Source organism: Paenibacillus sp. OSY-SE, from assembly GCF_000283315.1.
Classification (GTDB): Bacteria; Bacillota; Bacilli; order Paenibacillales; family Paenibacillaceae; genus Paenibacillus_B; species Paenibacillus_B profundus.
Map to the genome: position 1 here is coordinate 1 of NZ_ALKF01000183.1, position 57671 is coordinate 57671.

Genomic DNA, 57671 nt, shown 5'->3' on the forward strand with positions numbered 1-57671 from the left:
ATCTCCCATATAGTCAGGAGAAATAACGCTGAGGAAAAGACGAATGATGATTCATGTACCTTAGCATGGAGCGAGGCGATCATGATGTCAGTGAACGGGAGTTTATTGGGCGAGTCGTCTTCTGATGGAAGGGGAGAATGGAACAAAGGGGAGGATAAAGAGAATCCCAGTCAGTTTGCTAATCGGTAGTCTTCTTTTGTGCTAGGATTAGAATGAACAATATAGGTTTTCAATGTTATTACATCGAAATACATAATAGATTAATATGATGAAACAAGGAGATTCACGTATGGATAAGAAGAATCGGAAAAACGCAAATGTACTGCGGCCTAATATACCTAAGGCTATGGAGCCTTTTACTTTTACGGATAGAAACATTTATACCGAAGATGTTTTTCAGTTGAGGGTTATTGAAAATGAAGTGATTGAACACCAAACAGCTGAAAAAGTCTGCTTTGATCAAATCATTTTTAAAAATGTAACGTTTGACCAAATCACCTTTCATAAGCTTGAACTAACGGACGTTATTTTTGAAAAATGTGATTTATCTAATATAGATTTAAGTGATGCAATCATGCACAGAGTGGAAATGAATGACTGCAAAATTTTAGGGCTGAATTTGCTGGGATCGACTTTGCGAAATGTATTGTTTCATAACTGCTATGCGGATTTTGCGACTTTTCGTTTTGCCAATTGCAAGCAGGTGAAATTCGAAAACACGTCTTTGTGCAACGCCGATTTTTACAGATCGGAATTAATGAAAGTGGAGTTATGTGAATCGAATTTGGATCAGGCTCAAATGTCTGGCACAAAATTGGCAGGAATTGATGTAAGCAGCTGCCGCTTTGATGGACTGGGCGCAACGCTGGAAGATCTGCAGGGCTGCATCATTTCCCCTGAGCAAGCGGTTGTATTATCAAGGACTTTTGGACTCATCATTAAAGAAATAGAAACGTAACCGCAATTGTAATTTGTCTCGCAACCAATTATACTTATAAATATTACCATAGAAGGCGAGTGATTCAGATGACAGTCAGCTCTTTGCAAGCGAACATTTTATTCAAGGTGCGGAAGAGTTGAGAACGACCACGTTCTTAAAATAACCTTTCTTCCGTTCCTCAAATACGGAGGGAAAAAATATGTTTAGCTATTACGGAGCGCTTAATTCGGAAGTGTATGAGTTCACCAAGCCGGTTGGACATTCCATTAATGGGGACATCGAATATTATCGCGAACGGTTGCAATCCTGCGGTGGACGCATTTTGGAGGCTGGGGTTGGAACCGGCCGCATGCTGATTCCGTTGCTGGAAGCCGGTATGACGGTGGACGGCATCGATTATTCTCCAGAGATGCTGGCGGTGTGCCGCACACGAATGGCGGAACGCAGCTTGAACGCCGAATTATATGAAGGGAACTTACAGCATTTTTCCCTGCCTCATAAGTATGAAGCGATCGTAATGCCTACCGGCAGCTTTCTGCTCATCGAGAAGCGGGAAGAGTCGATTAACGCCATGAAATGCATGTATGAACATCTTGTGCCAGGCGGTCGTTTTATTGTCGATATTTTTCTGCCTGATTATACCGGTACGGATTTTGCATGCGGCAACGTGTATACGACAGCCCATGAACTGCCTTCCGGTGATGTGATTACGATGGAGCAAAAAGTGGTCGAGGTTGATTTTCTCCGTCAGCATTGGGTATCTTACTTGAAATATGAAAAATGGCGAAAAGGGAACTTGCTTCAGACGGAGCTGCAACGGTTTGCTCTTCGTTGGTATGGTATCGAGGAGTTCAGGCTGCTGCTGGAGAGCGTCGGATTTAAAGACATTGTTTGCTCGGCAAATTACCAGTACGGTGCAGAGCCTGATCACGAAAAGCAAACGTTTACGTTTGAGGCACGGAAATGATAGGTATCTCCTAACATTTTCAAGCGACTAATTAAAACAATAAATAAAGAACCGCCTTTTTGTAACTAGAAGGCGGTTCTTCGCGTTATTTACGAATGCGCTCATGCGATAGAAGATTATACACGCTCGCGCCAGTAGTTGAGCAAATCTCGCAATGTCTGCTCAAATGGAATCTCCGGCTTCCAGCCCGTTTGATTCGAGAATTTGGTCATGTCGCCGAGCAATATTTCAACATCCGAAGGACGCATGCGGCTTGGGTCTGGTACGATGTCAATCGAGACGGTGCTCATGGAGAGCAGCATGTCGAGCATTTCACGGATTGTGACACAGGAGCCCGATGCAATATTGTAGCAGTCTCCCGCTTCGCCATGCTCCAGAGCGAGCCAATAAGCCCGAACGACATCGCGCACATCGGTGAAGTCGCGCTTCGCATTCAAGTTGCCGACCGATACTTTTGAATGGCGAATGCCTTTTTCGATTTCAGCAATCTGCTTGGCAAAGTTGGACGTGACGAATTGCTCCCCGCGGCGTGGCCCGGTGTGGTTAAAGGTCCGGGTGCGGATGACATGCAGGCCATAGCTTTTAAAATATTGGTAACCGAGGTAGTCCTGTGCCGCTTTGCTCACCGCGTAGGGGCTTAACGGGCGTAGCGGATTTTCTTCCCGAATCGGCGTTTCGTCCGGCTCGACATGGCCGTATTCTTCACTGGAACAGGCGATTTGAATGCGGCAATCCAGATCCAGCCGTCGCACCGCTTCAAAAATATTTAACTGTCCGGCCACATTGTTGTGGATGGTGTCGACAGGAGAATTCCATGAAGTAGGGACGAAGCTTTGCGCGGCCAAATGAAAAATAAGATCGGGACGTTCCTGCGTCAAGAGCGATTCGACGGAGAAAGGATCGCGCAGCTCGCACTCCACAAGGTGAACCTGATCTTGAATATGGAGAATATGCTCCATCCGGCTGCGATTGCGAATCGTGCCGATGACCTCCACGTTATTATCAAGCAAGTATTCCGCCATATGACTTCCGACGAATCCGGAGATCCCGGTGACAAGCGCCTTCATGTAAATGGTCTCACCTCTCTGATTGATAGCATACACCCATACTTCGGCTTTACCCTATACTATGTGGAGTAGGCAGGAAAGGGTGACGGCATTTGTTCCGGTCATCATCGCATTATAGAGGCGCAAAAAAACGGGATACGAAGTATGATCCATACCTTCGCATCCCGCGCTTATTCTCGATCGGATTCGATTGGAAGAAACTTTGCCATTTCCGGCGGAATGCCATTGCGTGCGCAGTACATTTCCCGCGTCTCGCCAGCCATGCATTCTTGGTCCGCCAGCAGAAGCTGCAGCGCAAATTGATTGGCTTGCCGTTCGAATTTGCCAACTTGAAACAATGTATGCCGCTCGATAAAAAAGTGGCCGACTCCCTTATGGAGCCGGTCATGAGCGAGCTCGTGCGCGCACACAAAGCGCTGCCATTCAAACGGTAGATCTGAATTAATGACAATATAGCGGCGGCGAAGCTTGCGGAAATAGAAGCCGCGCGTCGAGTTGCCAAGCTGCGTCAGCTGAACTTGAATGTTAACGTACTGTGCAAGCTGAAAAGGGCAGTTCGTCTTATATTTTCGAATTAACGATCGTACAATCTTCTCTACATCCATGAGATGCACCTCGCGGATAAGTTAGTCGGTATGTTGCGTTCGATTCAGCTTGCGCTTATTTCTCTTCTTCGCATCCCAGAACAAGGCCTCCAGCACCTGAATGACCCGCTCGCGGTCATCCTCTTCGATCGGAACGCCATCGAACATAATCTCCGCATCTTCTTCAAGCAATTTCCGGAAATCGCGCTTATCCTTCCACGTGGCCCACTCCGGTATGGATTCATGCGGACTGACGGTCAACGGCATCGGATTATCGATGCGTCCGAGCAGATAGTCGCTTGACGTGTGCAGCAGATCGGCGATCCGCCCGATGATGTCGCTCGGTGGCGTCGTGCGCCCCGCCTCATAATTGGCTACGTTGGCCCGCTTCATGCCAAGCTCGTGCGCAACATCGTCTTGAGATAAGCCTTGCTTGAGCCTCATTTCTTTAATGCGAGAACCTACACGTTCTTTGTTCGTCTCTGACATTGTTATCACCCTTATTTTTCGCATATGTTCATAAATTCAGGATTGACGTTCATTTTATGAGCATGGTATGCTTGCAGTATATCATATAGGAACAAATGTTCGCAACATGATACGCAAGTTGTTTATAATGAACAACGTCTATTGTATATAGTTGTTTACAATAGCTCAAGTGCTTTTCCGAGCAAAAGAGAAACATTCCTAGCACTTATATGGTTGTTTAAAGTAACAATTTTATTTTAATGTTGGTATTATAAACGAAATGAAGGAGTGACGGCGATGTTGGCAACAGTAAATCGGACGGCGACGCGAAAACAGGTGGAGCAACAATTATCCTTGGCATGCTTGTACAAACGCGCGGGAGTAGTACGGCGGGAAATGAGAATGACGTCCGCTTATGAACCGAAGTTCCATGGAGCGACGAACCAGGTGGGCAAGCCTGTTGAGGCGGTTGCTGTACATAATGTGGACAAGGAAGCTTACATGAAGTCGGTGCATGACAATGTGATGAAGGCGGTCGCGCACCTTGGTGAAGCGGAAAAAGAAGTCATTGAATGCTGCTATCTGAATCCTTACGCGCACAAGCCGGATTACTTATTATGCCATGAGCGGAACGTCAGCGAGCGCACGTTCCGCCGCATTAAAGCACGGGCCGTAATGGAGCTGGCCTTCATGCTTGGGCTTGAAGTATTTGAGGATTGACGGAAATGTGGAACCAGGCTTTCCGAATACATACTGCAGCTGGGCCAGTTAGTTCGCTGCGTGTCCCTTTGATGGCCGGATGATGGCACGCCGTTGGACGGGGCACCGTGCTAATATGTTAGTGTGAGGTTGTGGGCATATGGCAGGGCAACCTTGCAATAGAAGACCGTTAGCGGCTAAGCTGCTGGACGGTTTTTTTGCGTATGCGAACAGGAGGTGAAGGCTTGCGGAGCTACGATATTCGGCAAGGAGTGATGAGACGGGTGCGGGAACGCTTCCCGGACATCCCTGTGCTGGAGGCGGAGGAGCGGATGGATGAGGCAGCGCCGTGCTTTATCGTCAAGCTCGTGCGGGGCGAACGAGAACGTGTCGGTGAACGCCGTTACTTGGCGCAGGCAGCGGTCGAAGTTCATTATTATCCCGCCGTCCTGGATGCTTCCGTCCATGATGCGGCTGATGCGCTGTACGAAGTGCTGGAGCTTATTGAGGTGGATGGGAGCTTATGCCGGGGAACGAGCTGGAAGCATGAGATCGTGGAGCGAACGCTGCGGTTTCAGGTTCAGTATGAACTCAGGCTGACGCGTTCGCGGGAAGATGCGAGCAAGATGAATTCGATGAAGCAGGAGGGACGCATTCGAGATGCAGAACCGCGAGATGCACGATCGTAAGACGCAGTCCGCTGCCCCGGACACCGCTTATGCGAAGGGACAGTGGCTGGAAGCGAAGGAATGGAGCGCGTGCGAACGGGACATGCTGCACGCGCTCTTGCAAGAGAACGAACAGTACACGAAGGCGCAAGTGAATGCGCTGCTACAACATTTTCTAATTCAGGAGGTAAAGTGATGGCTGGAGGAACATGGATGACTCAGAACAAGGTAAGACCGGGCGTATATGTGCGCTTTCAAGCAGATGCCGCTCCTACAGGAGCGATTGGAGAACGGGGCGTTGTGGCGCTGCCGTTGAAGCTGAGCTGGGGACCGGCAATGCAAGTGTTGGAATTGCATGCGGGGGAGCCGGTATTCGAACAGATCGGCTACGAGCTAACGGACAAGCCGGCGCTGCTTGTGCGTGAAGCGTTCAAGCGGGCGAAGACGGTGCTGTTGTACCGTTTGAATGAAGGGGCCAAGGCGGCAGCCGCTCATAAAGAGCTGAAGGTGAAGGCTCGTTACGGCGGCGCGCGCGGCAACGATATTCAGCTTGTGGTGCAGCCGAACGTGAACGACGATACGAAGGTGGACGTCATTACGAAAGTTGGCGGACGTACGGTGGACAGCCAGACTGTCACGCAAGCCGAACAATTGACGGCGAGTGCTTGGGTGGAATTCGAAGGCGCGGGAGCGATTGAGGCGATTGCGGGACTTCCGCTCACCGGAGGCGATGATGGCAGCGTGACGAATGCGGAGCATATGTCCTTCCTCGACGCGATTGCCGTCCATGATTTCCATACGGTCGCGCTAACTTCATCAGACGCGGCGTTATGTTCCGTATATGCGGCATTTGTGAAGCGAATGCGCGAAGACGAGGGCAAGAAGGTGCAGGCGGTTATGGCTCAGTATCCGACGGCAGACACCGAAGGTGTCATTAGCGTCAAAAATGGAGTCAAGCTCGCGGACGGCACCGTCCTGAACGCGGCGCAGGCAACCGCATGGGTCGCAGCGGCGACGGCAGCGGCGGCAATGAACGAGTCGCTGACGTATAGCGCATACGAGGATGCGGTTGATGCCGATATCCGCATGACGAACAGCCAAGTGGAAGATGCGCTGCGCAAGGGCGAGTTCGTGTTTGTTCATCAGCTCGGACGCGCGGTAGTGGAACAGGATATCAACAGCTTGACTTCTTATTCGCCGGATAAAGGGCAGCCGTTCTCCAAAAACCGTGTCATTCGCGTCTTGGACGGCATTGCAAACGATTTGAAGCGTATTTTCGAAACGACATATGTTGGAAAAACGAACAACAACGAAGAAGGACGCCAATTGTTCCGCGCGGAGTGCATTGCTTATTTGGATCAACTGCAGCGTTTGAATGCCATTCAGCCTTTTGACGCGCAGACGGACGTGCTGGTTGTGCAAGGCGAAGCTTCGGACAGCATCGCCATTCAATTGACGGTGCAGCCAGTGGACGCAGTAGAGAAAATTTATATGAAAGTGAAGGTGAAGTAAGATGGGTTTCTTACAAGCAAAGGATACGATTTCCGGCCGCGAGGGCAGCGCATTCGCGCAAATCAACGGCAAAAACGAAGAAATGTTCTATATCAAGACGCTGGAAGCAAAGATCGAGAAGCAGAAGGCGGAGATTAAGACGCTGGGCAGCCGTGCTACGCAGCACAAGACAGCAGGCTGGTCAGGAACAGGCAGCATGACCATCTATTATATGACACCGCTGTTCCGCCAGATGATGCTGGAATATATTAAGAGTGGCAAAGACACGAACTTCACGATTCAGGTGACGAATGAGGATCCAACCTCTTCTATCGGAGCACAGACGGTTACGTTGAAAAATGTAAATCTGAACAGCGTCGTCATGGCGAAGCTCGATACGGAGAGTGACGTGCTGGAGGAAGAAGTGGAATTTACATTTGACGATGTCGACATTTTAAATAACTTTTCTAATCCTTCCATGTAATTAAAAATAACAAAAGATGAGGAGAGCGAAACATGAGCACATTAAGCTATTTCTTTGCCCAACACGCCGAAGCGAACACGGAAATGCCGTTTGTCGTATCGAGCCGGTTCAAAAATGAAGAGGGAGAGCCGGTTCCTTGGACGCTGCGCAGCATGAGCGAAGTGGAGAATGAGCAATGCCGCAAGGCCGCAACGAAGCAGGTCAAGGGCAAAGGCGGTGTGGTTACGCCAGAAATTGACTTCAACGAGTATACAGCAAAGTTGATTGTGGCGAGCGTCGTCTATCCTGACTTGAAGAATTCGGAGCTGCAGCAGTCGTATGGCGTTATGGGCGCGGAAGCGCTCTTGCGCAAAATGCTGCTGCCCGGAGAATACACGGCGCTGCTGCAGCAGGTGCAGACGCTGAACGGCTTCAACCAGGACATGAACGACCTCGCCAATGAAGTAAAAAACTAATCCGGGAGGGCGACGGCGAGGCGAACTATGCCTACTACGCCCTCCATAAGCTTCGCATCTTGCCGCATGAGCTGCTGGCGCTCCCGGCGCGCGAACGCGCCGCCGTCTACGCGATGATTGACATCCGCGTGGAAGAGGAGCGCAAGGCGCAGCGCAGCATGCGCAAGAAGCGGTAAGAACACGATGGACGAACCGCAGGAGACAGAGCGGCGGTTCCACAATTAGCGCGTACAAGAGCAGCTATCGAATGAGGCTTTCAGGTGCAAATGGGGAACCGCTCTCTTCATCTTTGCGGACAGAAGGAGGGAAGTGAACATGAATGCACAAGCAACGTTGGCGTTTACGGCTCCGGTCCTGTCTATGCAATCGTTTACGGCCGCTTTTGGCCGAGCAGATACGAGAATGAGGAAAGAACTGGAACAAACGATGGAACTTGCAAAGAATACGTGGCGAAAAACGGTTGATGCCATGAATCAATTGGCGGTTTCTGTATACCTCCGAACGTTGAAAGCCGAAGCGCCTTTACGCCAGCCTTCGCCTGCTGATAATGACAATGGCAAGGGCATTTCGCATGGTGGGAAAATTCACGCAAAAATGCGGGACAACATTGCTGAAATATTTAAAGGTCTCCGAGAGAGCATTAGTAAAAGTTACAGCGAATTGGGCACAAAAATGCTGGGCATATGGAAAACGATGGGTGTCAATGCCGTGAAGGGAGCCGCCGAATCAGAAGATATGCGAGCGCGCTTCAATGCCCGATATGGAACTGCTCAGCAAGGCTCGCCAGTCTTCGAAGCGCTGCGGGGACAGGCCCTGATGAATGGCAAGGATGTAGCGAAATCATTGCAATCTGGTCTTGCATTAACCTCGGTATCGAAAAATACGAGTGATGTGCTCCGCATGAATGAAATGGTGCAGCGTTTATCAGCCTTTCAACCACAAGGCGGTGACCCGACAGCGACAGCAGGCTTGATGAAGGATGCTTATTACGGTAAGAGTGAAGGCTTGCTGCAGAAGCTCCAAATGCCGGCAAGCGCCGCAGAACAAAAAAAATTGGAGTCATTCTCCAAAAGCGGCGATTTGAATGGCTTTCTGCAAACTTTCGATGCGTTAATGACGAAGGCGAACATGAGCAAAGCGTCGCTGGAGTTGTTGATGGACAGCCCGATTCAAAAATGGGAAGCGGCGGTAAACCGGTTCAATGGCTTGTTGGCGGCGGCCGGCGAGACTGCGATACAAGTGTTCGCTCCGGTGCTGGACATCATCAATCTGGCATTTCAAGAAGGAAAGTTCGACCCATTTTTTGCAGGCATACAAGCGGGGTTGACCATGCTGGCGGGTGCAACGGCTACCGTTGTGGACTTTCTCGTCGAGAATTGGAATCTTGTTCAGAACACACTGATTGTCCTTGGCGCCATTGCTGCAGCAATGGCGGTAGCGTGGCTTGTCCAATGGGTGATAGCCGCTTGGCCGTTATTTGCCATCATTGGCGCGCTCGTCCTTATCATGAGTGTACTGAATGAATTTGGAATATCAACGGGAACCGTTGTCGGCGCCGTCGTTGGAATCTTTGCTGTACTTTTTGCGTTTATCAGCAATTCTGTTGCCCATGCGTGGAATTTGCTGATTTCCTTTGCTGAATTCTTTGGTAATTTATTAATCGATCCAGCTTATGCATGCGAAAAACTAATTTATGATCTAGTTAAAACGGTATCCGATTATATAGGAAATCTAATTAACTCGTTCGCGGATGCCTTTAATTGGATTATTGAGAAGGTCAATGATTTAACAGGCTCTAAATTTGAATTGATTGGTAAATGGAGTTCCGATCAAATTTTGCTTGAGAAACCTGAGAGTGATAAAGATGTATTGGATTTATCGAAGTACCGTATGGATCAAACCAATCTGACGGATGCTTTCCTCAGCGGGCAAAAGCTTGTTCAAGACAATCTCGACTTCACTAAGAAATTGATTCCGGACACGTCGGGGCTTGCGCCTGGAGGTAAAGTGGACCCGTGGAATGGTGGAGCTGCGGAAATTTCGAAAGTAGGCGAGGTTGGAAAAGTAGGGGCTATCGGCGGCGAGGTAGACATCTCGGATGAGAATCTGATGATGATGCGCGACTTGGCGGAAATGGACAGCATTCAGAATTTCGTAACGCTGACGCCGACGGTGCAGGTCAGCACGGGCGACATTCATCAAGGCTTCGATATGGATACGCTCATTAACCGCATCGAGCAGAAGCTGGAGGAAGAATTTGTGATGACGGCGGAAGGAGTGTACGGATGAGCGGCTACCATATGTACTTGAGCTTCAACAATCAGGAGCAGGTGATCGAATTGCCGGTCAACCCGGCGCAGCTTGATATCAGCGAAGCGGGGAATCTGCAGTCGTTCGATATCATTGGCCTCGGAGAAGTGAATGCCATCGAGACGCCGAAGCCGGCGGCGATTCAGTTCAGCAGTATTTTTCCTATAAGCCCCGCACCTTACGTGCATGTCCCGCCGGACAAGCTGCTTCCTCCGAGCGACTATGTTATCCAGATCCGCAGTTGGATGGAGAGCAAGCGGCCAATCCGCTTCGTATTGACGACCCCGACTTATCAGATGAATCTGGCGATGGCGATTGAGAAGTTCACCTGGCGAGAGGCAGCAGGCAGTGTAGGCGATCTAGAGTATAATCTGTCGCTGAAGCAATACAAGTTCTATTCTGCGCAGAAGGTGAAGGTTGTAGGTAATGGCAAAGCGCAAGTCAAGGTGCAAAAAGCGCCTCAAGCACGGGCCGATGAAAGGCAAGGACCTACCGAATACACCGTGCAGGCGGGCGACAAGCTGTGGAGCATAGCCAAAAGTCTCTGTAACGATGAGAGCAAGCTTATTGAAATTCAAAGGCTGAACGGGATACAGAACGATGAAATGATGAACGAGCTGGAGCCGGGACGCGTTTTGCGCATTCCCAAAAAGTAAAGGGTATCTACGGGTACTTTAGGAGGTGACGTACTGGATGGAGGTGCATATCGATAACCGCAACGGCACCCTGTGGGATATGTCTCAGCTGATTACCGATATGTCGTGGTCGACGTCTCGCTCAGGCAAGCCGGCGAGCATGTCGATTTCGTATATCAAGGGAGCGCTGTTTCAGGATAGTTCATTTACCATTAACAATGGCGACATCGTGCGCGTGTGGGCGGATGGGGCGGCTATCTTTTACGGGTATGTATTCAGCGTGGAAACGGACGAGAGCGATAAAGTAAAACTGACCGCATTTGACCAAATCCGCTATTTGCTGACGAACGATACGTACGTGCTTGAGAACGTGACCGCGACGGAGGTGATTCAGCGAATCGCCAAAGCTTGTCAACTCGAGGTTGGTGAACTTGCCGACACGAAGCATAAAATCCCGAGCCTGCTGCAGGACAATAAGAAGCTGCTGGATATCATTCTCCGCTCGCTTGACATGACGCTGATCGCGACGAAGAACATATTTGTGCTGTATGACGATTTCGGGAAGCTGACACTGCGCGACGCCAAAAGCTGGACGACGGACCGCATCGTGGGCGAGGGCAGCCAGATGACAGGCATATCCTATAAGGCAAGCATCGATGACGAAACGTATAACCGCGTAAAGCTGTTCCGGGATAACGAAGCTACAGGCAAGCGCGAGGTATATATTATGCAGGACAGCAAAAATATCGCGAAATGGGGCCAACTGCAGCTGTATAAAAAAATCGACGAAAATCTAAACAAAGCTCAAATGCAGGAGCGTTTGGAAGCGTTGATGAAGCTGTACAACCGTGAGAAAAAAACGATGAAAGTAAACGCTGTAGGGGATGTGCACATTCGGGCTGGAATGTACATCCCTATTTTTGCGCCGGAACAAGACATGGAACAGTACATGCTGATTGACGAGTGCTCCCAGGAATGGAGCGGGTCAGGGCATAAGATGTCATTAACGTTGAAGGTGATATAGAACATGAAAATGATGCTGGACATTATTAAAAAAGCAGGAGCGGGCGCTGTGGAGGCTGCGAGTCCGGTCGCGCTGCTGTATGGCGAGGTGCTGAGCATATCCCCGCTGCAGGTGCAGATTGATCAGCGGTTTACGCTGCCAGCGTCTGCTCTGGTCATAACGGAACAGCTGAAGGAATATAAGGTGCGCGTTGGCACGGAGGAGATTGCAGTCCGTCAAGGACTGCGCGCCGGCGACCGTCTGCTGCTGGCACGCATGCAGGGCGGACAGAGCTATGTCGCGCTCGATAGGGTGGTGAAAGCATGATTCCGAAGTACAGAACAGGGGTTGCACCGACTTCAACGGTGCTGGATTATGCAGAGCAGCCGACCCGAACCTATCGTCTGGATATAGAAGCAGGGCGTATCACCGGCATGACGGACGGGCTGGAAGCGATGAGGCAGGCGGTATTGAAGATACTGCTGACGGAGCGGTTTGCGCATCTCATTTACAGCCCTGATTACGGTTCGGAACTGCGGGCGCATATTGGGTACAGTCTTGGCTTCGTGCAATCCGAATTGCAGCGCACCATTACCGAAGCGCTGATGCAGGATGACCGTGTATTGAGGGTGAACGAGTTCGCCTTTGAGCAAAAGGGGGATTCGCTGCACGTGCGGTTTACGGTTGAGACGAATTTAGGCAAGCTGCAAATGTCGAAGGAGGTGAAGATGAATGGCTGATTTGGATCAAGGAGCATGGGCGGTGCCCCGTCTTGAGGACATTATGGAGCGCATGCTGGAACGCGTTCCGGGCGATGTAGACAAGCGGGAAGGCAGCATTATTTACGATGCGCTTGCTCCTATTGCCGTTGAACTTGCACAGGCTTATACGGAGCTGCATGTGCAGAATGAGCTTTCTTATGCAGATACGTCGAGCGGTGAATACTTGGAGCGGCGGACGGCTGAATACGGGGTGAAACGGAAGCAAGCGACTGCGGCACGGCGGAAAGGGCTGTTTTATGATGCCGCGGGCGAACCGTTTGATGTCCCTTTGCGTTCCCGCTTTTCTACGGCAGCCCTGAATTATGCAGTCATCGAGAGGTTGACGGCGGGGGTGTTCGCCCTCGAAAGTGAAGCGAAAGGCTCGAAAGGGAACGAATATTACGGATCACTGATGCCGGTGGATTACGTTGATGGGCTGGCAAGGGCCGAGCTTGCGGATGTAATCGCACCAGGAGAAGACGAGGAATCGGATGAATCACTCCGGCGTCGTTTCTTCGAGGCTGTGAATGAGCAGCCATTTGGGGGGAATGTGGCCGATTATAAGAAAAAGGTAACCTCCATTACCGGCGTCGGCGGCGTGAAAATATTTCCGGTATGGAAAGGCGGAGGCACTGTAAAGTGCACCATCATTTCGGGCAGCTTTGACTCCCCGTCCGCTGAGTTGGTGAAGGAGGTTCAGACTCTGATCGATCCGGAAGCGAACCAAGGCAAAGGACTGGGATTCGCCCCTATCGGTCATGCAGTTACGATTAAAAGCGCTGCCTCTGTCGGCATCAATGTGTCGACGACGCTTACTCTCGATGCTGGAGTTGCCGTTCCGCAAGTGAAGTCCGACGTGGAGAAGGTTATTGCCGATTATTTGCTGACGCTGCGGACGGCATGGAAAGAGGAGGAGAGAACAGTTGTACGCGTCAGCCAACTGGAAGCGCGAATTTTGACCATTAAAGGGATTGCGGACATTGCCGACACCAAGCTGAATGGTGCGGCTTCCAATGTTGAGTTGAATGCCGAGGAGATCCCGGTGATGGGGACGGTGACCTTGAATGGCTGATAAATTAATCGGACTGCTGCCTGACCTTTACCATGACATTAAAGAAATGATTCTGTTGATGGAAGCGCAGGATGAAGAGAAAGAGGAGCTATTGGCTGCAATCCAGAGGCTGTTCGACGATCAGTTCGTCATGACGGCGAGCGAGGAGGCGATAGCGCGGCGGGAACGGATGTTGAGCATCCTGCCAGATCGTGATGCGGAGACGCTGGATTTCCGGCGCAGACGCATCATTAACCGCTATACGACCAAGCCCCCGTTTACCGTGCGGTACTTGCAGGAGAAGCTTGATTTTTTGCTGGGCAAAGATAAGGCGCGTGCCGTCGTGGATACAGAAGCCTTCCTGCTGCGGATTGTAGCTAATATTACGGATGCCGCCGTATTTAAAGAGGTGGGACACACCGTGCGGACGGTCAAGCCCGCGAACCTTGTCTATCAGCAGGAGACAGCGCTCCTATCGGGTGTCGGTGTACAAGAGAACATATTCCGCTCGGACCTGAAACGGACGACACGGCTTTCGACGACGTGGAAGCTGGGGCGATCGCCGTTCGCCGAGCGTGGACCGGAGGTGCAGATGAAATGATTGAACCGTCGCTTTTGAATGAGCTGGCAAACCATGTGAACACACGCATCGCCAAGGTTGTGCTCAATAAAACCTACGAAATTACGGAGTTCACGGTAAAAAAGGTATCCGAGAGCATCGTAAGTCTGGAATACATGATACCCATCGGTTCGGTTGACAGCGTATCGCTGATCGAGCTGCGGGCTGCCGATGGCGCGGTGCTGACATCGAACGCCGTCTACATCCCGCTCACGACCGATACCATCATCAAGCAGCCGATTACAGTGAAGGAGGTGGCATAATGCCATACGAGGCAAAGACGGATTGGAAGTACGACGATACGGTGACGGAAAAGGATTTGAACCGCATCGAGCAGGGGCTGAAGGATGCGCATGTGGCGGAGCACGAAGCATTAACGCTATCCCCCGGCGTGCAATTGGTTGAGGTGGAGAATGATACGCCGTTTAATTTTGGCGAAGTCAAGGGGCGGACGTTAATTGACTTAACGGCTGGGCTTGGAAATATAAAAGACAGTAACGGCGATGGTATTGCAGATGGTTGGGTTAAGTCGGTGAATGTAACTGGTACGCCTACTGTAGAAAGTAAATTTGGTATGATTTGGCAAGTTATACCATCGGTGCAGACGGATACAGCTATACAAAGATACATGGGGTTCCGCTTAAAACGCGCACTCCCAAAAGACAAAAAACATGTTTTGTTTGTGGATTACTTTGCCGAAGGTGATATCACGGCGCAAGTTTATTTTGCATATGCTCAAAGTGGTAAAACGAAGCTCCTTGGAACTGTAGCTAATAGTACAAGGAAAACACTATACTCACCTATTGATGTTACAGAAGATGTTGCGAGTATATACTTCTACAATGCATCTCCTGTTGGAACAATTAATAAAGCATATGTTTCTACTGCGTTTGTCGTGGAAGTGCCGGAAGACATCTACACAAAAATATTAAACGGTGACCCCGAATGGTCAGGAGAAAAACTAGCAGCCAAATATCCATATGTAGACGGCATGACCAACGTTCGCAACCCCTATACGATAGTAAGAGGGGGGAATCAGCTGCCACCGTTTACGGAATGGGAAGCACGCTCGGAATCGACACAGGAATTTATATCTCCATATGAAGTTCAGCACACCATGCAGCGCGCGGGTCGGTATCTTGGGACGGCCGTCAAAGTAGTTCCCGGACAAAAATACTCGCTGAGCGTGTCGGAAATAACCGATTATGCACGTATACGGATCTGTGTGAACGACGGCCCTAGTTATGACAACGGCACTTACATCGCCGACTTGCATAGCAAAATAAAAAATCAAAGCATAACGATCCCAAACAACGTATCCGAAATTGCTCTCGTTCTGACTAATATGCCGAATATCCCATCATACCCGCTTGTATGCACTTGTGCGGATATAACGATGAATGCGGGGGGGGTAACCGCGCCATTCGCTCCACAACAGCGATCCATGTGGGCAGCAGAATGCGATCTAGCCGCTAATCCGGTAGATGGTAGCAATCCAGACGTGCTGTTTCAGGGTGTCGATGGGCTGCCGTATGTGTCGAAGTCGTGGGGCAAGGTGACGCTGGATGGTTCGTTGCCGTGGGGGATACCCGAGGTACAGAATAGCGGTTTTAAAATACTTTTTGCGAGAGATGCTGCTCCTAATAATGCTTCTCCGGGTGATTGGGACGATGAAGGAAAGATATTCGCGATAAAGTATGATGGTAAACCGATGTTGGGAGATGATAGCGGCATTGGATTGTGGCAGAAAAGCGACCTTGTTCGCCTATTCACGTCTAGCGTGTATGTTTCTGTATCCAACACAGACAGCGGATGGGGAGACGCATACACGCCGTCAGCCGACGAAATTAAGGCGTATTTCATGGGCTGGAAAATGTATGACAATATAAACCCGAGCAACCCACATACACCGGGTGCGGGAAAAGCGTGGGTAAAACTGACGTGTCGAAATGCTGATGGTACATGGACAACAAAAACACCTGACGCACGGACAACAGTGCCGACGGAGCCAGCAGGATCCGATACCAATGGGAGAGTATACACGCCATACCGCCTCCAATACCTAAAGGCTCAAGCCACTGCTGAACCCGTGCGGAATTACGAGTTAGGCGCGAGACTGTGCAAGGGAGCGAACATGGTCGAGGTCGGCAGCGGTATTGTGTTGCGAGAGAAGGCGAATCCAATTTACGGAGGCTCAGGCTTTTATTACGTCAACACGTTATCCATCATCAATAATCCGTTTAAACACAAGATAAAGAGCATTCGCATGATTTACGCGAACCAAAACGAGGCTAAGAGCAAATGGATAATTGACGGTGTTGACGCGTATGGAAATGAGCGCGCAAAGTGTCTTCCTGAAAACTTTGACCCCACCGCAGTCTACCACGTCACATACACAATGCTAGACCCAACGCTTGTGGCTCCTATCTCGGGTACCATAGCGGCGAACCTACGCGGTACTGTATCGGACTTGGTGCAGCATACGGGGGACATGGAACGGCGGTTGAGCGTGGTGGAGACGCAGAAGGCGGAGAAGGATGTATCCGCACCAGAATGGATTGACGGAACTCCGCTAAACGGTTGGCGTCCACATGAAGATCAGGCGTATCGGTCGTTGTCATATCGAAAAATGGGGAACAGATTGGAGATTATGTGGAGTCTCAAACCTGGGACATGGGAGCAAACTGTAATTAGACTTTCGCCCGAATATTGTGTTAAACGGGTAGTAGAGAGACCTGTCATTGGATGGACGTCTAGCGGTTCGGTCGTGGTGACAGCAACTTATACTCCCAAGGGGGAATTGAGTTTTTACGCAACACTAGGAACGACGAAGGCGGACATAGGTACAGTTCGCGGATATCTATATTTGCCGCTTGATTGAGAAAGGGTGTTGAGAGATGAAAGATGCAATTATAACTGATTTACAAGGCCGATATCTCAAGTCGACGCCCATCGCGGACTCCGTGACGGGCGTTTTTGATCGGCGGGAACCTGTCCAGCGAGGCGAGGAAGAGCCGCTAGAGACGGAGCAGCCGACTGAACCGGAAACAGTCCTTGTTGGTTACACCGTGGCAGTGCCGCTACCTGACGGCCTGTATGAGCCTACATTTGACGTTGAAGGACACACACAAGCTATGTCTGATTACGATGCCGCATATGCCGAATATCTCGCGGTCTTGGCCGTGTACGACCCGGAAGGAGAGGACTCGCAACCGCAGCCGCCGCTGCTAGTAGATGGCCACTCTTTTTGGCGAAATGGTCTTACGCAAGAAGAGATCGAAGCCTTGCAGCCTAAGCCATTGCCATCCGAGCTTGACTTGATTCGGGTGGAAAATGCCAAGCTCCTGCTTCATGTGGCCGAGCTTGAAGCGAAGAGCGAACAACATTCTGAACTAACAACTGCGCTGCATGCTCAGAATGCCGAACTGGATACGAAGAACGAGCAGCTTTCGCAAGACCATGCAACATTACTATTTCAACTAGCCGAAAAAGGAGTGATATAACATGGATTGGTTCGTAACGATCAAACGCTACTATGACATGGGGATTTACAAGAAGGATCCAAAAGATCCGCTGTATGTCGGCAAGTTCTGTGAATTCGGCAAAATCGCGCTTGAACAATACCAGGCCATTACTGGCGTAGAGTATCCCTCGAAATAAGCCGCGCTCAAGGCAGCATGACAAAAGGGCCGGCTTCCGCCAGCCCTTCCTCTTTTACAATCCTATTCTTAGAGAAAAATCACGCTTTAATTTCCTCTTTATTGCCGGAGGCGCCAGCCTCCTCTTGCTCTTCCTCATCCTCGCGCTCCCAAGCCATCGTGCGTTCCACGGCTTTTTTCCAGCCTTTGTAGAGCTTGTTCCGCTTGGCATCGTCCATTTGCGGGGAGAAGGTGCGGTCCAGTTTTTTAGTCTTTTTCAAATCGTCGATATTCCAGAACTGGACGGCCAATCCGGCGAGGCTGGCTGCGCCGAACGCTGTCGTTTCCGTCACCTTCGGCCGCTCCACGTTGACGTCGAGCATGTCGGCTTGGAATTGCATGAGCAGATTGTTGGCGACCGCGCCTCCGTCTACGCGCAGCGCTTGCAGCGTAATACCGGAGTCGGCCTCCATCGCGCTCAGCACATCCTTCGTCTGATAGGAGAGCGATTCGAGCGTCGCCCGGACGATATGCTCCTTGCTAGAGCCGCGCGTCAAGCCGAAAATCGCTCCCCGCGCGTACATATCCCAGTAAGGGGCACCTAGCCCGACAAAAGCGGGTACGACATACACGCCGTCTGAACTGTCCACCTTGCCTGCATAATATTCCGAGTCGGGGGCGGAATCGATCATTTTCAGCCCATCGCGCAGCCACTGTATCGCCGCTCCGGCAATAAAGATGCTGCCTTCAAGCGCATAGTTCACTTTGCCGTCGATCCCCCAGGCAATCGTCGTCAACAATCCGCTTTTCGAAGCGACGGCGCGCTCGCCCGTGTTCATCAGCATGAAGCAGCCCGTGCCATACGTGTTTTTCGCTTCGCCCGGTTCGAAGCAAGCCTGCCCGAACAGTGCTGCCTGCTGATCGCCCGCTACTCCGGCAATCGGAATCTCGGCTCCGCCGAACGTATGCTCATCGGTATAGCCGAAAATACCGCTCGAAGGTTTCACTTCCGGCAGCATCGCAGCCGGGATATCCAACCATTCCAGCAATTCTTCGTCCCATTCCAACTTGTTAATGTTGTACAACATGGTGCGGGATGCGTTCGAATAGTCGGTAGCGAACGTCGTGCCGCGCGTCAAATTCCAAATGAGCCACGTATCGACCGTGCCGAACAGCAGCTCGCCCTTCTCGGCCCGTTCCCGAGCGCCTTCCACATGGTCGAGAATCCATTTCACCTTCGTGCCGGAGAAATAAGCGTCCAATACGAGTCCCGTTTTTTCGCGAATCGGATCAGTAAGCCCGCGCGCAGCCAATTCATCGCAAATGCCGGACGTTCGCCGATCCTGCCATACGATGGCATTGTGAATCGGCTTGCCAGTATGTTTATCCCAGACGATGACCGTTTCCCGCTGGTTTGTAATCCCGATGGCTGTCACTTCTTGCGGCCGAATGCCGGTACGTTCCAGAACCTCGCGCGCAACGCCGCTCTGCGTGCCCCATATTTCCATCGGATCGTGCTCAACCCAGCCGGGTCGCGGATAGAGTTGCGTAAATTCCTTTTGCGCTACGCTGACAATATCGCCGGAATGATTGAACAGAATGGCTCGTGAGCTGGTTGTGCCTTGATCGAAAGCGAGTATGAATTTTTTGTCCATAATAAAATCCTCCTCATGGGTTATGGCGATGCACTAAATATAGGAATCGAGTTGAATCGTAAAAACGCATTACAGAAAAATGCGAAATATGAACTATTAAACAAAATAATCTCTTTGGTATGAAATTCATGACCAATATATTAGAACATGAACGAATAAGCAAGCGCTCCAAGAACGCCTCCAACGACCGGACCCATAATCGGTACCCATGCATAGCTCCAATCAGAGGATCCTTTGCCTGCGATGGGCAGAACGGCGTGCGCAATGCGAGGGCCAAGATCGCGGGCAGGGTTAATCGCATACCCCGTAGTTCCGCCAAGCGACAGTCCGATGCTGACGATAAGGAAGCCGACGATAAACGGATGTAAGCCGTCTGCAAATGTATTGCCGCCAATGGCAAGCAGGCTGAACACGAAAATAAACGTGGCTATTACTTCGCTTAACAAATTGGCTCCTGTGCTGCGGATGGCCGGAGCTGTTGCGAACACCGCGAGCTTGGCAGCTTGATCGTCCGTCGCACGCCAGTGTGGCAAATAATGCAGCCATACGAGCACGGCTCCGAGAAATGCGCCGATCATTTGTGCGGCAATATACAGCGGCACTTGATCCCATGCGAACTTTCCGATGGCCGCCAGCCCCAGCGTAACGGCGGGATTGAGGTGAGCCCCGCTTATGGACCCGACCGCATACACGGCAATGGCAACGGCGAGTCCCCATCCGAACCCGATTACGATCCAGCCGCTGTTTTCCGCTTTTGATTTTCGCAGCACGACGCCGGCCACTACGCCATCACCCAGCACAATCAATAACAAGGTCCCCATTAACTCTCCCCAAAAAGGTGTCATCCCAAGTTCCTCCTTCGGACTATCTGTATGCGTTTTCAATTTGTAATTGCTGAATTGTTTTTTCCGCCGCACCCCCTGCAAACAAAAAAAAGATGGCCCAACATCATATACCCTTGCCGTAAGACAAAGATATGAAGTGGTCATCTCCAGTTTCTCATGCAACCGCTTTGCTATTAACTTAATTACAGTATATTCAACTATTTTTGAATTATCAACGAATAATGAGAAATTTTGTTAAAGAAACCTAGCTATGCGAAGAGAAAAGAAGGACTGAAGGAAGGGGAGTGCCGCATATCTCACTCCTGCATTGGATTTAGTGCAATGAAACGGTGACGTAAACCTCTTTGCAGTAGGTTCACTGGAATTCATCCAGCGTTTTGACACTCTTGGAGCGGCAATCGCTGAGAATCAGGCGGATCCACTGGACAGAATACAGTCTACATGTCGTTTAACCCCTAATCCATACATTCTGCTGCATGTTTTCCAATGGAATTGCCTCGACCCCGGAAAATAAGTTTTGTTCAACTTTATATCGCTTATCTAGATCTAGCTTTAGCCTCAAATAACCTAACTAAATCTAACTAATCAAATTACCTAGTGTTATCTAGCTTATATAACGTCTCAAGCTTGCCTAACATGTAATACTACTCTAGCTTGTCACCGATACTTTCAAAGCAAAATAAGGCGGCTTCAACCTGAAGCCGCCCAATAAACAATTTACAGTGCTTGCAGCACGAAATGCACCGCGAACAACACCGAGATGACGTAAAACAGCGGCTTTACTTCGCGCGCCTTTCCGACAGCGATTTGGAACAAGGCGTAGCTGACGAACCCAATCGCGATGCCATCCACGATGCTGTGCATGAGCGGGATGAACGCGATGATGAAGAACGCAGGAAGTCCCTCGGCCATAGGCTCGAAGCGAATCTTCTTCACGGCGGGCATCATCAAGCCGCCGATGAAGATGAGAATCGGCGCCACGGCCTGATCGGGCACGAATGTCAGTAACGGCAGCGCCACGAGCGTAACCAGGAACAAGGACCCGGTCACGATGGAGGTCCAGCCCGTACGGCCTCCTGCCGAGATGCCTGCCGCCGTTTCGACCGTAGCTACGGTCGGGCTCGTGCCGAATATCCCGCAGGTGACGACCGACAGAGCGTTCGCCTGCATAGCGCGCTGGAAGCGCTCGGGACGGCCGCACATGTTCAATTGCGCGTTAATCAAGCCCACATTTTCGAACACGATGACCAACGTCATCGAGAAGACTGCAACGGCCATCGAAGCTGCGGACACACCTTGTAAGGTGAACTGCCCGAATACGTCGCCGTACACCGACCACGAGAATGTGCCGTTCGCTTCGGCACCAACCGCACCAGCTGCGCCGGACGATACGGCTCCCGTCACATAAGCAAGCGTGGTGCCGAAGATGATCGCGATCAGCAGATGCCCTGGCACTTTACGCATGAACAGGATGCAAGTCAGCGCCAACGTGGCGAATGTGACCCACACGCCCGGCTCACCGAACGATTGCACCGCAATGATGGTCGATGCGTCGGAGACGATGACGCCGCCTTTTTGCAGCCCAATCAGCACGAGCATCAAGCCGATGCCCACGGAAATGGCCTCCTGAAGCGATTCAGGAATAGCGGCCCTCAGCTGTTCGGCAAGCGAGGTGAAGCTGATAATGGTGAAGCAGATGCCCGACACCACTACAACCGCCAACGCCTGCTGCCATGTTAACCCCATACCATGCACGAGCGTGTACGTGAACATGGCGTTGATCCCCATGCCCGGCACGAGAATGATCGGAGCTTTGCCCCACCAGCCCATGATGAAGCAGCCGGCGGCGGAGGCGAGTACGGTCGCGATAATGCCAGCTTCTTGAGGAATGCCGGCGTCGGCCAAGATCGATGCATTGACGATAATAATATAGACAATTGCAAAAAAGGAAACGACTCCAGCCAACAGCTCCTGACGCATCCCGCCAGCGGTTGACCGTACAGACGCGTTAGGCAAAGGACCGGAATCCGCCTGCGCGCGTGAGTGTTCTTTTTGGCGGACCAATGAAATACCCTCTTTCCATCGTAGCCCCTCACCCAACCCTTTCAATGTTATGAAAGATAGACAGCCTAAAGCCATCATGCGCTTATTGTAACACATACCATCTTCAAATAAACAAGGTTTACAGCCTCAATTAACATTGGCTATCAGGAACCTGAACAAAATAGTTATATGTCTGAAAGACTTACAAAAAAATTCGAGGTTAATGTCACCCCATACAATGAAAATTAACTTCTACAGCTTTAAAACATAAGTAAACGCCATTAAAGAGGGGAGGAATCATGAGATAGTATTGTTTGTCAGCCCTTTTGCTCCAATCTCCCCTTTCATCAGAAAACCGATATCGAGGCGTCTCATAGGTTGGCGACTGCGAATAAAAGGTAGGTTATATCGCCGTAAGAATGGGTTGGTTTCGTATTAGCTTAATCGCTTTACAGAAAAATGTAAGCTTTCCTTAATGGACATGAGGCTGCATGAGTTCTGGCTCATTGCCGTCATAATCAGCCGCATCATACCAAGGTTACGAGACGGCACGTGCTTCGACCCTCGTTGTTATCCTTCCTGACCGTATGGGAGAATGGACATAAGGACTTGCATATGGTAAGTCCGTCAATTTTTTTCGCTCTAAAAGGAAAGGAGATTGCGCTTCTGAATAAAGGGGAGAGTGAAGCAAGAGATGAGACAGGCCTACCTGCTTCGAAAAGGGGATAGTGACGAAAATCACTTTGGTCGCATTACAGAGCTTAAACATTCCTTCATAGCTAAAACAGGCGAACAGTTAGATTCAAAGTTATCCATTTTATGTAATTTTAATTTCGTGTGTTTGGCACCAATCAATGCCCGCATACATTTGCTAAAAAAGACGCCCGCGAATGCGGACGCCTGTATAATCAACGGCTAGGTCATTTTAAGTCACACCGACACAGAGTGAAGCGAAGCGTTCCGGCTGCCGAGCAGCAGCTTCGCCTGAGCGGCGGCGATACGAGCAAGTGGGATGCGGTACGTCGAGCAGCTGACATAATCGAGCCCGATCTCGTGGCAGAAGAGGATGGAATCGCGGTCCCCGCCATGCTCACCGCAAATGCCGGTCGTCAATTGAGGATTGGCAGCAATGCCGCGCTTCACAGCCAGCTCAATTAACTGGCCGACACCGGTCGTGTCCAGCACTTGGAACGGGTTGGCAGCCAGCACGCGACGGTCGACGTAGTGGGTGAGGAACTTGCCCTCCGCGTCGTCGCGGCTGCAGCCGAACGTCATCTGCGTCAGATCGTTCGTGCCGAACGAGAAGAAATCGGCATGCTCCGCAATCTGGCCGGCTGTAAGCGCGGCGCGCGGCACCTCGATCATCGTGCCGACACGGTAGGCGCAGCTGCGGCGCTCTGGACCGAGCACCCGCTCCGCGGTGCGCTCGATGAGATCGCGCAGCAGACGCAGCTCGGCAGCATGGCCGACGAGCGGCACCATAATGTCCGGCTGCACGCGCACGCCCTTGCGCAGCATACGGGATGCCGCCAGGAACAGCGCCTCCACCTGCATTTCATAGATTTCCGGGAACAGAATGCCGAGGCGGCAGCCGCGTTGGCCGAGCATCGGGTTCGATTCGTGCAGCCCGCGCACCTTGCCGATTAAGCGCTCCAGCTCGCGCAGCTCTTCCGGCGTTCCCGCGCCTTGCACCGTCATCTGCGTCTGCCGCACGACGAGCTCTTCCAGATTCGGCAGGAACTCATGCAGCGGCGGATCGAGCAGCCGTATCGTGACCGTCAAGCCGTCCATCGCCTCGAAGAGGCCTTCGAAGTCGTCCTGTTGCATCGGAAGCAGCTTCGCCAGCGCCTTCCGGCGCTCCGTCTCCGTCTCGGCGAGAATCATATCCTGCACGATCTGAAGCCGGTGCGTGGACATGAACATGTGCTCCGTCCGGCACAAGCCGATGCCTTCGGCGCCGAGCGCGCGCGCCTTGGCGGCGTCTTCCGGCGCATCCGCGTTCGCATAGACGCGCAGCTCGCGTTCACGGTCGGCCCATTCCAGCAGCTGCAGGAACTCAGCCGACATATCCGCTTCGACGACCGGAACGGAGCCGGCAATGACCCGGCCTGACGTGCCGTCGATGGACAGCAGGTCGCCTTCGCGGAACGTCCGCGTCCCGATGACGATGAGCTTCTGTCCGAAGTCGAAGCACACGTCATCGCAGCCCGAGACGCACGGCTTCCCCATGCTGCGGGCTACGACGGCCGCGTGGCTCGTCATGCCGCCCCGGCTCGTTAAGACGCCTTCCGCGGCGAGCACGCCGTGAATGTCCTCCGGCGTCGTCTCCGGCCGGACGAGAATAATACGCTCGCCAGCGGCGGCCAGGCGCTCGGCCTCGTCGGCGTCGAGCACGATGCGGCCGGAAGCGGCGCCCGGGGAAGCAGGCAGGCCTGACGCAACGACGTCCAGCGTGGCATCGGGCGCAAGCGACGGATGCAGCAGATGCTCCAGCTGCGCGACGTCCGTCCGCAGCAAGGCCTCCTGCACCGTGATGAGCCCTTCCTTGACGAGAGCGACGGAGATAGCGACGGCGGCCTGTGCCGTCCGCTTGCCGGCCCGCGTCTGGAGGATGAACAGCTTGCCGCGCTCGACCGTGAACTCAATGTCCTGCATGTCGCGGTAGTGGCGCTCCAACTGTTCGGCAGCCTGTATCAGCTGCTCATACAGGTGCGGCATGTCGTCCTCCATCTTGGCAATCGGCTGCGGCGTACGGGTGCCGGCGACGACATCTTCTCCCTGGGCATCCGTCAAATATTCGCCGAACAGCTCCCGCGCCCCGGTCGACGGGTGGCGGGTGAAGAGCACGCCTGTGCCGCTGTCCGCGCCGCGGTTGCCGAACACCATCGACTGGATGTTGACGGCCGTACCCTCGTCGTCCGGGATGTGGTGCAGCTTGCGGTATACCTGCGCACGGTGGTTGTTCCAGCTGCGGAATACCGCCTCGACGGCCAGTTGCAGCTGGACGTGCACATCTTGCGGGAACGGAGTGCCCACCGTTGCCTCCAAGCACTGCTTATAGCGCTGAACAAGCTCACGAAAGCCATCCGCCGTTACGTCCTGATCCTCCTGGGCGCCGCACTGCGCCTTCACATCGGCGAGGATGCGTTCGAATGCGTCGGACTCGACGCCGAACACGACATTGCCGAACATATGGATGAGCCGTCGATAGCAATCATAGGCGAAGCGTTCGTCGCCCGTGACGGCGGCGAGGCCCTGAACAGTGTCATCGTTCAGCCCAAGGTTCAGAATCGTATCCATCATGCCAGGCATGGAATGCACAGATCCGGATCGGACGGAGACGAGGAGCGGGTCGCCAGCGTCCCCGAACTGCTGGCCACGCGCCAGCTCGACCGCCTGCAGGGCGGCACGCGCGTCATCCATCAGGCTGTCTGGCAGCCGGTTCAGCGCATAGAAGGAGCGGCATGCTTCCGTCGTAATCGTGAAGCCTGGCGGTACTGGCAGGCCGATGCGGGTCATCTCAGCCAGATTGGCGCCCTTGCCGCCGAGCAGCGCCTTCATACCGGCATCCCCGTGCCGGAAATGACTAATCCAATTCGATTTCATTGCGCGTCTCCCCCGATTCCATCTATTTCACTGTCAGCGGCGCAGGCATCGCACCGATGGTAGTAGACGATCACTTTCTCAGTATCGACCTCTTCCAGCACCTTGTCGCACCGCTCGCACAGAATGACGCCCAGCATCACTGGGCTGCTGCTGTTGGACATGCGCTCTTCACTCCTTCCTGTATTAGATGGCGAGTCAAGTCGACGACTCGTGCCGCGTAAGCCCACTCGTTGTCATACCAAGCCAACAGCTTGATGTGCCGATCCTGCGCGATGAGCGACAAGCCGTCCACCACCGCGGATTTGTCGTTACCGATGAAGTCGGTCGAGACGAGGGGCTCGTCGCACCATTCCACATAACGGTCATGTCCGTCCCGAATCGCATGAAGGAACGCGAGTCGGACGTCGTCTGCAGTCACCGGCGTTTTCACCTCGGCCGTCAAGTCAACAAGCGAGACGTCTGGTGTCGGCACTCGCACGGAGATGCCCTGAACGGACGGCGCCAAATGCGGCAAAATGCCGGCGAGCGCCTTGCCCACTCCGGTGGACGTCGGGACCATCGATTGCGTGCATGCCCGCGCGCGGCGCAGGTCCTGATGAGGGTTGTCGAGATGCTTCTGGTCGTTCGTATAGGAATGGATGGTCGTCATCCAGCCGGAGACGACGCTGAACGAACGGTCGAGAATGTGAAGAACGGGCGCGAGACAGTTCGTCGTGCACGACGCGGCGGAAATGAGCTGGTGCGCCTCGTCATCATACATCTGTTCGTTGACGCCCATGACGACCGTTAGGTCGAGCTGCTTGCCGGGAGCGGTGACGATGACTTTCTCCGCGCCCGCTTCAATATGTTTAGAAGCACCCGGGCGATCTGTGAATTTGCCCGTTGCATCGATGGCGGTATGAATGCCGAGCCGTTGCCACGGCAACTCTGCCGGATCGGCTTCTGCCAATACCGGGATATGCGTATCATTAATAATGAGCGTATTGCCTTCAGTGGCAATATCCGCGTTCCATTTTCCGTGTATGGAGTCGTACTTGAGCAAGTGCGCGATGGTGGAAGCCGGGTAGAGGCTGTTCACTGCCCGGATGCGAAACGGTGAATCAGCTTCATCCATAGCCCGCCGAAACACGAGCCGCCCAATGCGGCCCATGCCGTTGACGGCAACTGGTAATGCCATTTCGATTCCTCCTTTAAGATGGAACATTGGTTTCTTTTTCCATTATGTAGTATATCACAAACATTAAATAATGTGTAATATATAATCGTTTATTTTTATATAATACGTCATAATAAAATAGGGTGTTCTATTTTCGATGGGCTCTTGCATATAGATCTTGCACTTTGCTCTTCGTTTATTGAGGATTAGGGGCGGATAATACTTGCAAAACGTCCGCGGGTTGACTATAATACTTGAAATGTAATGTATTGACTATAGTCAACGTTTATCCATGCAATGCTGAGATGGAGACAAGTACGCAGCACCGCTTATCAGGGAGGAGACGCCGAGGATTGAGAGCGTTTCTTGAGGACGGACTGCCGAAATTCACTCCGGAGCAGGGCCTTGAACGGCAGGCAGACCGCCTGTGCCAGTAGAGGTGCCCGGTGACGACCCGTTATCGTCGTAGCAAGTGAGACAGCACGTTCGCTTCGGCGCTGCAGGAGAGCAGCTCTATGCCAGAGTGTCGTGATGTCTAATAAGGGTGGTACCACGGCCTTCTCGTCCCTTGAGACAGAGAAGGCCTTTTTGTTTTGAGATGGAAACTAAAGGGAGGTCAACACCATGAAGGAGCGTTTACAGGCGCTGCGCGCTGAAGCGCTGGATAAGCTGCAGCAAGTGAAGGATGCGAACAATCTGAACGAGCTGCGCGTCAAATTTCTTGGTAAAAAAGGGGCGCTTACGGAAGTATTGCGCGGTATGGGCGGCTTGAGCGCGGAAGAGCGTCCGATGATCGGGCAAGTGGCGAACGAAGTCCGCGGCGCCATTGAGGAGTTTATTGAACAGAAGCAGGAGGCGTTCCAACGTGAAGAGACGGAGCGTCGTCTGCAGGAAGAGACGATTGACGTCACGCTGCCAGGCCGAACGTTGGCGCAAGGCGCGGTCCATCCGCTCAATAAAGTGGTAGAGCAAATCGAAGACATCTTCGTCGGCATGGGCTACACCGTTGCGGAAGGCCCGGAAGTGGAGCAGGACTATTATAACTTCGAGGCGCTCAATCTGCCGAAGGATCATCCAGCGCGCGACATGCAGGATTCCTTCTATATTACAGAAGATATTTTGATGCGCACGCAGACGTCTCCGGTGCAGATTCGCACGATGGAAGCGATGAAAGGCGACGTGCCGGTCAAAATCATTTGCCCAGGTCGTGTATACCGCCGCGACGATGACGATGCGACGCATTCGTTCATGTTCCATCAAATCGAAGGACTCGTCATCGACAAGAACATTCGCATGAGTGACTTGAAAGGAACATTGCTTCAATTTGCGCGTGAAATGTTCGGTCCGCATATGCAGATTCGCCTGCGTCCGAGCTTCTTCCCATTCACCGAGCCAAGCGTGGAAGTCGACGTCACCTGCATGAAGTGCGGCGGCAGCGGCTGCCGCATCTGCAAGCATACCGGTTGGATTGAAATTCTTGGTGCGGGCATGGTGCATCCGCGCGTGCTGGAAATGGGCGGCTACGATCCGGAAGTGTACTCCGGCTTCGCCTTCGGTATGGGTGTGGAGCGGATTGCGATGCTGAAATATGGCGTTGACGATATCCGCCACTTCTATACGAACGATATGAGATTCCTGAAGCAATTTGCTCGTATGTGACATTAAATACATGTTCAAAAAAGTGATTTTTTTGAACAACCTCTTAAATGAAAGGAAGAGAACGGTCATGAACGTATCTTACAAATGGCTATCGGAATATATCGATTTGACCGGCGTGTCCGCGGAAGAGCTTGCTGAACGGATGACGCGCGCCGGAATTGAGATTGATGTGGTGGAGAACCGCAATAAAGGGCTTGACAACATCGTGGTCGGTTATGTTGTATCCCGGGAGAAGCATCCCGATGCCGACAAATTGAATGTATGCAAGGTGGACACCGGAAGCGGCGAACATCTGCAAATCGTCTGTGGAGCGAAGAACGTCGATGCGGGACAGAAAGTGCCTGTCGCACAAATTGGCGCGGTAATGCCTGACGGTATGAAGATTAAGCGTGCCAAGCTGCGCGGCGTGGAATCCCAAGGGATGATCTGCTCGGCCAAAGAGCTGGCCATGAATGATAAGCTGCTCCCGAAGGAAATGCAGGAAGGCATTCTCGTGCTTCCAGAAGATACGGTGATTGGCACGCCGATTGCCGATGTCCTCGGCCTGAACGATCATGTGCTTGAGTTGGACCTGACGCCGAACCGTTCAGACTGCTTAAGCATGATCGGTGTTGCCTATGAAGTCGGAGCGTTGTTGGACCGTCCGGTGCGTCTGCCAGAAGACACGGTCAGCGAGTCCGCTGAACAAGCAAGCAGTACTGTTAGCGTTCGCATCAGTGCTCCTGACGCATGCAACCGATATGCGGCACGTTACATTACAAATGTCAGCATTAAGCCGTCGCCGCTCTGGCTGCAGAACCGATTGCTTGCGGCAGGCGTGCGTCCGATTAACAACATCGTTGACATTACGAACTTCGTCATGCTGGAATATGGGCAGCCGCTGCATGCTTTTGATGCGGACAAATTAAGCGGCAATGGCGCGATCGATGTGCGTTATGCACACGAAGGAGAGACGCTCGTTACGTTGGATGGGCAAGAGCGCAAGCTTGAGCCGCATATGCTGTTGATTACGGATGGCGTCAAGCCGATCGGGCTTGCCGGTGTAATGGGCGGCGAGAATTCTGAGGTGAGCGGCGACACCGTAAATATTTTGCTGGAGTCGGCTCATTTTGCAGGAAGCGTCGTGCGCAAGACATCGCGCCAGATGGGACTCCGCTCGGAAGCGTCCCTCCGCTTCGAGAAGGAAGTGAATCCGGAAGCAGTCATTCCAGCGCTCAACCGGGCGGCAGATCTGATGCGTCAATTGGCAGGCGGCAGCATCGCTGCAGGCATTGTCGAGGAGACGGCACAGCCGCATGAACGCAGAACGGTCACTTTGACGCTGGACAAAACGAACCGCCTGCTCGGCACTGCGCTGACGGCGGCAGATGTGACGTCTATCCTGCAGCGTTTAGGGCTAGAAGCCGCTGAACCCGAAGCCGGCGTCTTTCATGTGCGAGTGCCATCCCGCCGCGGCGATATTACGCGTGACGTCGATCTGATCGAAGAGGTGGCTCGCATTTACGGATATGACAACATCCCGACGACGGCTATCGAAGGTCCGACGACGCCAGGACATCTGAACAAAGGTCAGACGATCCGCCGTGCGATTCGCGGATTGCTAACAGACAACGGATTGCATGAAGCGGTAACGTATTCGTTCACGCATCCGACTGAAACCGAGCTCTTCCCGACATTCATCGACGGGGCTGTTCCGGTTCGCCTGGCGATGCCGATGAGCGAAGAGCGAAGCGTGCTGCGCACAAGCTTGCTGCCAAGCTTGCTGGATGTGGCGGCGTATAACCGCAACCGCAAAACTGACGATGTGAAAGCGTTCGAGCTTGGCCGCTTGTACTTGACGTCGCAGGAAACACTGTCGGCCTTGGTGAAGGAAGAGCTGGTGCTTGGTCTTCTAATGACCGGCAAACGCAGCGCGGCACAGTGGAATATTAGCTCCGAAGCAGTTGATTTCTACGATGTGAAGGGTGTTGTGGATGCTCTTGCTTCGTACTTGGGGCTGGAAGGCCTCATCCGTTATGAGGCGAATCGTCCGCAGGGTCTGCACCCGGGCCGTTCGGCTTCCATGTATTTGATGGGTGCGGAAGGCGAGCAATATATCGGTATCATCGGACAAGTGCATCCGGAAATTCAACGTCAGAAGGATCTCGGCGAAACGTACGTGGCGGAGCTGCTGTTGCAGCCGCTGATGGAAGCAGCCGATTTCAACATTGCATACAAAGCGCTCCCTCGTTTCCCAGCAGTGGATCGTGACATCGCTGTCGTAGTCGACCGCAACGTGGAAGTGGGCCGATTGGTTACTACAGCTAAGGAAGCGGCTGGCGAATGGCTGGAATCTGTAGGGGTATTCGACATCTACACAGGCGATCGTATCGCAGAGGATAAGAAGAGCGTCGCGATTTCCCTCGTATACCGCCATGCGGAGCATACCTTTACCGATGAGGAAATTACCGATATCCACGGTCGTGTCATTGCGGCGCTTGAAACAACTTATAGCGCAGAATTGCGCAAATAGAACAGATGTTACCTAACATGTAAAGTAGATATAAACCATAAAAGGTGGGAAACGGATAATTTCCGTAACCCACCTTTTGCATTCATGGAAGGCATAAGCCTGTTACCAAGGGTTAATGACGCCGCCGCCAGAAAACATAGTGGCTACAGGTGTAACAATAACAGCAAGACAAAAAATTACAGCAGCCAGTTTACCATGCATTTTTTTCATATCATCTCTCCTATCTTGAGTTTTGAACCACTCAGGTGATTAAACATTGATTTGACCTTATGTAAATATTGCATGTTGTTAATAATGTCGGAATTTTCATGAATAGTGTCAAACAATACTTCAATGCATTCATAAGCATTTTTGTGCCTATCCACATTAACAAACATGGTAATGCTTTTCAGTAAGCAATCAACAGATTGCTCGTGAATTCCCGCCAGCTTAAAATATTCGCTTTTTTTCTTGTAGTAATGTGCATATTCTGTAATAAGGCAAGGGTTACTTGAATTTTCAATAAAGTCATATTCCCACTGAAACAGCTTTTCGACAGCGCTCAAATTGTTTTGTTGCAGGTATAAATCAAACAGATCATAAATAATATTGACTTTGTGAGCGGACTTTTCCAAGCATTGCTCCAGTTGATTAATGGCTAAATCAACGTGGCCTTTTTTTCCGTTTAACTTAGCTGTCATAAAATCTGCGTTTTCTTGTACAAATGGGAATTGGAACGTGCAGTATTGCTGGAGATATCGTTCCGCCATGTCGTAATTGTTCAAAAAATAGTGTGAAAAGGAAATGAAAGAAATAGAGTGTGCTTTGATGGCGCTGTCAGTTGTATCCAATATTAATACTTGATTGCAATATTCAATAGCTTCTTTGTATTCTTTCAAATGATACGAATGGGCACCCAACTTGTAATAGAGTGTAATCTGTTCTTCCAATGAAAGAAATTGAACATAATGCGTAATGTTTTTTCCTGTATAGTAGGTTGTCTGCATTTTGCCGAAATCATCGCGTTCAATTAAATATTCCTGTAGCAGCGCCTTGGCGAAGTACGTTTGAATGCCGTGAGTGCGAGCGTATTTTATGATGAGCTTGTACAGGGAAAGTCTGACTGTTGGCGCATCCTCAATGGAACCTGTGAACTTATACAGTTCATCCACTAATCCAATACTGTCTTTTTTTTCGTCACGAAGAAACTGAGCGGCAATCTTAGTGGATAATGACGGAGCGCTGGTTATGGACTCTTTCAAGATGGACATAAGCACATCAGCTCTCTGCTCAACGGAGAGATATAATTCGACAATGTTTGGATATGCGATATCAAAGACACTTAAAAGGGCGTGCATCGTTTTAAATTCTGGGCGCTTCGTTTCGCCGTTCTCGATTTTAGAAGTGATGCCTTTGGCGACTCCTGTCATAGCCTCTAACTGGACTAATGTTAAATTGGCCTCTTGTCTGCATGTTCTGATGAATTCGCCAATAGTTGTAAATTGAAGCGACTCAGCCTTCATATCATCACCTCTTCAAACCTGTAGGTATCATTACATCAACGATACCAAATAATGTCTTATAAGTAAATATCCTTTGGTCAAATAATGTCGGATGGTAAGAGCAATGATCTTGTTTGCAGTGGCATGAGCCATGACAGAACCCATATTCCCTTGTCTCCTCCTCCATTGGATATAGTCATTTGAGAGGAAAAGTGATTTTGAGCAATAAAAGCGGGCTTTCTTCCTGTTCTTTCCTCTCGAGGGAACAAGGAAGGGCCCATTTCTTTTTTTGAGCCGTTATATATGAAATGAAACTTGACTTTCCGCTTTACGTAGCAGGAAATGAGGCTAAGCATATCGAACTTATAAGGTAAGATTTCGTTGCCTCGTTGCAAAGTCATACTTGCAGTTCGTGGCGACGCTAAGGTAAGGAGGATGTAAAGAATGACCACTTCAGATAATAAACATCGGGTTACAGTTGAAATATATGGAACGCAATATAAATTGGTAGGTACAACAAGTAAAGAATATATGCGCAATATCGCCGCTGTGGTGGACGAGCATATGCGGGTCATCTCGAATGCGAGCTCGCGACTGGATACACCGCGCATCGCCGTACTAGCGGCCGTGCACATTGCGGAGGAAGTTCAGAAGATTAAGGATGACCATGCGCGCATCAGCGTATCTCTCCAAGAGCAAGAGCATGCGGGCAAAGCGTTGACGCACGAATTGGAACAGCTGAAGTCCGAATCATCGCAAGCGTTAGAGAAGCTCCGTATGGAATCGGGCGCCGAACTTGACAAGCTGCAAGCAGCGCTCACGAAGGAGAAAGAAGAGGTAGAGAAGCAGACTGCCTCGCTCCGGGAGGAAGCAGCGAAGCTGAAGGAAACGAATCGCCAGCTGTCGGAAGAGAAGCGTGCTTCCAACGAGCGTCTGCAGAAGCTGACGGAGCAGACGAAGGAAGCAGACCGCCGCATTCAATCGATGACAACACGGGAGAATGAGTTGAAGCGCAAGCTGCAGGAACAGGAAGCCAAGCTGAAGACAGCGGTTGACGAGAAGCAGCAAGCAGCCAAGGCACATGAAGCAGCGCTGCAGCAGAAGCTCGCCCAGCAGGAACAGCAATGGCAGACGAAGCTGGATGCCGAGAGACAGCGAACAGAAGAGACGGCTGCAGTCTGGGAGGAACAGTTGGCGGAACAGACGGCCGCTTGGGAAGGTCAGTTGGCAGCGCAGGCGACCGAATGGGAACAGCGGTTGACAGAGCAGAAGGCCAACTTAACTCAAGAGCACACCGCTCAGGTAGTAAAGTTAAAGTCAGAACATGCTCAGCGAGTGAAGCAGCTTGCTGAACAGCAAGAAGCGCAAGCTCAGAAGTTGACGCAGGAGCGCGCCAGCGAGCTTCAAGCGCTTGAAGCTAAATATACCGCGGATATGAACCAGCTCCAGACAGAACATAAGGAGCAGGTTCAACAATTGAAGTCATCTCATGGCAATCAATTGCTGAAGTCGAATCAGCGCCACACTACTCAGGTGAAGGAATTGACCGAACAGCATGCGAAGGAGCTGGAACTGGCGGCAGCCGCTCAGCAGGAGAAGCTGGAGCAGGCCATGACTGCGCTGCAGCAACAATTCGATCAGAAGGAGGCGGAGCTTCGCACTGAATTGGAACAGATGGGGGCGAAGCATCGTACTGAACTGGAGCAGGTGACAGCCGCGCACCAGACCGAGCTGGAGGAAGTCGATACGAAGTATAAGAGCGAGCTGAAGCAAGTGCATTCGAAGCATCAGGACGTTCTGTCTCAATTGAACGGGAAGCATCAACAAGAGCTTGAGCAACAGAGCTCGAAGCATCTGAGCGATCTGGAGGAAGTACAGTCCCGCCATCAGAACGAGCTGAACAAAGTAAACTCCAGCCACCAAAGCGAGCTGGATCAATTGAAATCAGCGCTTGGCAATGAACTCGAACAATTGGAGAATACGCATCAGAAAGAGTTGGAACAGGTAAGAGCCCAGCATGCGGAGGATGTGGATACGTTCTCAGTGCTGCATGAGGAGGCGGCAGCCGAACATGAGCAAGCGATGGCCGCGCTGGAGCAATCGTTGCGCGCGGAAGCGGAAGAGCAGATGAAGAAGCCATCTCATCGCATCCATCAGCTCGAAGGGCAATTAAGCCGAGCGGAAGAGCTTGATCGTGCGCGTCTGTTGGAGATGGAGCGGCTTATTCGCGTACGGGACGAAGCCCACGCAGAAGTTGCAGAGCTGCAGGAGCAGCTGAAAGAGGCAGAACAGTTGGCCTCTGCCGAGCGCGATGAACTCATTGTCCAGCATGAGGCGCGGCTTGCGGAGCAGCTTCAGGCGGAAAGGGAGTCGTGGAAGCTGGAAGCTGATAAGGAACGCATCAGCTTGCAGGAACAATTCAAACAGGAACGTACTGGCCTGCAAGAACAGTTCAAGCAGGAGCGGAGTGGCTTACAGGAGCAGTTCGAACAGGAACGAAGCTCATGGATTGCGAAGGAAGAGAAGGAACAGGAAGCCTTCAACGAATTGGCCTCCGAGTTGGAAGCGAAATGCCGTCAATTGGAAGCAGAGAAGTTGAACTGGCAGTCTGCAGCCGAGACGATGCAAAGTGCGCAGTCTGAGGCGGCAGCAGCCGTGGAAGCGGCACAGAAAGAAGCGTTGGAGACGGCGGCGCGCTGCGCTCAACTGGAAGAGGAGCAAGAGCTTTACGCGACCGATCTTGAACAATATGAAGCATACAAGAAGCAGATGAAAGAGCGGGAGAAAGCTTGGGAAGCGCAGCTTGAAAGTGTTCAGGCGCGTGAACAAGAGTGGCGGGAACAGCTCGCCGAGCAGCAAAATAACGCGCAGGAATGGACAGAGCAAAAAGAGAAATGGCAAATGCGTGAAGCAAACTGGCTGGAGCTTGAAAAGAAATGGCAGGCTCGGGAAGAACAGTGGCTGGAGCATTTTGAACAATGGAAAGACGAAGAGCGAAAATGGAAGCAAGCCGAATCTAATTGGAGCGCGCGGGAACAGGAGTGGGCGGAGCAAGAGCAGGATTGGTCACTCGCGTTCAAATCTTGGAATGATGAACGAGCGGAAATGAAACAGCAGTTGAAGGACGTAATGGCTCAATTGGAGCAAGCCAAGGAACAGGTTGGCTTGAACGAAGACATGACGGCTATTCAAGAACAGTTCGAAGTGCTGTCCCATCAATTCCGTCTGTCTCAAGTAGAGCGGGAAATGGAACGTAAGCAAGCACAAGAAACGGAAGAAGTCTACATCAAGCTCAAAGACGAGTACTCGAAGCTGCAATCGGAGTTCAACGAATGGCTGGAATTAATTGAGCAAGATGTCCGTTAAATCGGAATAAAGGATGAATCATGTTACAAGAAATCACAATGTTTTTTGACAACTTATGGAACGGAATCGTAGCGGGAATAATGGCTTGGAATGCGCTCGACTACATTGTCGCCGTAACCGCAATGATATGTATCGCGTGGGGAGCGAAGCGCGGACTGAAAGCCCAGGCCCTCTCGTTGTTTGGTTATATCGTAGCCTTTATCGTCGCTTCACGCTTCTATGATTACTTTATCCCATGGGTAAAGAAGAGGCTGTTTACGACAAGCAATCAAGCAGCAAGCCCACAGCCGCCTGCAGACGGTTCGGGTTCAATATTATCCTCTGAATTGATGGATACGGTGCATGCGGTGATTGCCTTTGCGCTGCTGTTCTTTTTTGTCCTTGCAGGCTTATGGCTTATCCGCTTTGCATGGAGCAAATTCACCGCCTCCCGGCCGATCCGGACCGTAGACAGGCTTACCGGCGCAGTGCTCGGCCTGATCCAGTTCGTATTCTTATGGTGCATCCTGTATGTGCTGCTTCGGGCATGGCCCGCAGGTTACATCCGTACATGGGTGGAGGCGTCAGTCTGGGTGGATAAGACCGGACAGTGGATTCCGGACGTTATGGTTGAGGCGGTAAAGTGGGCGCAATGGCTATGAGAAAACCTTTTCGAGGCCTTTTGAAGATGAGCGGCCGCGTTAGAGTAAAATAAGCCGCCGTCTCCTTGAATAAAGGATACGGCGGCCACTGCTGTGCGCTCAGACGTGACTATGGGGGAACCGGTTCATGGGGAGTTAATCACAATGGTTATTCATTTATTCGACGATTAGCATCGACTTCATATCACGGTGACCCGGACCGCACATAATCGTGCATTGGAACTCGTAAGTCCCAGGCTTCTCTGGAGTAATCACTTGTTCCTTGTTATTCGGATCAAGAGCGAGACCGAGCTCTTTGACAGCTAACCCGTGATTTCCGGTGGAATCCAGAACGATGCGGACCGACTCACCTGCTTTGATTCGATATTCCGATTGGTCAAACTTATAGTTGCTCGCTGTTATGACAAGTTCTGTATCGACGGCAACAGAGGCACTTGCTTGCGAATTCTGTTTCTTATTTCCCCCGCAAGCGACCAGCAAGACGATCATAATGATGAATAGAGATGATAACGTCCAAAGGCTGCTTCGTTTCATGCTCATCCTCCTTTTCCATAACAGTGTAGCTGACTCACTCATTTTTTGCCATTCTTTGTCGAGCAAAAAATACGCATTTGGAGTGATTCGGCATAGGGGTCTGGAAAGGACTGATGGCGTGAAGCGGCAGCCTTCAGATTATTTCGCTTGTCGTCCGGCTTCGAATGGCGTGGCGATTGGGATGAACAAGTCAATCAACCCGATGACCAAGGCCGCCAGAATCGCTCCGAGGATGGTGACCGATACGCCGGCTACAAAGAACTGGGCGACGTAAATGACGAGGGCGCTGATCAAAAAGCCAACGATACCCCGACCGAACGGCGTAACTTTTTTTCCAAAAATGCCTTCGACAATCCAGCCGAATAAGGCAATGATCAAGGCAAGGATTAAGGCACTCCAGAAACCGCCTACGGAGAACATCGGCACAATCCAGCCCGTGATCATCAGCACAATGGCTGCCACAATGAATCGAACGACATGACCTAGAAAACTCATGGACTTTCCTCCTTACTTGTTTGAAGGGTATAGGTTTGTGCAACAATTATTGTAACCTTATCCGCGATAATCATAAGTGGCATGTTCAGACATGAATAGCCATCAATTAGGTGTTCCGATATAATTACAGCGAGAGGAGTCGTGACTAGAATTGGATTCGAAAATTTTAAACACGATGGATTACCATAAAATACTGCAGTCATTGGCGCATCACGCGGCGACCCCTCTGGGCGAACAGGCAGCGTTGGCGTTACAGCCGAGTACCAATTTGGATGAAGTGAAGCGCCGTTTGCAGGCGACAGATGAAGCGATGACGGTAGAACGCCTGAAAGGCGGGGCACCGTTCTCTGGAGTGAAGGATATTCGTGGCTCCATCAAACGAGCTCGAATTAATGCCATGCTCAGCGCAAGCGAGCTGTGGGATATTTCTTCGCTGTTGTTATCTGGAAGACGTGTAGCGCGGCATATCGCAGGTGTTCATGAAGATAATCCGGTTCCGTCGATCCATGAATTGGCACAATCCATAAGTGACCAGAAGGCGCTGGAGGAAGACATCCGCCGATGTATCGATGAGCAGGGTGAAGTATTGGATCAAGCCAGCTCTGAACTGGCGACCGTACGCCGTGAGCTGCGCATCGGAGAAACGCGAATTCGCGAGAAGCTGGAGTCTATGATCCGTTCGCAAAGCGCGCAAAAAATGCTGCAGGACCAGTTGGTTACGATTCGGAATGATCGCTATGTCATTCCAGTAAAGCAGGAATACCGCGGTCACTATGGCGGTATCGTTCACGACCAATCCAGTTCGGGGGCCACGCTCTTCATCGAGCCGGAAGCAATCGTAGCAATGAACAACAAGCTGCGGGAGACGAAGCTGAGAGAAGAGCGCGAGATTGAACGTATTTTGTCGCGATTGACCGAGGAAGTGGGTCTTCTCGCCGATGTGCTGCTGTACGATACGGATTGCGTAGAACAATTGGACTTTATTTTTGCTAAAGCCAGACTTGCGCACCAAATGAAAGCATCGTTTCCCCGTATGAATGATCGCGGGTTTATTAAGTTGAAGAAAGGCCGTCATCCGTTAATTCCAATTGAACAAGTCGTGCCAATTGATGTGGAGCTCGGCAATTCATATACCTCCATCATTGTGACAGGTCCGAATACCGGTGGTAAGACGGTGTCGCTGAAGACGATGGGGCTGCTGAGCCTTATGGCGATGTCCGGTATGTTCATTCCGGCGGAGGATGGAAGTCAGATGTGCGTGTTCGATGCGATATACGCCGATATCGGAGACGAGCAGAGCATCGAGCAGAACTTGAGTACGTTCTCCAGCCATTTAACTAACATTATTCGCATCTTGAGCCATATGACGCCGAAGAGCTTGGTATTGCTTGATGAGCTGGGTGCGGGTACTGACCCTGCGGAAGGCTCGGCGCTTGCGATTGCGATTCTGGAACATATTCATAAGCTAGGCTGCCGAATGGTGGCCACGACCCATTACAGCGAGTTGAAGGCATACGCATACGAACGTAAAGGCATCATCAACGCCAGCATGGAGTTCGATGTTCAGACGTTAAGTCCGACGTATCGCTTGTTGATTGGCGTGCCGGGACGAAGCAATGCCTTTGCCATTGCCGAACGGCTGGGACTGTCGAAGTCCATTATCGAGCATGCCCGCGGCGAAGTGACGGAAGAAGACCTGCGGGTAGAGACGATGATCGCCTCATTGGAAGAGAATCGGCTTGGCGCAGAAGCGGAGCGCGAGGCTGCGGAACGGCTGCGGCGTGAGACGGAGGCGATGCGTGAAGCGTTGGCTGAAGAACGAGCGAAGCTGGAGGCGGATCGGGACAAGCGCGTAGCGCGTGCGGAAGACGAAGCGCGAGCCATCGTAGCCAAAGCCCGTCGTGAAGCGGAAGAGATTATTTCGGAATTAAGACAGCTGGCTCTGGAAGGAGCTCAGGTGAAGGACCATCGCTTGACGGAAGCGCGTAGACGGCTTGATGAAGCGGCGCCGGCAAGCAAGATTGCTGCGAAGACGAAGAAAAGTGTGAAGGCAGTTCGGCAAATCGAAGCTGGCGACGAAGTAATGGTATACAGCTTGAACCAAAAAGGAAGCGTCGTTGAATTGGCAGGGCAAGAAGCCGTTGTACAGCTCGGGATTTTGAAGATGAAAGTTCGTCTCGACGATTTGGAACTGCTGTCGTCTTCCAAGTCTGAAGCCAAGCAGGTGCAATCCGGGACGAACGTGAAGCGCACTCGTGGAGAAAATGTCCGGTCCGAGCTTGATTTGCGGGGAGCTAACTTAGAAGAAGCGATGATGGAAGTGGATCGTTTCTTGGATGAGGCCCTGCTCGGCAACTTGGGTCAAGTACACATTATTCATGGCAAAGGAACGGGAATCCTTCGCACCGGCATTCAAGAATTTTTACGCAGGCATAAGCATGTAAAGAGCTTCCGTCTTGGCAATTATGGCGAGGGCGGCACGGGAGTAACCGTGGCGGAATTGAAGTAATCATTCTTGAAGGTGGGGAGGACAACAGTGGAACATCTAATTGAACAATGGCTTAGCAATCCGTACGTATCGATGTTAGCGTATTTTTCCGTGGTCGTATTCGCTCTGGTGCTGTTGTTATCAGTATTTGAATTGGTGACGCGTTATAAGTGCTGGGACGAGATTCGCAAAGGGAATATTAGCGTCGCCTTGGCAACCTCGGGGAAAATATTTGGGATTTGCAATATTTTTCGCTTCGGAATCGAAGCGCGGGATTCGTTATACGCCTCATTGACATGGGCGATAATTGGTTATGTACTGTTGCTTGTGGCTTACTTTTTGTTCGGCTTTTTGATGCCGTATTTTAATTTGGACAATGAGATACAGAAGGACAATCGTGCGGTTGGCCTCTTATCGATGGTTATCTCGGTATCGTTGTCCTATATTATTGGTGCGAGCATCAAGTAGTGTGATTGGATTATACCGCGGAGGTCATTCATGAAGTACTTATGGGGAACGCTGTTTGCATTAGCCGCGCTATTTGTTGTTATCGGAATTGTGTACTGGATAAATATATAGGCTTGATAAAAAGTGTAAAATGTGTTCAAAAAGTGGACTTCGAGGGTGAATGTAAGATTCGATGGCGTATCTGCTTCAAGAAATGCGTCGTGATCAAAAGGACACTTTTGGAACAACCTCTATATAGGGAAGGTTTGATGAACAATGAGCAGCACGACAATCTGTCCTTGGTGCGATACTGAAATTGTATGGGATGAAGTGTTGGGGCCTGAAGAGGAATGCCCGCACTGTCATAATGAACTTAATGCATACCGGAGTATGAACGTCATGATCGAACACGATGAAGATGAAGCCGAGGATGCGCGTAACGAGCAGGCATCTGATGCGAATGAAGAACAGCCGGAGGAAAAAGGCTGGTCCAACTTTGGCTGGGATGATGATTCCGTTCTGTATAGCGAACCGGACACGCTGCGCTACCAAGAAGGCGTAGACAAGGTGCTGCACGAGCAGCAGGAAGTGCCAGAGTGCCCGCAATGCCGTGAATACATGTTGCTTGTCGGCAAAGAAACAATGCCTTCCACACAGTTTACACCTCACATTCCGGAGACATTGAAGCAACCGATTCTTACTGCGCCGTTTGAGCTGGATGTATATGTCTGCACATCCTGCTTTCAAGTATCGAAGGTGCTGGCAGAGACATATCGTGAACCAATAATGGAAAATGTACGAAATACGAAATCAGAATAAATAAGACGCGCGCTTTGGGGTAACTTATAAGCTGTAACGAACTGGGTACGTGATCAAAAGGTGACTTTTTGATCAATCTCTACAAGCCCACGGAAGCGGGGAGGGTTACCTTCGTGAAGGCGCGTCTGGACGGCCAATCTCTCTTGTTGTTGGTCGTATACGGTCTATTCTCGTTGGCGAATGCCCTGTCAGGGACGTTCGTCAACGTTTTTCTTTGGAAAGCGAAGTCGGATTATTCACTCATCGGCTGGTTTGCGTTCAGCCAGCAAATTGCAATCGGGCTCATGTTCTATTTCGCTGGCAAATGGGTTAAAGAAGGCAATAAAATGAATTGCTTGCGCCTTGGTATTTTGCTTGCGGGAATCTTTTACGCCGCAGTATTGTGGATTGATAAAGAGGCGGTTCATTATATATGGCCGCTCGGCTTAACGCTGGGTGCCGCTTCTGGCGCCTTCTGGCTGACCTTCAATGTCGTATACTTTGAAGTGACGGATGCCGCCAACCGGGATTTGTTCAACGGCTGGGTCGGATTTATCGGGTCGGGCTGCGGGATGGCAGCGCCCTGGGCTTCGGGCTTCCTTATCTCCACACTTGGTGATAGCCGTGGCTATCCGATCATATTTACCATATCCCTTGTCGTATTTGTCGCCGCGGTCATTATTAGCTTCTGGCTGCACAAGCGTCCGCCGGAAGGCCATTATTGCTGGTCGCTTCCGTTCACTTCGTTACGTCCTCCGCTCAGTCCTTGGCGCGTCGCTCTGCCGGCTCTTGCGTCACAAGGATTACGCGATGGAGTGTTCGCTTTTCTCGTCGGATTGATCGTGTATATTGTCACTACGAATGAACTGAAGCTCGGCAATTATACGCTTATTACCTCTGCGGTTGCATTGGCCAGCTTCTATGTGGCCGGGCGTTTCTTCAAGGTATCATACCGCGCCAAGGGGATGCTGCTCGGGGCGATGGCGATGGCGCTCGCGGTTGTCCCATTATTTTTTCAGATCAAGTACGGGACGCTGCTTGCGTTCGGTATTATGATTTCTCTATTCTCGCCGCTGTTCACTGTACCGATGACATCGTCCACGTTCGATATTATGGGAATCGATAAGGAGTCGGTCAGTCAGCGCGTCGAGCTCACTGTACTGCGGGAGTTCGGTCTGCTCATCGGACGGATGGCGGGTATCGCGGCCTTTATCGCCCTGGTCCAGTGGCGGACGAATAATACGGCGATTGTCGTGTTTCTCACGGTGATTGGCGCAGCGCCTGTGCTAAGCGCATGGTTCATGCAGCCTTTAGTTAAGAATCAGTATGCAAAAAGGGTGCCGGAAGCTATGGGTGATGCAGCAGAAGAAGCTGGGGAAGCGAAGATGAAGCACAAGCTCAAGGAGCAGCCGTAAACCAGCTGCCACACATTAGGCAGCTGGTATTTACGGCATCAAAAACGATATAAGCTTAACAACTAATTCTGTTTTTTCCTTCCTCTGTTGGATTCTGTACAGTTAAAACAGCACGTACACCTCTTTTTGGCCGCTCCATTGGAATTAGTCCAATGCTTTTCCGATCATTCAGCAGAGTTGCTGTCAAACAGCCCGATCCACTGTATAATATCCAGTCTATATTCAATTCTACAGCCTAATCAGAACATTCTACTACATATATTCCATTGAGTTCTTACTTCTGCCGATTGAAGAAAACATTTTAGTTCGACTGATGCTGTTATCACCATACGCAAGAGTCTGGGTGCGGGCCATACGCGCCATTTTGGGCAGCATCGCTTCCTGTTCTTCCAAAAGGTTGGTTGCCTCATCGCGTTACATATTTCCCTAATGCAGGGTACATAATACATTTGGTACCACATTGAAGAGATGGAAGGAGATCATGCCAAATGCAATACGGACAACAAAACCATTTGACCATGAAACCGCTGACTGCCAAAGAATTAGAGTATATTGCCGATTCGATATCGAATGAAGATCTATTAATCAAGCAATGCGCCGCAACCGCAGCCAGTTCGACGAATACGACGATTCAGCAAGCTTTGACGCATATGGTGTCCGCTCACCAGCAGCATATGAATATTCTTGTGCAGACATTGCAGCAGCACGCTCAACTGGCCCCGACTCAACCGCAGCAATCGCAATAATATAGTCAAAAGAGCAGGAGGTAACGTTAACGATGAACTATACACAAAATAGCGGGTTCATGGCTGAGAAAGATTTGTTATATACGATATTGGCCGATTTGAAACGCACGTCGCGTGAATATGTGACAGGCGTTACGGAGGCGGCGTGCCCGGCCGTCCGGCAAATGTTTACCGATTTGACGAATAGCACGATAAAGATGCAGGGAGAATTGTTCAATTTAATGGAGCAGCACAATATGTATTCTGTGGCTTCGCCGGCGCTGCGGCAGGAAGTGAACAAACAACTGCAGCAACATCAACAAATGCAGACGAAGACGAACCAATTCGTGCAGCAGAAACTGAACGGCCAGCAGCACAATTACAATAACAACAACTATGTGCAGGGGAATTACCAAGGCGGCGATTCCCACAACTACATGTAATTCAATCCGGTCGATAGCGCCGTCTTTCCATTGTGGAAGGGCGGCTGTTTTCATGTGAGATGCCGGCCCAGATCAGATCCGGATGCACCTGGGAATACGGCGTAGGTGGTTCTTGGCAGGAAGTTGTAAAAAGGTGTATCATAATAAGCATATCAACAAAAGCGGCCTTACATATCCAGGTCGGGGGAGGATTTCGTCTTATGAAGGATTTAAGCGAGTTAAACATTAACATATTGAAGCTGTTAAAAGAGGACGCCCGACGTTCCCCTAGCTTAATCGCGACTATGCTTGGTGTGGAGGAAGAAGAAGTTCGAGCGGCCATCACCGAAATGGAAGAGGATCACGTTATCGTTAAATATGCGACAATTCTGAATTGGAGCAAGGTGAACGACGAGAAGGTGACGGCGCTGATCGAGGTTCAGATTACGCCTGAGCGCGGTCGTGGATTCGAGGGTATTGCGGAGCGAATCTACTTGTTTCCGCAAGTGAAATCCGTATACCTTATGTCCGGCGCATATGACTTGCTCGTGGAAGTCGAAGGGAAGAATTTGCGCGAAGTGGCTTCGTTCGTATCTGATAAGCTGTCTCCAATTGAAGCGGTGCTTTCGACGAAGACGCATTTTATATTGAAGAAATATAAGCAAGAAGGCATTATTTATGAAGACCACGAGGACGATCAACGTCTCGTAGTATCCCCGTGAAAGGTGATGTGTCATGATTAAGGAAGAGGATAAGCAAGCGACGCTGCGCTCCATGGGGAATTATATCAATCCACTCGTCAGAGACATTCCGCCGTCAGGTATTCGCAAGTTTTTCGACATGGCCAACGCGAGCAAAGACATTATTACGCTGGGCGTAGGCGAACCTGATTTCTGCACGCCATGGCATGTGCGGGAAGCGTGCGTCTACTCGTTGGAGCGGGGACGCACCAAATATACATCCAACGCAGGGATGCCTGAGCTGCGCGAGGCGATAGCCGAATATTTACATGATTCGTTCCAAATCACGTATAACCCGGCTGACGAGCTACTCGTTACAGTTGGAGGTTCGGAAGCGATTGATCTGGCGCTGCGGACGCTCGTATCGCCAGGCGATGAAATATTGATTCCGGAGCCTTGTTACATTTCATATTCGCCGATCGTATCAATTGGCGGCGGTGTGGCGGTCGGGATCGAAACATCTGCCGAGAACCAGTTCAAATTAACGGCTGAATCGCTCAAAGCGAAATTAACTCCGAACTCCAAAGTTCTCATTCTGTGCTATCCAAGCAATCCGACCGGGGGCATTATGACTTATGAGGATTGGCTTCCGATAGCGAAAGTTGTGGAAGAGCACGATTTAATCGTCATTTCCGATGAAATCTATGCTGAACTGACCTATGATCAGAAGCATGTCAGCTTCGCATCGGTTCCGGGTATGAAGGATCGCACGATCGTGGTCAGCGGCTTCTCCAAGGCGTTTGCGATGACGGGATGGCGCATGGGGTATGCGTGTGGACACAAAGAAATTATTGCAGCGATGCTGAAAATTCACCAATACACGGTCATGTGTGCTCCGATTATGGGGCAGGTGGCTGCGTTGGAAGCGTTGAAGAACGGTCATGAAGAGAAAGCTCACATGGTGGAGTCGTATAATCAACGCCGCCGTCTGGTCGTCAAAGGCTTCCGGGAAATCGGCCTTGACTGTCATGAGCCACAAGGCGCCTTCTATGCCTTCCCTTCGATTCAGTCGACGGGACTGACTTCGGAGCAATTTGCGCATCGACTGTTGTTCGAAGCGAAGGTCGCAGCGGTGCCGGGAGACGTGTTCGGCTTGGGCGGAGAAGGCTACATCCGCTGTTCCTACGCAACATCTGTCGCGCAGCTGAATGAGGCGCTCGATCGCATGGGACGCTTCCTCGACAAGATGAAGCAAGAAATGTGAAAAAAATTCAAATTCAACTAAAATGAACTAGTTTTCGTTCCCTTCATCTGGTATAATATAACATGTCTCGCAAGGTTGTCCCATCATTGGAACAGATGGACGACTATAGGGATTTCGAGTATCCAGCTGCGAAGGGAGGAAAGGTCACTTGTTTTGTTCGAACTACACCTTAACGACGTATTCACGTAGTTTATTGAGAGAAGATGGATCTCATCCGAAATGGTCGGGCAAAACAAGAAACGTTTCGTCCAAGCTACTTGCGCTAGAGAATGAAATTATTGTTCTTCGCAAGCAAATGGAGCAGATGTTTCAAGAAGAACAGTCGTTCACGGCTGAGAATGTCATCGAAATCAGCAGTATGCTGGACTTGAAAATTAACGAATATATGAAGTCGCATGTCAAGAAGTGACAGCGTGAACGAAGACCCTGCGGGGTCTTCTTTTTTTGCTTGTACCGTTTATGATATAGTGAATTGAGAGACATATGGGGAAAGAGGGGATTACGTGATGCGCAAATGGGGATTCATGGGGGTTCTGCTAACGATGCTTATCCTTGTAAGCGGCTGCGGCGGACCGAAAGCGGATATAACCGTATTCATGATGCCGAAGTCAACAGTGCCGACCGAGATGACGCAAGCGTTGAAAGAAGAGTTGAATAAAAAGTTTGAAGGAAAGTTTACGGTTGATGCCGTTGCATCGCCGATGTACAATTTACAAAAATTGGTTGTTGAATATGCCGCGGGTGACAACGGCATCGTGATTTTGCCGGAAGACGACGTGAAGACGATGGCAATGCAGGGCGGGCATGTCGTATTGGACAACTATTTTGATAAGGAAAAGTATGCGGCAGGAGTTATGGACGGAGTCGTATACGAGAAAGCGGAAAAGGGATATAACGAGTATAAAGGGACGCATCTGTATGCTCTGCCAGCAGAACAGGTGCCGCTTCTAAAGAAGCTAGGCATACAGGAGCCAGGGTTGTTCGTCACGATACCGTCGAGAACCCCGAATGAAGATCTCTCGGTTCAGGTGCTGAAAGCGTTGGCAGAGGAACAGTAATTGTGTAAATAGGACGGATGACAGGTGATGGAGGGAAATAACATGATAATAGGGGTGACAGGAAGCGCCGGCAATGGCAAGACGCCGTTTGCCCTCAAGTATGCGGCAACCTTCGGACGCGAAGGGCTGTATGTCGTTACTCACGATACGCCGCTGCCGGCTGCTATGCCCGCGCCCCCTCACTTCACATGGAAGACCATTCACACCGAATTCGCTTTGCCGGCCGTGCTGCATCGCATCAATGAGGAATCCAATCTGTATCGGGCTGATCGGAGAGTGCTTGTCATTGATAGCTTGACGTCGTATTTATGTGCGGCGCATCAACGCTTCATGGAAGAACACGACGGCAGCATCGACGATGGTGATTATATGGAGCTGATGACAGCAGCACGTGAGGAACTGCAGAACGCGTTGTTGTCGTTTCAAGGGAAGGTGTTCGTCATCACGAACGAACCTCCCGGATATACGCCATTCACCGATCCGAAAGAACGATGCTATATTACCCAGCATGCTGCATTGAATCTTGAATTAGCGCGAAGAAGCCATCAATGGTTTCGCTTGAACGCAGGCATTCCGGAGGAGTTAAGTGCAAGAAGATTTCGCGGATAAATCAATGGGAAAGATGGGAGGTCTCAGTTGTGAACAATATATATACGCGGACAGGAGACACAGGCATGACTTCGCTGATTGGTGGGCGGGCTGCCAAAGATCATCTGCGGGTGGATACATACGGCGAGCTGGATGAATTGAATGCGTTCGTCGGATGGGCTGCGGCCTGCTGTCAAGAAGACAGCTATGACGAACTGCGGGAACAGCTGGTCGACATTCAACACGAGCTATTCGATTGCGGCTCGGATGTTGCATACGCAGAGACGAAGCAAGAAAGCGTCACGTATAAAATTCATGCGGAACAGGTGGCACGCCTTGAAGCTTGGATCGATGCGCATGAGGCGTCGACTCCGGCTATCCGCAAATTTATTTTACCAGGAGGAAGCGAAGTTGCTTCGGCTCTTCATGTATGCCGTACTGTGTGCCGGCGGGCGGAACGCCGCTTGGTCACCTTGTCCCGCCAAGAGACGGTGCACGCAGAAGTGATGAAATACGTTAATCGGCTATCGGATTATTTCTTTGTCGCCGCAAGACGTGCCAACGTAATCGCTGCGGTACAGGACCAGGAATATGTGCGCAGTGCCGAAGTGTTTCGACGTCAAGAACGACATGACTGAATCGAGATTGGACATCGCGGCAGAACTCACTTATGTTGTGCCAGAGGAAGAGGCTGGCATTCAACTGCGAACGGTTCTCCGTTCGCGACTGAATCTGTCCCGGCGTCTGCTTACCCGCTTGAAGACAGTGGAACGAGCGATAACGGTTAACGGCATGGAGCGGTATAACGACCGGCCGCTTACCGTAAGGGACCGTTTGAGCGGCGGAGATGTCGTTCACGTTCAAATTGCGGAAGAAACCGTAGACTATATTGAACCGGAACCGATTCCGGTTGACGTTGTATATGAAGATGATGATATTCTCGTCGTCAATAAACCAGCGGGACTTGTCGTCCATCCGACGAAAGGCTATCCCAATGGAACGTTGGCCAATGGCGTTGTCCATTATTGGAGGCTTAAGGGAGAGCAGACCCGCTTCCGCCCTGCGAACCGACTGGATCAAGAGACGTCAGGCTTGCTTATCGTAGCCAAGCATGGACATGCTCATCATCAGTTGTCTGATCAGATGCAGAACGATGAAGTATGGAAGCAATACGAAGCGTTCGTATATGGTGTGCCGACTCTACGGGAAGGAACCGTTCATGCCCCGATTGACCGTGACAAGGAGCAGCCGCACCTTCGCGTCGTGACTCCGGACGGATATGATTCAATTACGCATTACGACGTGCTTGAAACGTACAACGGCGAGGCTGCACGGATATCCTGCCGCTTGGAGACGGGCAGAACTCATCAGATCCGCGTGCATATGCAGCATCTCGGATGTCCGCTGCTGGGAGACAAGTTCTATGCCTCGAACGAGTTGGCGCGAACCCCGTTCCTGCAGGCTGCGATTGCACCGTTATCCCGGCATGCTCTGCATGCGTCCGAGCTGCGGTTCTTACATCCTATGACGGGTGTGCCCTTGCAGTTTACAGCTAAGCTGCCGCCCGAACTGGAGCAGCTAAGAGAGCGATTGCGTCAAGGATCTGAATCATAAATACTTGCGATAAGATATATAAGTGCATATTCAAAAAGGGGCTTTTTGAACAACCTCATAAAGGAGAGAGTACAATGAAGTTGACCGTATATGAATATTCCAAATGCAGCACGTGCCGCAAAGCGGTTAAGTGGCTGCAGGCTCAAGGCATTGAGACCGAATTAATTCCGCTGATCGAACAACCGCCAACCGCAGCCGAGCTCAAGAAGCTTGTGGAAATGAGCGGACTGGAATTGAAGAAGTGGTTCAATACGTCCGGTGAAGTATATAAATCGATGCAATTGAAAGATAAATTGCCGCAAATGAGCGAAGACGAGCAGTTGGAGTTGCTGTCTTCGAACGGCAAATTAATTAAGCGTCCGATCGTGACCGACGGCAAGCGGGCGACAGTAGGCTTTCGTGAAGAGATGTTCGAGAATACATGGACTATTGCCTCCAAGCATTGAGCAGGTATGGTAGAATCAGCTAACCGCGATGAACCGCAATATATGGTATACTGGTAGGCATTGTATTGCGAAAGGAGTTAACACTCATGCTGGAAGAACAACTGGAAGAACATATAGAGACATCTCAACTGCCGCGTATTCTGTTAGTCGACGGGATGGCATTGCTGTTCCGCGCATATTATGCGACGGCATATGGCGGCTCCATTCGCCGGATGAAGGACGGGACTCCGACCAATGCGGTATACGGATTTATGCGCTATTTTTGGGATGCGGTGCAGACCTTCGAACCGACCCATATCGCTTGCTGTTGGGATTTGAGCAGCAAGACGTTCCGAGCTGAGCAATATGACCAGTACAAAGCGAATCGTGCGGAGTGTCCGGAGGATCTGATTCCGCAATTCCAGCTCATACGCGATGTGATGGATAGCTTCGGCATTCCGAACATTTCGGCGGAAGGATATGAAGCGGATGATTGCATCGGAACGCTAGCACGTCTCTACCGAAAAGAGATGGAAGTCAATATTCTAACAGGCGATCATGACATGCTCCAGCTTGTCCATGAACGCACAACGGTTATTATAATGAAAAAAGGGCACGGCAACTATGCGGTATACAGTCCGATCACTCTAATGGAAGAGAAGCAGCTGACGCCAGAGCAAATTATTGATTTGAAGGGTCTTATGGGGGACACATCCGACAATTATCCAGGTGTCCGTGGCATTGGCGAGAAGACCGCGCACAAGCTCATCCAGGAGTATGCTTCCATCGAGGGAATCCTCGACAATCTGCCGGCGCTAGCCAAAGGCGTGCGCACGAAGATTGAGGCGGATATGGACATGCTTCATTTATCGCGCCAATTGGCGCGGATTGAGTGTGATGCTCCGGTCGTGTGCGATACCGAACGCTGTCTGTTCGCGCCGGAACGGAATGCGGTGCATGCCGTATTCGAGCGGCTCGAAATGTCCAGTATAGCGAAATTAGTCGGAATTTGATTCATTCGAATAATAGCACAACCATAAGTGCCGCATATCAGCGGCAACAAAACGGTGAAGCTTGCTTGTTCTGTCATGATGTGACACGGACCAGCCTGCATCGCCGTTTTTTTTCAAGAGAAACCAGACATACCTTATGGGGATAAAACCTACCTCTAAACGTACTCGCTCGTCTTCGAAAGGCCTCGATAGAAGATCCATGGATTCGTCAGTTCCCTTTTCCGAAAAAGGTATGCCTGTTCGGCATCCATTGCCTCACTCTCCCCTTCATTCAGAATGGCAGCTTCCTTCCCTTTGAGCGAAACCATGTTGTCGGGCCTCCCGTACAATGGTCCTTAGATCCATTCTCCCATACCGTCAGGAGAGATAATGTCGAGGTTAGCATATGCCGTTCGGATCCATGGCATGGAGGGGCCGATAATGATGGAAGTAAACCAGAGTCGCCATTGGACGTGTCGCCTTCTGATGGAAGGGGAGAATGGAGCAAAGAGGCGGATGCAGCGAATCACCGCCAGTCAGAGCGCGCCACTGCCCGAACGGAATAACCTACCGGCTCGAAAAGCGCTCATCGTGCTTCTCCGTGGTATTATCCAAAAAAAGGGAGCGGTGTTGAAGTGAAATAACTGCACAATGTGATATATTGGAGCGAGCAGGAGAACAGATATCGTGGTTGTATCGTTCTCCATCCGCATCCTGCCGAGGCAGCGTTCATTCCCATTAACGGGTGTAAAAAGCCTGATTGAGGCTTCATCAACCTGGTCTTGGTCCTTAGTCCGTAAAGTGAACAGCGCCAATGACCATGGACAGAAAATGGCGCAAGTCTTCCGCTTCTTCATTGCTCAAGCGATAGAACGATTCCAAATAACCTTCTTCTTCTAAATCGTCTTGTCCCATAATGGCGGTTAGACCGCTCTGCAAATCAGTCACCAGCTTTTTGCCGTAAAAGCGGTTCGTCGTCGTAACAGCCAGATCGAAGCGATGCATGCTCGGACCGATAAACGTAACGAAGCGCGTGGATGTCTCCTCCGTACCGTCTGATAAAAAGTCTATGTCGTTCATACTCATCTTGACGAACCTCCTTGTGTGGGTAACATTCCCATTATAACGTAACAGCGGCAACTTCTAAAAGAGCTGAACTGCACTAAAAGTAAGAATTGCAACCTCGCATGTCTATGTGGTATAATTTAGGTGAATTCATAACTAGGACGGGGAAGCACCTCTTTGAAATGCGTATAGCCGCATTTTGAAGGGGTGCTTTCTTTTTTTATGTTCCACATTATGAATGGATATAATGCACTTTACAATAAAGGAGGAATCGTCACACATGCAAGTAGTCTGGACGGCAAGGTTCGATTATCAGGAGGGCGCAAGCCCAGACGGACGAAAGGCGAAGAGCAAGGCTAAAAAAGAGGCTGATGCGGTCAGATCTCAGCAAGGTCTCGTCACGGTTGGAGAAGAGGAAGGAAAATGGATCGTGTTGTGGGAAGTGGACGGCGGAGCATCTGAGGTGTGGTTCGAAGGATCCATCTGGGCCGAGATGCGTGCTGCGCTGCGCGGTGGCTTGGCTCAACTGCTCAGCTCGGGCTACCGTATGGTGCTGGGATTTGTCCCGGATACCGACATTCATGAACGCCGGATGAAGGAGCGGCAGGAATGGGTGAATTGCTATGCCCAACTATACGCGAAGGAGGAAGTGTACGAGCAGTTGGCCAAGTGGCGACGAGAGATGGCAAGCCGCTTGAAGCGTGCCCCGTATTGGGTGGCGACGAACCGTATGCTTCGACTCGTAAGCGCATTTTTGCCGCATACACTGGAGGAATTGAAGCAGCTTCCGGGATTTGGTGAAATCAAAATACAATCGTTTGGGGACGATATCGTCGAAATAACGAAGCAGTATGAACGGAGCACGACCTTCCCATTAGAGTGGGTGCAAGCGGCTATCACCGAGCAGCAATTCGCACAGTGGATCTATTCGGAATGGGAAGCAAAGCAAAGGGATGAATTAACGAAGCTGACCGAGCGCAGAAAGCTTTTGGAGGGGATACAGCAAGGGCAGACCCTGTTGCAACTGATGGAACTCCTTCGCATTGATCGGCGTGAGCTCATTATGCGAATTGAAACGCTGGAACGGGAAGGATACCAAGTAGAGACGCTTGTGGAGGCCGAGTTAGCTTCAATGCCAAGGGAAGAAAGGCAGGCGATTGATATGGCTTTTGTGGAGCTGGGGGACGAATACTTAAAACCGGTTTATATAAAAGCGTTCGGTGAAGCGGCCTTAGAGCAAGCCACCGCATCGGTGCAGGCTAACTATGAGCGGATTCGTCTTCTGCGTCTTCTGCATCGCCGTCAGAAGCATGCCCCTGCCGATCGGCAGGTGAGCTGAGAAAAAATATAATGCCCGTGTCCTTGATCAAGTCAGGAACACGGGCAATCGCATGGTCGCTTTGTCAGATCCAATCTTTTTTCCGAAATAAATAGAACATGAATGCGCCGAGTATGAACATAAAGCCCATCGTATAGAAAGAACCAAAATCCCAATCCATGAACGGGATATAGTCGAAGTTCATTCCATAGATGCCTGTAATCAAAGTAAGCGGCATGAATATGGTCGTGATGGCGGTGAACACTCTCATAATGTCGTTCGCGCGATTCGCAATGCTGAGCTGGTATGACTCTCGTAAGTTTCCCATCAGATCGCGGAATGTTTCAAACGTCTCGGACACCTTGACAGCATTCTCATAAATGTCACGGAAGTATTTTTGCAAATCATCGTCGATAAGCCGCAGTTCTTTACGGTAAAGGACGAGCAGCACTTCTTTTTGCGGAGCCAATCCTTTTTTGAGCCAGAGTATTTCGCTTCGCAAGCTAATGATTTCATTTAGATGGGTCTTCTTGGCGCTGACAATAAGCTCTTCTTCCAGATTGTCGATCTTCGCTTCAATTCGATCGGCTACCGTGAAATAGTTGTCAACGACCATGTCAATTAAGTGATATAACATGCGGTCTGCCGCACTGACTTCCTGTTCCCACAGGACCGGCTTTACCATGCGCAGCTCATTTATTTTCTGATTCGTTACTGTAATAATAAAGTGCTTGCCTAGAAATATGTTCAGCGAACGTAAAAATATTTCCTCATCATCAAACCGGATGCTGTTAAACACGATAAAGTAATGGCCTTCATAGATTTCAATCTTCGGGCGTTGCTCTTCTTCGCTCATACAGTCCTCTACGGCCAGATCATGCATGGAGAATAGAGGCTGAAGCACGAGCAAATCATCAATATCGGCATCGATCCAGTAAAAGCCTTGTTCAGGCGTCGTCAATGCGACATTGATGTCTTCCACAGGTGTAAATACCCCTTCGTTTACAAGACGGATTTTCATTGCACTCACTCCTTCGCACCGCCAACTGTTGGCGGGCTGCGTCGTCTATTATTGACGATTCAAGCAGGGAGATGCTCATGACTTCGTCCGTCATTCGGTGCATAGACATACGTCAAGGTAGTTGAAAGCTGTTCAACTTATGGGCACGAACAACAGACAGCAACGGTCTTGGGCGACATCGGTTCCTGTCGAATCGTCATATTCGGTTGTCCGTTCGTACCGTGGCACGGCCTCGGGTCGCCATCCATCCGAAATTCACCTCAACTTATTCGTTATAAATCAGGTAGTGCGGTCACGCACTTGTTAAGTATAACGCTCGTACTTTCACCTTTCAAGAAAAAATGAATTACAGAATTTAGTTGAAACCGAGCAAATGTGTGAAAGTATGAAGTTTGTCATTGATTTAACATATGGCATTTCATAAGAGATGGTGAATTGCCTCTTGACGAGAGGCTGGTCTTTGCTATAAGTTATTACCAAGTCCTATTTGGCAAATGGCAAACAAATGAATAACGAACGATAGCAATCTTATCAAGAGCAGGTGGAGGGACAAGCCCGATGAAACCCGGCAACCGGCGTTAGCCATGACATGGCAGATTCTTGTTCCAAGAATCTTGCAGTTATGTACGTACGGTGCTAATTCTTGCAGCAGCGATCCAATCGTTGCTGACAGATGAGAGAGGCATGAGAACGTAATGCATGACCTTTCTCGAATCGCCGGGAAAGGTCTTTTTTGTATATGAAAAAGGACAGGAGCGCCGTATCCACTTGCTACATACGTTTGCCAGTGCTGCATGTATGGAACCAATATGAAGGAGGAGAGCGTCATGCCGATTAAAATTCCGGATCACTTGCCGGCCAAAGAAATACTGTCTCAGGAGAACATATTCGTTATGGACGAAACACGTGCGTATCACCAAGATATTCGTCCGCTTCGAATTGTAATTCTGAACTTGATGCCGACGAAAGAGACGACGGAAACCCAACTGCTTCGCTTAGTTGGCAATACGCCGCTTCAGGTAGATGTGACATTGCTCCATCCAGCGAGCCATACCTCGAAAAATACATCGGCGGAACATTTGTCGTCCTTTTATAAAACGTTTGAAGAAATTGAGAATCAGCAGTTTGACGGCATGATTATTACAGGGGCTCCCGTGGAGCAGATGGATTTCGAGGACGTGAACTATTGGCAGGAGCTGTGCCTCATCATGAAATGGTCCAAGGAAAATGTGACCTCGACCTTTCATATATGTTGGGCGTCCCAGGCAGGTCTGTACTATCATTACGGCATTCGCAAATATTCACTAGACAACAAAATATTTGGGGTATTTCCCCATACGTTAACGAAGGAAAATGTAAGTCTGACACGCGGCTTCGACGAGATGTTCCTTGTTCCACAATCCCGCCATACGGAAGTGAGACGCGAGGATATCGAGCAAGTTGCCGCCTTGAATATATTAGCGGAATCAGAAGAAGCGGGAGTCTATCTGGTTGCGACTGAGGATGGCAAGCAAATCTTCGTGACCGGGCACTCTGAATACGATCCCTGTACATTGAAATGGGAATATGATCGGGATATCGCGAAAGGGATGGATATGGACATCCCCGCTAATTATTTTCCAAATAACGATCCGTCCAAAAAGCCGTACTCGACTTGGCGTGCGCATGCCAATCTGCTCTTTTCCAACTGGCTGAACTACTATGTATATCAAGAGACGCCGTATGAATTAGGCAGAGCCGTATCGCACAAGGAAGGGGCGCAATTGTAATGGCTGCACAGAACTCAGACAACTACCGCATCGAAAGCCGGCTCGCACAGATCGGGTCGGTGCATGAGCCGAAGACAGGCGCCGTAACGTATCCAATCTTTCAAGCAACCGCGTATCGCCATCCACGGCTCGGGCAGAGCACCGGATTTGATTATATACGTACGAAGAACCCGACCCGGCAAGTGCTGGAAGACGCGGCGGCCGCCTTGGAAGGCGGAGATGCAGGCTTCGCGTGCAGCTCGGGGATGGCAGCATTGCAGACCGTATTCGCGCTGTTCAGTCAAGGGGATCATCTGATCGTGTCGTTGGACTTGTACGGCGGGACATACCGCTTGCTTGAACAGATCATGTCCCGCTTCGGCGTGTCGGCGGCCTATGTTGATACGAACGATATGGATGCGCTCGAGTCGGCGCGCAAGCCGGAGACGAAGGCGGTCATCATCGAGACGCCGACCAATCCGCTCATGATGATAACGGACATCGAACGGGTTGCGGCTTGGGCTAAGGCACACGGCATGTTGACTATCGTCGACAATACGCTCCTTACGCCGTTCTTCCAGCGCCCAATTGAGCTTGGAGCGGATATCGTCGTCCACAGTGCGACGAAGTATTTGGGTGGACATAACGATGTGCTGGCTGGCCTTATCGTGACAAAGGGCAAGGAATTGTCCGACGAAATCGGATTTCTGCATAATTCAATCGGCGCCGTACTCAGTCCGTCGGATTCGTACCAACTGATGCGCGGCATGAAGACGCTCGCCCTCCGAATGGAGCGGCATCAGACTAACGCGACGATCATTGCGAACTGGCTGCTGGACCATCCGGCCATTGAAGCAGTGTACTATCCGGCGCTTCCGCATCATCCGGGCCATGATATTCAGAAGCGGCAGTCGGCGGGCAACACGGGCATCTTCTCGTTCCGCTTGAAGGATGCGCGGTATGTTGAGCCGATTCTGAGACATCTGAAGCTGATTGCATTTGCGGAAAGCTTAGGTGGTGTCGAATCGCTGATGACATATCCGGCCATACAGACGCATGCAGACATTCCGCAGGAAATTCGGGAGCGGATCGGCGTTGACGACCGTCTGTTGCGCTTCTCGGTCGGTATCGAGCATACGGAAGACCTCATTGCGGATTTGGACCAAGCGATTGCTGCGGCAAAAGCGGAAATAGAGGGGTGACGAAAAATATGAGCGAGCAACATAAGGGACACGATGACGAACTGGGAAGCAACCATCCCCAAAAAGGCGAGCGCCGCTTTGCGACGAAGCTTATCCACTTTGGCGGTGAGATCGACAGTAATACGGGGGCGTCCAGCGTTCCGATATACCAGGCGACAACGTTCCATCATCACGATATTTACGAGCCGCCTGAATATGACTATTCCCGTTCCGGCAATCCGACGCGACAGGCGCTGGAGAATTATATCGCTTTGTTGGAAGGCGGAAGCAACGGATACGCATTCGCATCTGGCATGGCTGCAATTTCGTCTGCATTCCTGCTCCTGTCGGCGGGCGATCACGTCATTGTAACAGAGGATGTCTACGGGGGAACGTACCGTTTGTTGACGTCTATCCTGACCCGCTTGCACATTGAATCGACCTTCGTCGATATGACGGATATCGAACAGGTGAAAGCCGCCCTTCGCCCGAACACGAAGGCCGTATACATGGAAACACCGTCCAACCCGACGCTCAAAATTACGGACATTGCTGAGGTGGCGGCATGGGCGAAGGAACACGGTCTCAT

60 protein-coding genes and 1 riboswitch (1 of these 61 running past the window's edge) are annotated in these 57671 nt (G+C 50.9%); of the genes, 44 read left to right on the forward strand and 16 right to left on the reverse strand.

Features of this window, described 5'->3' with window-relative positions:
- The 3 genes from A372_RS38635 to A372_RS0115245 all read left to right on the forward strand — a co-directional run.
- Window positions 1-189: hypothetical protein (locus tag A372_RS38635; RefSeq protein ID WP_036704365.1), on the forward strand; the 189-nt coding region annotated here is incomplete at its 5' end.
- A gap of 100 nt (window positions 190-289) precedes the next feature.
- Window positions 290-958, forward strand: coding sequence for a pentapeptide repeat-containing protein (locus A372_RS0115240; protein ID WP_019421732.1), 669 nt, complete (start codon window positions 290-292; stop codon window positions 956-958).
- 181 nt (window positions 959-1139) lie between these two features.
- Window positions 1140-1907 (forward strand): class I SAM-dependent methyltransferase, encoded by a 768-nt coding sequence (locus tag A372_RS0115245; RefSeq protein WP_019421733.1) that lies wholly within the window; start codon window positions 1140-1142, stop codon window positions 1905-1907.
- Between the two features lie 116 nt (window positions 1908-2023).
- On the opposite strand, the gene A372_RS0115250 is transcribed toward A372_RS0115245, so the two are convergent.
- From A372_RS0115250 to A372_RS0115260, 3 genes are all read right to left on the reverse strand, one after another.
- Window positions 2024-2974: a GDP-mannose 4,6-dehydratase gene (locus A372_RS0115250; protein WP_019421734.1), complete on the reverse strand. Its 951-nt coding sequence runs from the start codon at window positions 2972-2974 to the stop codon at window positions 2024-2026.
- Between the two features lie 170 nt (window positions 2975-3144).
- The gene (locus A372_RS0115255; RefSeq protein ID WP_019421735.1) at window positions 3145-3579 is read right to left on the reverse strand and encodes an ImmA/IrrE family metallo-endopeptidase; all 435 of its coding nucleotides are present in this window, start codon (window positions 3577-3579) and stop codon (window positions 3145-3147) included.
- Between the two features lie 21 nt (window positions 3580-3600).
- Entirely contained in the window at window positions 3601-4047 is a 447-nt protein-coding gene (locus A372_RS0115260) for a helix-turn-helix domain-containing protein (RefSeq protein ID WP_019421736.1), read from the reverse strand.
- Between the two features lie 276 nt (window positions 4048-4323).
- Between A372_RS0115260 and A372_RS0115265 the strand changes: the two genes are divergently transcribed.
- The 6 genes from A372_RS0115265 to A372_RS0115290 all read left to right on the forward strand — a co-directional run bounded on the left by A372_RS0115265 (window position 4324) and on the right by A372_RS0115290 (window position 7823).
- Window positions 4324-4746: an ArpU family phage packaging/lysis transcriptional regulator gene (locus A372_RS0115265; protein ID WP_019421737.1), complete on the forward strand. Its 423-nt coding sequence runs from the start codon at window positions 4324-4326 to the stop codon at window positions 4744-4746.
- 224 nt (window positions 4747-4970) lie between these two features.
- Window positions 4971-5414, forward strand: a complete 444-nt coding sequence (locus tag A372_RS0115270; protein ID WP_019421738.1) for a phage tail terminator family protein — start codon at window positions 4971-4973, stop codon at window positions 5412-5414.
- Window positions 5386-5589, forward strand: coding sequence for a hypothetical protein (locus A372_RS0115275; RefSeq protein WP_019421739.1), 204 nt, complete (start codon window positions 5386-5388; stop codon window positions 5587-5589). Before A372_RS0115270 ends, A372_RS0115275 begins: the two co-directional genes overlap by 29 nt.
- Window positions 5589-6905, forward strand: coding sequence for a phage tail sheath family protein (locus tag A372_RS0115280; protein WP_019421740.1), 1317 nt, complete (start codon window positions 5589-5591; stop codon window positions 6903-6905). The genes A372_RS0115275 and A372_RS0115280 overlap by 1 nt, the downstream gene beginning before the upstream one ends.
- Before the next feature lies 1 nt (window position 6906).
- Window positions 6907-7368, forward strand: a complete 462-nt coding sequence (locus A372_RS0115285) for a phage tail tube protein (protein WP_019421741.1) — start codon at window positions 6907-6909, stop codon at window positions 7366-7368.
- A gap of 32 nt (window positions 7369-7400) precedes the next feature.
- Window positions 7401-7823, forward strand: coding sequence for a phage tail assembly chaperone (locus tag A372_RS0115290; protein WP_019421742.1), 423 nt, complete (start codon window positions 7401-7403; stop codon window positions 7821-7823).
- Here A372_RS0115290 and A372_RS37395 read toward each other — a convergent pair.
- On the reverse strand, window positions 7820-8005 hold the full coding sequence (locus A372_RS37395; RefSeq protein ID WP_157259581.1) for a hypothetical protein: 186 nt from the start codon (window positions 8003-8005) through the stop codon (window positions 7820-7822). The genes A372_RS0115290 and A372_RS37395 overlap by 4 nt on opposite strands.
- A 133-nt stretch (window positions 8006-8138) precedes the next feature.
- On the opposite strand from A372_RS37395, the gene A372_RS0115300 reads away from it, so the two are divergent.
- The 11 genes from A372_RS0115300 to A372_RS36420 are packed head-to-tail and all read left to right on the forward strand — an operon-like array spanning window position 8139 to window position 17862.
- Window positions 8139-10112: a hypothetical protein gene (locus tag A372_RS0115300; protein WP_019421744.1), complete on the forward strand. Its 1974-nt coding sequence runs from the start codon at window positions 8139-8141 to the stop codon at window positions 10110-10112.
- Window positions 10109-10789: a LysM peptidoglycan-binding domain-containing protein gene (locus A372_RS0115305; RefSeq protein ID WP_019421745.1), complete on the forward strand. Its 681-nt coding sequence runs from the start codon at window positions 10109-10111 to the stop codon at window positions 10787-10789. The genes A372_RS0115300 and A372_RS0115305 overlap by 4 nt, the downstream gene beginning before the upstream one ends.
- A gap of 37 nt (window positions 10790-10826) precedes the next feature.
- On the forward strand, window positions 10827-11792 hold the full coding sequence (locus tag A372_RS0115310; RefSeq protein WP_019421746.1) for an XkdQ/YqbQ family protein: 966 nt from the start codon (window positions 10827-10829) through the stop codon (window positions 11790-11792).
- A gap of 3 nt (window positions 11793-11795) precedes the next feature.
- Entirely contained in the window at window positions 11796-12098 is a 303-nt protein-coding gene (locus A372_RS0115315) for a DUF2577 domain-containing protein (protein WP_019421747.1), read from the forward strand.
- Entirely contained in the window at window positions 12095-12511 is a 417-nt protein-coding gene (locus A372_RS0115320) for a DUF2634 domain-containing protein (RefSeq protein WP_019421748.1), read from the forward strand. Before A372_RS0115315 ends, A372_RS0115320 begins: the two co-directional genes overlap by 4 nt.
- Window positions 12504-13604 (forward strand): baseplate J/gp47 family protein, encoded by a 1101-nt coding sequence (locus tag A372_RS0115325; RefSeq protein ID WP_019421749.1) that lies wholly within the window; start codon window positions 12504-12506, stop codon window positions 13602-13604. The genes A372_RS0115320 and A372_RS0115325 overlap by 8 nt, the downstream gene beginning before the upstream one ends.
- Window positions 13597-14184 carry a putative phage tail protein gene (locus tag A372_RS0115330; RefSeq protein ID WP_019421750.1) on the forward strand — a complete coding sequence of 196 codons (588 nt, stop codon included), beginning with the start codon at window positions 13597-13599 and terminating at the stop codon, window positions 14182-14184. Before A372_RS0115325 ends, A372_RS0115330 begins: the two co-directional genes overlap by 8 nt.
- A complete protein-coding gene (locus A372_RS0115335) occupies window positions 14181-14465 on the forward strand; it encodes a hypothetical protein (protein ID WP_019421751.1) in 285 nt (94 codons plus the stop codon). The genes A372_RS0115330 and A372_RS0115335 overlap by 4 nt, the downstream gene beginning before the upstream one ends.
- On the forward strand, window positions 14465-17083 hold the full coding sequence (locus A372_RS0115340; RefSeq protein WP_019421752.1) for a hypothetical protein: 2619 nt from the start codon (window positions 14465-14467) through the stop codon (window positions 17081-17083). Before A372_RS0115335 ends, A372_RS0115340 begins: the two co-directional genes overlap by 1 nt.
- 16 nt (window positions 17084-17099) lie before the next feature.
- Window positions 17100-17705, forward strand: coding sequence for a hypothetical protein (locus A372_RS0115345; RefSeq protein WP_019421753.1), 606 nt, complete (start codon window positions 17100-17102; stop codon window positions 17703-17705).
- Window position 17706: 1 nt separating this feature from the next.
- Complete coding sequence (locus A372_RS36420) at window positions 17707-17862, forward strand: XkdX family protein (protein ID WP_019421754.1); 156 nt, start codon at window positions 17707-17709, stop codon at window positions 17860-17862.
- Window positions 17863-17941: 79 nt separating this feature from the next.
- On the opposite strand, the gene glpK is transcribed toward A372_RS36420, so the two are convergent.
- The 6 genes from glpK to gap all read right to left on the reverse strand — a co-directional run bounded on the left by glpK (window position 17942) and on the right by gap (window position 27166).
- A complete protein-coding gene (gene glpK / locus A372_RS0115355; RefSeq protein WP_019421755.1) occupies window positions 17942-19495 on the reverse strand; it encodes a glycerol kinase GlpK in 1554 nt (517 codons plus the stop codon).
- A 140-nt stretch (window positions 19496-19635) separates the two neighbouring features.
- Window positions 19636-20340: an MIP/aquaporin family protein gene (locus A372_RS0115360; protein ID WP_019421756.1), complete on the reverse strand. Its 705-nt coding sequence runs from the start codon at window positions 20338-20340 to the stop codon at window positions 19636-19638.
- Between the two features lie 717 nt (window positions 20341-21057).
- Complete coding sequence (locus A372_RS0115365) at window positions 21058-22404, reverse strand: NCS2 family permease (RefSeq protein WP_019421757.1); 1347 nt, start codon at window positions 22402-22404, stop codon at window positions 21058-21060.
- A 909-nt stretch (window positions 22405-23313) separates the two neighbouring features.
- Complete coding sequence (gene ppdK / locus A372_RS0115375) at window positions 23314-25989, reverse strand: pyruvate, phosphate dikinase (protein ID WP_019421759.1); 2676 nt, start codon at window positions 25987-25989, stop codon at window positions 23314-23316.
- Window positions 25986-26150, reverse strand: coding sequence for a GapA-binding peptide SR1P (locus tag A372_RS37400; protein ID WP_157259582.1), 165 nt, complete (start codon window positions 26148-26150; stop codon window positions 25986-25988). Before A372_RS37400 ends, ppdK begins: the two co-directional genes overlap by 4 nt.
- Entirely contained in the window at window positions 26126-27166 is a 1041-nt protein-coding gene (gap, locus tag A372_RS0115385; RefSeq protein ID WP_019421761.1) for a type I glyceraldehyde-3-phosphate dehydrogenase, read from the reverse strand. Before gap ends, A372_RS37400 begins: the two co-directional genes overlap by 25 nt.
- A 603-nt stretch (window positions 27167-27769) precedes the next feature.
- On the opposite strand from gap, the gene pheS reads away from it, so the two are divergent.
- On the forward strand, window positions 27770-28804 hold the full coding sequence (pheS, locus tag A372_RS0115390; RefSeq protein WP_019421762.1) for a phenylalanine--tRNA ligase subunit alpha: 1035 nt from the start codon (window positions 27770-27772) through the stop codon (window positions 28802-28804).
- A 67-nt stretch (window positions 28805-28871) separates the two neighbouring features.
- Entirely contained in the window at window positions 28872-31316 is a 2445-nt protein-coding gene (pheT, locus tag A372_RS0115395; RefSeq protein ID WP_019421763.1) for a phenylalanine--tRNA ligase subunit beta, read from the forward strand.
- Window positions 31317-31522: 206 nt separating this feature from the next.
- Here pheT and A372_RS0115405 read toward each other — a convergent pair whose 3' ends face one another.
- Window positions 31523-32818 (reverse strand): helix-turn-helix domain-containing protein, encoded by a 1296-nt coding sequence (locus A372_RS0115405; protein WP_019421765.1) that lies wholly within the window; start codon window positions 32816-32818, stop codon window positions 31523-31525.
- A gap of 423 nt (window positions 32819-33241) precedes the next feature.
- Here A372_RS0115405 and zapA point away from each other — a divergent pair, with 423 nt between their 5' ends.
- Window positions 33242-36163 carry a cell division protein ZapA gene (zapA, locus tag A372_RS0115415; protein ID WP_019421767.1) on the forward strand — a complete coding sequence of 974 codons (2922 nt, stop codon included), beginning with the start codon at window positions 33242-33244 and terminating at the stop codon, window positions 36161-36163.
- Window positions 36164-36183: 20 nt separating this feature from the next.
- Entirely contained in the window at window positions 36184-36804 is a 621-nt protein-coding gene (locus tag A372_RS0115420; RefSeq protein WP_019421768.1) for a CvpA family protein, read from the forward strand.
- 156 nt (window positions 36805-36960) lie between these two features.
- On the opposite strand, the gene A372_RS0115425 is transcribed toward A372_RS0115420, so the two are convergent.
- Both A372_RS0115425 and A372_RS0115430 read right to left on the reverse strand, forming a co-directional pair.
- The gene (locus A372_RS0115425; protein ID WP_019421769.1) at window positions 36961-37338 is read right to left on the reverse strand and encodes a cupredoxin domain-containing protein; all 378 of its coding nucleotides are present in this window, start codon (window positions 37336-37338) and stop codon (window positions 36961-36963) included.
- A gap of 138 nt (window positions 37339-37476) precedes the next feature.
- Window positions 37477-37833 carry a phage holin family protein gene (locus A372_RS0115430; RefSeq protein WP_019421770.1) on the reverse strand — a complete coding sequence of 119 codons (357 nt, stop codon included), beginning with the start codon at window positions 37831-37833 and terminating at the stop codon, window positions 37477-37479.
- A 151-nt stretch (window positions 37834-37984) separates the two neighbouring features.
- Here A372_RS0115430 and A372_RS0115435 point away from each other — a divergent pair, with 151 nt between their 5' ends.
- The 15 genes from A372_RS0115435 (at window position 37985) to A372_RS0115505 (ending at window position 50770) form a co-directional block, all read left to right on the forward strand.
- A complete protein-coding gene (locus A372_RS0115435; RefSeq protein WP_019421771.1) occupies window positions 37985-40342 on the forward strand; it encodes an endonuclease MutS2 in 2358 nt (785 codons plus the stop codon).
- 27 nt (window positions 40343-40369) lie between these two features.
- Complete coding sequence (locus tag A372_RS0115440) at window positions 40370-40789, forward strand: DUF350 domain-containing protein (protein ID WP_019421772.1); 420 nt, start codon at window positions 40370-40372, stop codon at window positions 40787-40789.
- Window positions 40790-41044: 255 nt separating this feature from the next.
- Window positions 41045-41587: a hypothetical protein gene (locus A372_RS0115445; protein ID WP_019421773.1), complete on the forward strand. Its 543-nt coding sequence runs from the start codon at window positions 41045-41047 to the stop codon at window positions 41585-41587.
- A 113-nt stretch (window positions 41588-41700) separates the two neighbouring features.
- Complete coding sequence (locus tag A372_RS0115450) at window positions 41701-42981, forward strand: MFS transporter (protein ID WP_019421774.1); 1281 nt, start codon at window positions 41701-41703, stop codon at window positions 42979-42981.
- Window positions 42982-43469: 488 nt separating this feature from the next.
- Window positions 43470-43727, forward strand: a complete 258-nt coding sequence (locus A372_RS0115455) for a hypothetical protein (protein ID WP_019421775.1) — start codon at window positions 43470-43472, stop codon at window positions 43725-43727.
- A 32-nt stretch (window positions 43728-43759) separates the two neighbouring features.
- Window positions 43760-44149: a spore coat protein gene (locus tag A372_RS34030; protein ID WP_019421776.1), complete on the forward strand. Its 390-nt coding sequence runs from the start codon at window positions 43760-43762 to the stop codon at window positions 44147-44149.
- 200 nt (window positions 44150-44349) lie between these two features.
- Window positions 44350-44850, forward strand: coding sequence for an Lrp/AsnC family transcriptional regulator (locus A372_RS0115465; RefSeq protein ID WP_019421777.1), 501 nt, complete (start codon window positions 44350-44352; stop codon window positions 44848-44850).
- A gap of 13 nt (window positions 44851-44863) precedes the next feature.
- A complete protein-coding gene (locus tag A372_RS0115470) occupies window positions 44864-46072 on the forward strand; it encodes an aminotransferase class I/II-fold pyridoxal phosphate-dependent enzyme (protein ID WP_019421778.1) in 1209 nt (402 codons plus the stop codon).
- A 148-nt stretch (window positions 46073-46220) separates the two neighbouring features.
- Window positions 46221-46481 (forward strand): aspartyl-phosphate phosphatase Spo0E family protein, encoded by a 261-nt coding sequence (locus A372_RS0115475; RefSeq protein ID WP_019421779.1) that lies wholly within the window; start codon window positions 46221-46223, stop codon window positions 46479-46481.
- 97 nt (window positions 46482-46578) lie between these two features.
- Entirely contained in the window at window positions 46579-47130 is a 552-nt protein-coding gene (locus A372_RS0115480) for a hypothetical protein (protein ID WP_019421780.1), read from the forward strand.
- 42 nt (window positions 47131-47172) lie between these two features.
- Window positions 47173-47739 (forward strand): bifunctional adenosylcobinamide kinase/adenosylcobinamide-phosphate guanylyltransferase, encoded by a 567-nt coding sequence (locus tag A372_RS0115485; protein ID WP_019421781.1) that lies wholly within the window; start codon window positions 47173-47175, stop codon window positions 47737-47739.
- Between the two features lie 29 nt (window positions 47740-47768).
- A complete protein-coding gene (locus A372_RS0115490; protein WP_019421782.1) occupies window positions 47769-48356 on the forward strand; it encodes a cob(I)yrinic acid a,c-diamide adenosyltransferase in 588 nt (195 codons plus the stop codon).
- Window positions 48310-49332 (forward strand): RluA family pseudouridine synthase, encoded by a 1023-nt coding sequence (locus tag A372_RS0115495; protein WP_443146841.1) that lies wholly within the window; start codon window positions 48310-48312, stop codon window positions 49330-49332. Before A372_RS0115490 ends, A372_RS0115495 begins: the two co-directional genes overlap by 47 nt.
- 74 nt (window positions 49333-49406) lie before the next feature.
- Window positions 49407-49778 carry an arsenate reductase family protein gene (locus tag A372_RS0115500; RefSeq protein ID WP_019421784.1) on the forward strand — a complete coding sequence of 124 codons (372 nt, stop codon included), beginning with the start codon at window positions 49407-49409 and terminating at the stop codon, window positions 49776-49778.
- Window positions 49779-49864: 86 nt separating this feature from the next.
- Window positions 49865-50770 (forward strand): 5'-3' exonuclease, encoded by a 906-nt coding sequence (locus A372_RS0115505; RefSeq protein ID WP_019421785.1) that lies wholly within the window; start codon window positions 49865-49867, stop codon window positions 50768-50770.
- A 155-nt stretch (window positions 50771-50925) separates the two neighbouring features.
- Here the strand turns inward: A372_RS0115505 and A372_RS37405 are convergent, their stop codons facing one another.
- On the reverse strand, window positions 50926-51078 hold the full coding sequence (locus A372_RS37405) for a hypothetical protein (protein WP_019421786.1): 153 nt from the start codon (window positions 51076-51078) through the stop codon (window positions 50926-50928).
- Window positions 51079-51190: 112 nt separating this feature from the next.
- Here A372_RS37405 and A372_RS0115515 point away from each other — a divergent pair, with 112 nt between their 5' ends.
- Window positions 51191-51388 (forward strand): hypothetical protein, encoded by a 198-nt coding sequence (locus A372_RS0115515; protein WP_157259583.1) that lies wholly within the window; start codon window positions 51191-51193, stop codon window positions 51386-51388.
- A 150-nt stretch (window positions 51389-51538) separates the two neighbouring features.
- Here the strand turns inward: A372_RS0115515 and A372_RS0115520 are convergent, their stop codons facing one another.
- A complete protein-coding gene (locus tag A372_RS0115520; protein WP_019421788.1) occupies window positions 51539-51835 on the reverse strand; it encodes a DUF3055 domain-containing protein in 297 nt (98 codons plus the stop codon).
- 259 nt (window positions 51836-52094) lie between these two features.
- Here A372_RS0115520 and A372_RS0115525 point away from each other — a divergent pair, with 259 nt between their 5' ends.
- Window positions 52095-53153, forward strand: a complete 1059-nt coding sequence (locus A372_RS0115525) for an HRDC domain-containing protein (protein WP_019421789.1) — start codon at window positions 52095-52097, stop codon at window positions 53151-53153.
- 64 nt (window positions 53154-53217) lie between these two features.
- Here A372_RS0115525 and corA read toward each other — a convergent pair whose 3' ends face one another.
- Window positions 53218-54153: a magnesium/cobalt transporter CorA gene (gene corA / locus A372_RS0115530; RefSeq protein ID WP_019421790.1), complete on the reverse strand. Its 936-nt coding sequence runs from the start codon at window positions 54151-54153 to the stop codon at window positions 53218-53220.
- Between the two features lie 525 nt (window positions 54154-54678).
- Window positions 54679-54833: riboswitch (SAM riboswitch) on the forward strand.
- A gap of 147 nt (window positions 54834-54980) precedes the next feature.
- Here corA and metA point away from each other — a divergent pair.
- The 3 genes in view from metA to A372_RS0115545 are tightly spaced (at most 8 nt apart) and all read left to right on the forward strand, a layout consistent with a single transcriptional unit that may run on beyond the window.
- On the forward strand, window positions 54981-55922 hold the full coding sequence (gene metA, locus A372_RS0115535; RefSeq protein WP_019421791.1) for a homoserine O-acetyltransferase MetA: 942 nt from the start codon (window positions 54981-54983) through the stop codon (window positions 55920-55922).
- Window positions 55922-57103 carry an aminotransferase class I/II-fold pyridoxal phosphate-dependent enzyme gene (locus tag A372_RS0115540; RefSeq protein ID WP_019421792.1) on the forward strand — a complete coding sequence of 394 codons (1182 nt, stop codon included), beginning with the start codon at window positions 55922-55924 and terminating at the stop codon, window positions 57101-57103. The genes metA and A372_RS0115540 overlap by 1 nt, the downstream gene beginning before the upstream one ends.
- An 8-nt stretch (window positions 57104-57111) precedes the next feature.
- On the forward strand, window positions 57112-57671 hold the start of the coding sequence (locus A372_RS0115545) for a trans-sulfuration enzyme family protein (RefSeq protein WP_019421793.1). Its footprint extends 643 nt past the window's final position; the window shows 560 of its 1203 coding nt (coding positions 1-560); its start codon is at window positions 57112-57114; the stop codon falls past the right edge of the window.

Coding starts and splice junctions, on each gene's coding strand:
- A372_RS34030 (WP_019421776.1), top strand. CDS start 43,760: ATGAACTATACACAAAATAGCGGGTTCATGGCTGAGAAAGATTTGTTA.
- A372_RS0115320 (WP_019421748.1), top strand. CDS start 12,095: ATGATTCCGAAGTACAGAACAGGGGTTGCACCGACTTCAACGGTGCTG.
- A372_RS0115425 (WP_019421769.1), bottom strand. CDS start 37,338: ATGAAACGAAGCAGCCTTTGGACGTTATCATCTCTATTCATCATTATG.
- glpK (WP_019421755.1), bottom strand. CDS start 19,495: ATGGACAAAAAATTCATACTCGCTTTCGATCAAGGCACAACCAGCTCA.
- A372_RS0115300 (WP_019421744.1), top strand. CDS start 8,139: ATGAATGCACAAGCAACGTTGGCGTTTACGGCTCCGGTCCTGTCTATG.
- gap (WP_019421761.1), bottom strand. CDS start 27,166: ATGGCATTACCAGTTGCCGTCAACGGCATGGGCCGCATTGGGCGGCTC.
- A372_RS0115240 (WP_019421732.1), top strand. CDS start 290: ATGGATAAGAAGAATCGGAAAAACGCAAATGTACTGCGGCCTAATATA.
- A372_RS0115470 (WP_019421778.1), top strand. CDS start 44,864: ATGATTAAGGAAGAGGATAAGCAAGCGACGCTGCGCTCCATGGGGAAT.
- A372_RS0115335 (WP_019421751.1), top strand. CDS start 14,181: ATGATTGAACCGTCGCTTTTGAATGAGCTGGCAAACCATGTGAACACA.
- metA (WP_019421791.1), top strand. CDS start 54,981: ATGCCGATTAAAATTCCGGATCACTTGCCGGCCAAAGAAATACTGTCT.
- A372_RS0115500 (WP_019421784.1), top strand. CDS start 49,407: ATGAAGTTGACCGTATATGAATATTCCAAATGCAGCACGTGCCGCAAA.
- A372_RS0115480 (WP_019421780.1), top strand. CDS start 46,579: ATGCGCAAATGGGGATTCATGGGGGTTCTGCTAACGATGCTTATCCTT.
- A372_RS37405 (WP_019421786.1), bottom strand. CDS start 51,078: ATGGTTTCGCTCAAAGGGAAGGAAGCTGCCATTCTGAATGAAGGGGAG.
- A372_RS0115330 (WP_019421750.1), top strand. CDS start 13,597: ATGGCTGATAAATTAATCGGACTGCTGCCTGACCTTTACCATGACATT.
- A372_RS0115255 (WP_019421735.1), bottom strand. CDS start 3,579: ATGGATGTAGAGAAGATTGTACGATCGTTAATTCGAAAATATAAGACG.
- A372_RS0115465 (WP_019421777.1), top strand. CDS start 44,350: ATGAAGGATTTAAGCGAGTTAAACATTAACATATTGAAGCTGTTAAAA.
- A372_RS0115285 (WP_019421741.1), top strand. CDS start 6,907: ATGGGTTTCTTACAAGCAAAGGATACGATTTCCGGCCGCGAGGGCAGC.
- A372_RS0115485 (WP_019421781.1), top strand. CDS start 47,173: ATGATAATAGGGGTGACAGGAAGCGCCGGCAATGGCAAGACGCCGTTT.
- A372_RS0115305 (WP_019421745.1), top strand. CDS start 10,109: ATGAGCGGCTACCATATGTACTTGAGCTTCAACAATCAGGAGCAGGTG.
- A372_RS0115420 (WP_019421768.1), top strand. CDS start 36,184: ATGTTACAAGAAATCACAATGTTTTTTGACAACTTATGGAACGGAATC.
- A372_RS0115260 (WP_019421736.1), bottom strand. CDS start 4,047: ATGTCAGAGACGAACAAAGAACGTGTAGGTTCTCGCATTAAAGAAATG.
- A372_RS0115540 (WP_019421792.1), top strand. CDS start 55,922: ATGGCTGCACAGAACTCAGACAACTACCGCATCGAAAGCCGGCTCGCA.
- A372_RS0115525 (WP_019421789.1), top strand. CDS start 52,095: ATGCAAGTAGTCTGGACGGCAAGGTTCGATTATCAGGAGGGCGCAAGC.
- corA (WP_019421790.1), bottom strand. CDS start 54,153: ATGAAAATCCGTCTTGTAAACGAAGGGGTATTTACACCTGTGGAAGAC.
- A372_RS37400 (WP_157259582.1), bottom strand. CDS start 26,150: ATGTCCAACAGCAGCAGCCCAGTGATGCTGGGCGTCATTCTGTGCGAG.
- A372_RS0115340 (WP_019421752.1), top strand. CDS start 14,465: ATGCCATACGAGGCAAAGACGGATTGGAAGTACGACGATACGGTGACG.
- A372_RS0115430 (WP_019421770.1), bottom strand. CDS start 37,833: ATGAGTTTTCTAGGTCATGTCGTTCGATTCATTGTGGCAGCCATTGTG.
- zapA (WP_019421767.1), top strand. CDS start 33,242: ATGACCACTTCAGATAATAAACATCGGGTTACAGTTGAAATATATGGA.
- A372_RS0115445 (WP_019421773.1), top strand. CDS start 41,045: ATGAGCAGCACGACAATCTGTCCTTGGTGCGATACTGAAATTGTATGG.
- A372_RS0115245 (WP_019421733.1), top strand. CDS start 1,140: ATGTTTAGCTATTACGGAGCGCTTAATTCGGAAGTGTATGAGTTCACC.
- ppdK (WP_019421759.1), bottom strand. CDS start 25,989: ATGAAATCGAATTGGATTAGTCATTTCCGGCACGGGGATGCCGGTATG.
- A372_RS36420 (WP_019421754.1), top strand. CDS start 17,707: ATGGATTGGTTCGTAACGATCAAACGCTACTATGACATGGGGATTTAC.
- A372_RS0115345 (WP_019421753.1), top strand. CDS start 17,100: ATGAAAGATGCAATTATAACTGATTTACAAGGCCGATATCTCAAGTCG.
- A372_RS0115280 (WP_019421740.1), top strand. CDS start 5,589: ATGGCTGGAGGAACATGGATGACTCAGAACAAGGTAAGACCGGGCGTA.
- A372_RS0115290 (WP_019421742.1), top strand. CDS start 7,401: ATGAGCACATTAAGCTATTTCTTTGCCCAACACGCCGAAGCGAACACG.
- A372_RS0115360 (WP_019421756.1), bottom strand. CDS start 20,340: ATGACACCTTTTTGGGGAGAGTTAATGGGGACCTTGTTATTGATTGTG.
- pheT (WP_019421763.1), top strand. CDS start 28,872: ATGAACGTATCTTACAAATGGCTATCGGAATATATCGATTTGACCGGC.
- A372_RS0115515 (WP_157259583.1), top strand. CDS start 51,191: ATGATGGAAGTAAACCAGAGTCGCCATTGGACGTGTCGCCTTCTGATG.
- A372_RS0115405 (WP_019421765.1), bottom strand. CDS start 32,818: ATGAAGGCTGAGTCGCTTCAATTTACAACTATTGGCGAATTCATCAGA.
- A372_RS0115315 (WP_019421747.1), top strand. CDS start 11,796: ATGAAAATGATGCTGGACATTATTAAAAAAGCAGGAGCGGGCGCTGTG.
- A372_RS0115455 (WP_019421775.1), top strand. CDS start 43,470: ATGCAATACGGACAACAAAACCATTTGACCATGAAACCGCTGACTGCC.
- A372_RS0115275 (WP_019421739.1), top strand. CDS start 5,386: ATGCAGAACCGCGAGATGCACGATCGTAAGACGCAGTCCGCTGCCCCG.
- pheS (WP_019421762.1), top strand. CDS start 27,770: ATGAAGGAGCGTTTACAGGCGCTGCGCGCTGAAGCGCTGGATAAGCTG.
- A372_RS0115495 (WP_443146841.1), top strand. CDS start 48,310: ATGTGCGCAGTGCCGAAGTGTTTCGACGTCAAGAACGACATGACTGAA.
- A372_RS0115265 (WP_019421737.1), top strand. CDS start 4,324: ATGTTGGCAACAGTAAATCGGACGGCGACGCGAAAACAGGTGGAGCAA.
- A372_RS0115505 (WP_019421785.1), top strand. CDS start 49,865: ATGCTGGAAGAACAACTGGAAGAACATATAGAGACATCTCAACTGCCG.
- A372_RS0115310 (WP_019421746.1), top strand. CDS start 10,827: ATGGAGGTGCATATCGATAACCGCAACGGCACCCTGTGGGATATGTCT.
- A372_RS0115520 (WP_019421788.1), bottom strand. CDS start 51,835: ATGAGTATGAACGACATAGACTTTTTATCAGACGGTACGGAGGAGACA.
- A372_RS0115325 (WP_019421749.1), top strand. CDS start 12,504: ATGGCTGATTTGGATCAAGGAGCATGGGCGGTGCCCCGTCTTGAGGAC.
- A372_RS0115250 (WP_019421734.1), bottom strand. CDS start 2,974: ATGAAGGCGCTTGTCACCGGGATCTCCGGATTCGTCGGAAGTCATATG.